The sequence below is a fragment of the Bradyrhizobium sp. genome (genome assembly GCF_035652035.1).
GTDB lineage: Bacteria > Pseudomonadota > Alphaproteobacteria > Rhizobiales > Xanthobacteraceae > Bradyrhizobium.
On sequence record NZ_DASREO010000099.1, the window covers coordinates 111,434 to 169,104 of the forward strand.

Here is a 57,671-nt window from a genome sequence, read left to right on the forward strand (position 1 = left end):
GTTCGGGATATTGCCGGGAAGGGTGCAGCGCCTCGGCAACACTCGCTCTGAATTTGGTTTGAACTGTGCTGACCATCTGGACAAAATAGCCAACTCGAAACACGCTCTGTCGCAACGCATCACCTACCGCCGCAGACTTCTGAAGTCCGGCAGGTTGAACTGGGGCCGGACAAAATGAAATTCATGCTGGGGCTGCTCGCTGCGGTTGTTCTGCTGGCGAGCGTGGGGACGAGCCATGCGGTGGTGCGGATCGGCGAGGACCGCGGCGGGCGGATCGGCACCTATGTCGACAAGTACCAGGAAGTGCGCACGTCCGGCGAGATGGTCATCATCGACGGTCTCTGCGCATCGGCCTGCACCATCGTTCTCGGCGCCATTCCCCATGACAAGATTTGCGTGACCTCGCACGCCGCGCTCGGCTTCCACGCGGCCTGGGATCTCGACGATGACGGTCACGCCATCACCAATCCCGAAGCCACCCACATGCTCTATTCGATGTATCCGTCGCCGGTGAAGAAGTGGATCAACCAGCGCGGCGGCTTGACCTCGCGGATGATCTATCTGCGCGGCAAGGAGCTGACGAACATGTACCACCCGTGCTTCCTCGATGCCCGGGCATCGACGGCGCATTAACATCGCCTTCGGGCGTTATTCCATCAGCATGACGTGATTGCGACCGCGGTCCCGGCGCTTGCCGGGGCCGCGGCCAGGCTTTATCTGAACCAATGAGACCCCGGCGGCAGGGCCGTCGGTGGTCTTTCAGGCAGATGGGCCGATGGCGCAGCTAATTTCCACGCCGCAGGGTTTTCGGCGGACTTCCGGGCCCGCCCGGCTCGCGCGTGCGCTGGTCGTGGGCGGCGTGACACTCGGCGTCCTGCTTCTGCTCGCCGCAGCCGTGCTGTGGTTCACTTACGGAAGCGCGGTCTTCTTCGAGATGATCGCTTCCGGCTTCGCCGCTTGTTTCTAGGAATTTGTGATCATGGATCGGACCGCCCGCCCGCTGGTCGTCATTGGAGCGTTTTCGGTAAGCCTCGTCGTCGGGCTTGTCCTGATGCTGTGGGCGATGGGCGGCCTTCGCCATGTCGCGGCGCCGGCCGCGATCGGGGGGCCGTTCCAGCTCACCGACCAGACCGGTCAGACCGTCACCGAGAAAGCCATGCTGGGCCACCCCACGCTGGTCTTCTTCGGCTTCACCCATTGTCCCGACGTCTGTCCGACCACGCTGTTCGAGATGTCGGAAGTGTTGAAGGCGATGGGCAAGGATGCCGATCGCGTCAACGCCTACTACATTTCGGTTGACCCAGAACGGGACACCCAGGCTGCGATGAAGGAATATCTGTCGAGCTTCGATCCGCGCCTGCGGGGCCTCACCGGCTCGAGCGAAGAGATCGCGAAGGTGCTGTCCGAATACCGGGTCTACGCCAAGAAGGTTCCGCTCAAGGACGGCGACTACACCATGGACCATACGGCGCTGATCTATTTGATGGACCGCGACGGCAAGTTCGTTGCCCCCTTCAACATCAATCGTAAGCCTGAGGAAGCCGCCACCGACCTCAAGCGTTATCTTTGACTTAAGGTATCGCCGGGCGGCGGATGGGTCTATAAGGCCCCCGATTTTCCAGAAAATCGGCTGATGATGCAGGCGAACCAGACACGTTTTGGCGGACGGACCTTGAAGGCGCTTCGGCTTTTTGCGGCCGCGGCCGCCTTGACGTTCGCGGGCGGTCTGGCCCACGCGCAGATCGAAAAGCCGTCAACCCCGACACCCGGTGCTGCCAAGCCCAGCCAATCGGTGCCGAAGCCGGTGGCCGAGCCTGGCCCGCAGGCGGTGCCGGGCTTTTGGGACCCGCGGCGGCGGCCGGACCGGCCGGATCTGTCGCGCCTTTCTGTGATCCGGTTCTTGACCGAGACCGATTATCCACCGTTCAACTTCACCGGCCCCGACGGCAATCCAGCCGGCTTCAATGTCGATCTGGCGCGGATGATCTGCGACGAGATCAAGGTCACCTGCACCATCCAGATGCGGCGCTTCGAGACGCTGGTCGATGCGATCACGAGCAACCGGGGCGATGCCATCATCGCCTCGCTTGCGGTGACGCCGCAGCTGCGCGCGAAGCTCGATTTCAGCGATCCCTATTACCGCGCGCCTGCGCGCTTCGTGTCGCGGAAGGATTCGGTGATGCGCGAGGTGCGCCCCGAATTTCTCGAGGGGCGCAAGGTCGGCGTCATCGGCGGCACCTCGCACGAGGCGTATCTGAAGGCGATGTTCACGGATGCGGAATTACACGCCTATCCGAACGACGAGACGCTGCGAACCGCGCTGCGGCGCGGCGAGGTCGACTTTATTTTTGGCGATGCGATCTCGCTCGCCTTCTGGATCAACGGCACAGACTCGGGCGACTGCTGCGTTTTCTCGGGCGGGCCTTTTGTCGAAAGCCGCTACTTCGGCGAGGGCGTCGGGATCGCCGTGCGCAAGGGCAATGACCTGTTGCGTCAGGCCATGAACTGGGCGCTGTTCCGGCTCTGGGAAAAAGGCCGCTATACCGATCTTTGGCTGCGCTATTTCTCGGTCAGCCCGTTTTGAGTATTTGACTCCGTCATTCCGGGATGGTCCGAAGGACCAGACCCGGAATCTCGAGATTCCGGGTTCGATGCTGCGCATCGCCCCGGAATGACGTTTATAATGATGAATTGAGCACTTCCTCGGAGATCCTTCCCAAATATGTCCGTCAACAATCTCAGCCCCAGCGACCTGCGTGCGGTCGCCGAACAATCCAACGCCTGGCCGTTCGAGCAGGCGAAAGCGATCGTGGCGCGGCTGAAAAAGAAACCGAAAGATGAAGTGCTGTTCGAGACCGGTTACGGTCCGTCGGGGCTGCCGCATATCGGCACCTTCGGTGAGGTCGCGCGCACCACCATGGTGCGTCACGCCTTCCGCGTGCTGACCGAAGACAAGATCAAGACCCGCCTGCTGGCGTTTTCCGACGACATGGACGGCCTGCGCAAGGTGCCGGACAATGTGCCGAACAAGGAGCTGCTTGAAGCCAATCTCGGCAAGCCGCTGACGAGAGTGCCGGACCCGTTCGGCACGCATCCGAGTTTCGGCGCGCACAACAATGCGCGGCTGCGTGCCTTTCTCGATACGTTCGGCTTCGACTACGAGTTCGCCTCTTCGACCGACTACTACACGTCCGGAAAATTCGACGCGACGCTTCTGAAGATGCTGGAGCGGATCGAGAAGGTGATGGCGATCATGCTGCCGTCATTGCGCGAAGAGCGCGCAGCGAGCTATTCGCCGTTCTTGCCGATCTGTCCGCGCACCGGGGCCGTGCTGTATGTGCCGATCACGGCGCATGACAGCAAGGCCGGCACGATCTCCTACGACGATCCCGAGACGAAAGAGCACGTCACGCTTCCTGTCACTGGCGGGCACTGCAAATTGCAGTGGAAGCCGGACTGGGCGATGCGCTGGGCCGCGCTCGGCGTCGACTATGAAATGGCCGGCAAGGACCTGATCGATTCGGTCAAGCTCTCCGGCAAGATTTGCGCGGCGCTCGACGGCGCGCCGCCGGAAGGCTTCAACTACGAACTCTTCCTGGACGAGAAGGGCCAGAAGATTTCGAAGTCGAAGGGCAACGGGCTCACCATCGACGAATGGCTGCGTTACGCCTCGCCGGAATCGCTGTCGTTGTTCATGTATCGCGAGCCGAAGGCGGCCAAGCGCCTCTACTTCGACGTGATCCCGCGCAACGTCGACGACTATCAACAATTCCTCGAAGGATTTCCGCGTCAGGATGCGCGTCAGCAGCTCGGCAATCCGGTCTGGCACATCCATGCCGGCCATCCGCCGAAGGCCGATATGCCGGTCACGTTCCAGTTGTTGCTGACGCTGGTGTCGTCCTCGAATGCCGAGAACGCCTCGACGCTGTGGGGCTTCATCGGCCGCTACCGGCCGGGTGTGACGCCGCAAACGCATCCAAAACTCGATGCGATGGTCGGCTACGCCATCAACTACTATCGCGACTTCGTGGCGCCGACCAAGAAATTCCGCGAACCGACGGACGGCGAGCGCGCGGCGCTATCGGACCTGCGCGATGCGCTCGCGAATATGTCCACGGAGTCGACGGCCGAGGATATCCAGAATGTCGTCTACGAAATCGGCCGCCGCGAGCCATTCCTCGATCCCGTGAAGAAGGGCAAGGACGGCCGGCCGGGCGTCTCGCTCGACTGGTTCAACATGCTCTATCAGGTGCTGCTCGGGCAGGAAAAAGGCCCGCGCTTCGGCTCGTTCGTCGCGGTCTATGGCCTTGCGAATGCGGTCGCGATGATCGACGGCGCGCTGGCAAGGTCGGCTTAAGTAATTCGTCGTCCCGGCCAAGCGAAGCGCGAGCCGGGATCCATAACCACAAGCAGTCGTTGTTGCGACGACAGCGACCACCTAATCACGATACGGAAAGATTCCGCGGTATGGGTCCCGGCGTTCGCCGCGACGACATCGACTAATGCCGTGGCAGTGCAGGCCCATCACTTGCTGCGCGCGCCAGCGTGAGCAGCATCTTGAGCAGCGGCGTCGGCACGCGATGCCGTTCAGCCAGCTCGACCACCGCGCCCGTCAGCGCGTCGATCTCGAGCGGGCGGCCGGCAAGGCGATCGAAATACATCGAGGAGCCGGCGTCGGGCGGGATAGCAGTGAGCCTTGCCATCGTCTGCGCGGCCTCGTCAGTCGCAAGCCGCGCGCCATCGGCGCGTCCGACCGTGACTGCCTCTTCCAGCAGTGCCAGGCAAAGCGCTGCAACGTCCTCGCGCCGGAACACCGCATTCCGCTGCAGCGTGAGTGCGGAGACGGGATTGGCAACCGCGTTGACCAAAAGCTTTCGCCACGCCAGCGTCTTGAAGTCGCCGCTCAAGAGGGTTCGCAGCATCGTGCCGTCGAATAGCGCCGCGAACGCCTGTCCATCGGTGTCGTCGGCCACGGCGAAGTCGTATTCGCTACCGCGGCGGTAGCGAACGCGATCGGGCGCCAGCCGCTCGCTGTTGTAATAGACGATGGTCGGGATCACGGTCGCGCGGCCTGTGAACGGCGCGAGGTTTTCGGCATGCCCGATGCCATTTTGCAGCGCTGCGACCCGCGTCGCCGGACCGCACAGCCGTTGCAGCCAGGGTGCGCTCGCTGCCGTGTCCTGCACCTTGGTGCAGAGCAGAACCCAATCCTGCGGCTGCGCTTCGTGCGGATCGGTCAGGGCGGGAAGCGGGGATTCGATCGTGCCGCCGGCGCACTCGACAGTCATTCGCGCGATCGGGCGCCTGACGCAGGCCACGATGTCGTGCCGCCCGGCCGCACCAAGCATGCCCGCGACCACGCCGCCGATGCTGCCGAGCCCAATGACGGCAATGCGCTGGCGTTTCGAATTGGCGGCTGGTGGCGGCATGCAGGCCTCGTTCGGATTTCACTGCAAATTACCCGCTGAATTGGTGCGGCGCCACGCCTAACCTGTCATGCGCGGGCTTGACCCGCGCATCCATCCTACTTTGCAAGAGAGCTCTTCATTTTTGATGGATGGCCGGGTCACGCCCGGCCATGACGCGCGGGTGAAATCGCGCTAGGGTTGCCTCAAACAACAGACATTCAGGGAGTTGCTCATGCAGTTCAGGGTTTCGCCGGAAACGGTTTCCGACACCAGCGCCGAGCAGTGGCAGGCACGGCTCGATCTGGCGGCCGCGCATCGGCTGGCCTTCATGCAAGGTTTTTCCGAGGGCATTTTCAACCACCTGACCTTCGTGGTGCCGGGGCAAAGCGACCGCTACTACCAAATCCCGTTCGGCACGCATTGGTCGGAAGTCACGGCCTCCTGCTTCATGGAAGTCGGCATCGACGACGGCAAGGTCAAGCGCGGCGAGGGCGACGTCGAGCGCTCCTGCTATTGCATCCACGCGCCGATCCACAAGGCGCTGCCGCAGGCCAAGGCGGTGTTCCACACCCACATGCCGTTTGCGAGCGCGCTGACGCGGCTGGAAGATCCGCGCATCAAGGAGATCGGGCAGACCGAGACCGGCATGGCCGGCAAGATCGCCTATGACGACGAATACACGGGTCCGGCCTTCGATCCGGCCGAGGGCGAGCGGCTGGCGAAGGTCATCGGCGACAAGACCATCCTGTTCATGGCCAATCACGGCATCTCGACGGTCGGGGAAACCATCGCGGCCGCCTATGACAAGCTCTACTATATCGAGCGCGCCGCCCAGGTGCAGATCTATGCGATGTGGACGGGGCAGCCGTTGAAAAAGCTCCCGGAACCTGTTGTGGAGAAGACCCAGCAGGAGATGCGCGGCAATAGCTATTACACCGGCTTGTCGCCCGCAGAGCGGCATTTCGCGGCGCTCAAGCGCATGCTCGACCGAAAGGAACCGGACTACGCGACGTAGGGCAGTTGCCTGACAGCGTGGACCGCGCGGCTGACCGGCTTGAAATTTGCCGCCGTCCCTGCGAAAGCAAACCGGTATTTCGTCTATTCAAACAGCTGAGCCGCGCCGATACGGCGCGGCCAGGGGGAATAAATCCTTCGTGCGCAAGATCTACAAGATCTGCCCGGCTTCGGCCTGGCGCGAGGCGGAGCGGCAGGGTGTGTTCAGGGGCAGCCCCGTCGATCTCCGTGACGGCTTCATTCATTTTTCGACGGCTTCGCAGGTGGAAGAGACCGCGCGAAAGCACTTTGCTGGCCAGACCGGCCTTTTTTTGATCGCGGTCGATTCCGACGCGCTGGGCGATGCGCTGAAGTGGGAGCCCTCGCGCAACGACGAGCTGTTTCCGCATCTCTATGGCGAACTCGATCTCGGCGCCGTTACGGCCATCCTTTCGATGCGCGCGCGCTCCGACGGCTTTCACGACATCCCGGAGCTCGAGCCGTGATCCGCGCCTTCGACGCTCTGTCGCTGCCGCTGCTCCGCTGGCTCGATCCGGAGGATGCGCACAAGCTGGCCGTGCACGGGTTGAAATTGCTGCCGCCGATGCGGCCGCGCTCCGACGATCCAAAGCTTGCGGTACGGGCGTTCGGGCTGAATTTCCCGAATCCTGTCGGCATGGCGGCGGGCTTCGACAAGAACGGCGAGGTGGCGGACGCGGTGCTGCGCCTCGGCTTTGGCTTTGTCGAGGTCGGAACGGTGACGCCGAGGCCGCAAGGCGGCAATCCGCGGCCGCGCATTTTCCGTCTCGAACGCGATGAAGGCGTCATCAATCGCCTCGGCTTCAATGGCGACGGTGCGGAGGTCGTGCTGCGGCGGCTTGCGGCGCGCGCCCATCTCGGCGGCATTGTCGGCGTCAACATCGGCGCCAACAAGGATTCCGCCGATCGCAACGACGACTATGTGAAGCTGATCGAAACCTTCGCGCCGGTCGCAAGCTATTTCACCGTCAACGTGTCCTCGCCCAATACGCCGGGCCTGCGCAGCCTGCAGCAGGCGAACGCGCTCGACGAGCTTTTGGCGCGGGTGATCGACGCCCGGGAGCGGGTACGCAAGAACGCGGGCGATTCGCCGATCCTCCTGAAGATTGCGCCCGATCTCAGCCTCGCCGAGCTCGACGACGTCGTTCATATCGCCCGCTCGCGCCGCGCCGACGGCATGATCGTCACCAATACGACGCTCGGACGGCCCTCGACCTTGCGCGAACAAAGTCGCGCCAAGGAGTCGGGCGGGCTATCAGGCCGGCCGCTGTTCCGGCTGTCGACGCGGATGGTGGCGGAGACCTATGTGCGCACCGAGGGCGCGTTTCCGCTCATCGGCGTCGGCGGCATCGATTCCGGCGGCGGCGCGCTCACCAAGATCCGCGCCGGCGCGAGCCTGATCCAGCTTTACTCGGCGCTGGTCTACAAGGGCCTCGGCCTCGTCGAAGACATCAAGCGCGATCTGTCCTCGACGCTGCTCCGCACGGGCCGCGACTCGTTGTCGGAAATCGTCGGCGCCGACGCGGCCACCATCACGGCCGAGGACTGGCCGGTTGGCTAGGGCGCATCGTGGGCGCCATAGGTCGACAGCACCATGCGGTCCGAATTCCGGTACGTAAACACGTTGGTCGCTGCAGCGATCACCAACGCTATCATCGCCCCGTTCTTGCCACCTATCAGGTAGCATGAAGAGCGCTGTGAGGCCTGCCAGCGGAATTGGGTCCGCAGGTCGTTCGGTCACGCGCCCCTGCGCGGCTGCTGAGCGCGGCGTCCCAAGGCTATGTGCTGCGAGCGTCGCAATCGCAACTCCTTGATCCAGGTCAAGCCGCTGGAGCAAAATAGTCGCGGTAGTTTGCGAGACCGGGGCGACCATGCGATCATCGGCGGGTGACATTGGACGGAAAAGGAACGCCAATGAATTCCACAGCGAACACAAGGGATGACCTGATCGCGCGCGCCGACGAACAGATTGCAAGTGCCTACGAAAAACTTGCGCGCGTCGATGAACAGATTGCGCGCATGTCTGCGCAACCTTCGACAAGCGGGCACGACGCCACAAACGATCCTCCGGTCGTTCCCGCCTCGCAGCCACCGCACGGGAAGCCCGAGCGGCGGCGGCTCATCGTCCTGCTGCCGGCGGCGTGCGCCGTCGGCATCGTGGTTGCCGTCATTTTGCAATCGTCTCATGGCCGCGTGGCACTGCTCGGTGCCCAATCGCCGACGCAGCTCGTTTCAACCTCATCCTCGCGATCGAATGCCCCGCCGCCTGCACAGCCCGATCCACCGGCCGTTCAATTGAGCGCTGCAGAGGCAGCCCCGCCGCAAGCAGCATCATCGCTCAACACTGGAGCGCAGGACGCCGCCACGGCGGCAACGGTTTCAGAGCTGACGCAGTTGCTGCAAAAGATGACGGGCGATATCGCAAATCTGGAGCGGGCGATAGAACAGCTCAAGGCGAAGCAGGACCAAATGGCCAGCGACAATGGAAAAGCCATCGAGCAACTCAAGGCGAAGCAGGAAGACGCGGCGCGCCAGCTCGCCAGGATTTCCGAACAGAGCGCGTTGGCGAGGTCGTCACCGCCTTCGGCAGGACCGACCCAAGCGCCGCAAGCCAAAATGCGGCCGCAGCCGCCCCCGCCGCACAGGAACCACCCGGCGAGGTGGTGGTACTACGATGACGAATGGTAATCGCGGCAAAACGCAGCAGATCGTTGAAGTCGGACTTGGCGTCGGATTCCCCAGGCCTGAGTACATGCACTAGATCGCAACCACGAGCCCGTCGCTGGCGGCTTCATAGGGCAGACCGCCCAGCCGTTCGAGCATGTCGTCGCTCATATGGGTCAGGATCAGCCGCTTCGGCTTGATCTCCGCAAGCCGCGCCTCCAGCGCCTTCAGGCTGAGATGGTTCTTGACCGGCCTGTCGTAGGTATACGTCTCGGCGATGAACAGATCGGCGTCACGGCCGAGCGGGATCAATGATTCCGTCCATTCGGTATCCGCCGTATAGGCGATGGTGCGGCCTTCCGCCTCGATCCTGTAGCCCAGGAACGGACCGCCGGAGTCGCCGTGCACGACCGCAAACGGCGTGACGCTCACGTCGCCGAAGCGAGCGGCTTTGTCAGGCGACAGCGAAACGACGTTGAGGTCGAAACGCTGTTTGGTCTTCAACGAATTTTCAAACAGCGCTTCCATCACCTGGGTGAGCCGCATCGCGATGCCTTCAGGGCCGGCGATCGTCAGCGGGCGGGTTCTCCGGCCAAATTGCGCGTCGAGCAGCAGGAACGGCAGGCCGGCAAAATGGTCGCCGTGGAAATGCGTGATCAGAACGAGATCGATATCGTTGCGGCTAACGCCTTGGCCTTTGAGCGCCGGCAGCGACGACGCGCCGCAATCGATCAGGACATTGGTGCGCGCGCCGGTTAAGTGAAAGCATGTGTTGAACCTGCCGCCGGAGCCGAACGCGTCGCCGCTGCCAACGAAACGCAACTGCATAAGTCTTTACCTTTAGTGGTCCGATTCCAACATTCGCATCCCTTCTCAGCGGCCACTTTGCGAATGTTGGAATCAAAGGACCACTAGCAGATATAAATTTCTAGTGGAGTTTAGGATTTGACATTCGCTTCCCGGACTCGTGGCTAGGTGGATAGCGAATGTCAAATCCACTCCACTAGGCGGGGACAGGGACCGCAATCGGCGCGAATGACGCACGCAGATTGGCGGGATAGCGCAGCGCCTGTAAGCCCCCGCGCGAAGCGTAGAGTACCAGCATGGCGATCCAGAGGCCGGTATTGCCGAGCCCGCGCAGCGCAAACCAGGTGGCCAGGAAGCAAAGCAGCGACAGGATCATCAGGTTGCGCATCTCGCGCGCCCAGGTCGCGCCGATGAAGATGCCGTCATAGCCGAAGGCAAATACCGCTGGAAGCGGCGAGACCACCACAAACCAGAGATATTCCTGCGCAGTCTGCTGCACATTGTCGTTGGCCGTCATGATGTGGATCAGCGCGGGGCCGAACAGTGCAAACACGATTGCGACCGCGACAGCAAAGCCAAATCCCCATGACAGCACCAGCCGCACGGCGTCGGAGAACGAGGTGCGGTCTCGCGCGCCATAGGCCTGCCCGCAGAGTTGCTGAGCGGCATTGGCAAGACCGTCGAGAAAGAAGGCGCTGATCAGCAGGAAATTGTTCAAAACCGCATTGGCGGCGAGAACGACGTCGCCGGCGCGCGCGCCTTGCGCGGTGAAGAAGAGCAGCGCGGCGATCAGCGCCGCGGTGCGGATCATGATGTCGCGATTGACGCTAAGCATGCGCCACAGCTTGGCGCGGTCGAGCAGCACCACGCGCGGCACATTGAGCGGCTGATGCATGATGGTGCGCGCAACCGCGACGCCGAGCACAAGCCCGACCGTCTCGGCGATGACAGCCGCAACCGCGGCGCCCTCGATTCCCGCATTCATGCCGGTCACGAGCGCCAGCGTTGCCGCCATGTTGACGACGTTGATGACGATCTGGATGACGAGCGCGAGTCCGGCGCGCGCCTGCCCGATCAGCCAGCCGAGCACGACGAAATTGGCCAGCACGATCGGCGCCGACCAGATGCGGATCGCGAAATAGGCCCGCGCGGCGCGCGTCACGCCTGCGCTGCCGCCCATCGCGTCGAGCAGGATCACGCCGAGCGGAATCTGGAGGATGATCAGGCCAAGGCCGATCAGTGCGGCGATGGCGAGGCCGCGCACCAGCAGGGCGCGGATTTCCTCGGTTTCGTCAGCGCCGAGCGCCTGCGCCGTGAAGGCAACCGTGCCCGTGCGCAGAAACGAGAACAGCCAGAACAGGCAGTCGAAAACCACCGACGTGATGGCGACGCCGCCGAGCAACGTAGCATCGCCGAGCCGCCCGATGGCAATCGTCGAGACAACGCCGATCAGGGGCGTCGTCAGGTTGGCGACCATCGCGGGACCCGCGATGGCGAACACCCGCGCGCTCGTCACTTTCGAATTCACGGAAGATCAGCCCGCTTGTTACCTTCCGCGCGGCGTGCCGAACAGCCGCATCAACAGCCAGACCGGAATCACGATCACGGCGCCGAGCAGGAAGTAGCGCCACAGCCAGTTGATCGCATCGAAGCCGAGATCCCAGATGCGCCGAAACAGCAGTTCAATGCTGCGCAAAATATTCCAGGGATCGAAGCCGATTGCGGCGAGCACGACGCCGACCAGGATCGACAGCAGGATCAGGCGGAACGCCACGGCCAAAGGCGAGCCCCCCAGAAAGCGGTACAGGGCGTCGTTATTCGACGGCAAGGGTCTCGTCTCGTTCTGCATGGATCGTCTCCGCGGCTGCGATCTATATTCTAAAGCATGACCAGCAAGGCTGGGAACACGTTTTCCTTAATCTTTCGATTGCAATTTTTTAATCCGCCCCGGATTCGGCGGGCTCCGATGTCGCCGAGCTCTTCAACAGCCGCTCCAGCGTCTCGAGCCGGTCGGCTTCGCGCGGCGGCTTGTCCCAGCGCAGGCGATTGATGCGCGGAAACCGCATCGCGACGCCGGATTTATGCCGGGTCGAGCGTTGCAAGCCTTCAAACGCGACTTCCAGCACCAGCCCCAGGTCGGGCTCATGCACGACATGCCGCACGGGACCGAATTTTTCGACTGTGTTGCGGCGAACGAAGCGGTCGATTTGCAACAACTCTTCGTCGGTGAATCCGAAATAGGCCTTGCCGACCGGAACGAGCTGCGCGTTGCCGTCCTCGCCGGTCCAGACCCCGAAGGTATAATCGGAATAATACGACGAGCGCTTGCCATGGCCGCGCTGGGCATACATCAAGACGGCATCGATGATGTGCGGATCGCGCTTCCACTTCCACCACTGGCCCCTGGGGCGTCCCGGCAGATAGAGCGCATCGCGGCGCTTGAGCATCACGCCTTCGACGGCTTCGGCATCCGCACCGGCGCCCGCGGCTGAGGGATCGCGACGCGCCGACGTCAACGCTTCCCAACTGTCAAAGGCAATCGTGGGTGAAAGGTCGACTTTGGGATCGCCGAGTTTCGCGACGAAGACTTCAAGCCGCTCGCGGCGTTCGGCAAAGCTGAGTTCGCGCAGATCGGCCTCGTCGTCGGCCAACAGGTCGTAGGCGCGCAGGTGGATCGGATAATCCTTGATCAGTTTTGTCGAGACGACTTTGCGATTGAGGCGCTGTTGCAGCACGTTGAAACTCTGCACGCGGCCTTCACGCACCACCAGCAGTTCGCCATCGATCGCGCCCGGCAAATGCAGCGAGGGCAACATATCCGGAAAGCTTTTGGTGATGTCCTCGCCCGTGCGCGAATAAAGCCGGGTCACGAGATGACCTTCAGGGCCGCGGCCGCTGACCGCCTGGACGCGAATGCCGTCCCACTTCCATTCCGCGATGTAGTCGTCCGGGTTCAGAGCGGCGAAGTCCGTATCCTCGATCGCGTGCGCCAGCATCACCGGACGGAACGGCGCCGGATCGCGATTGACCGGCTTGTCGCCGCGGCCTTCCAGCCAGGCGAACAGATCGAGATAGGGCGGGGTGAGGCCGGGCCAGAGCAATTCGATCTCGTGGGCATCCTTGTCGCCTAGCGCGGCCGCCGCGGTCTTGGCGAGCCGCGCGGAAATGCCGATGCGCATTGCGCCGGTCACGAGTTTCAACAGCGCCCAGCGGCCCGTTTCATCAAGGTCATCGAGCCAGCGCGAGAGTTTTCTCGGCATTTCGGTCTTCCCGAGCGTGCGCAGCGTGGTGACGACTTCGCTCAAGGTCGGCGGCGGCGGGTTGTTGTGGAGTCGATCCTCGACGTTCTTCGGCCACATCAGCGCGACCGTCTCCGAGAGATCGCCGACATAGTCATATGAGAGCGCGAACAGCATGGGGTCGGTGCGCTCGGCAATCAGATCGCGGATCAGGCCGGGCTTGGCGTGCTTGAACGACAGCGCGCCGGTCAGCGCCGCGAGCGCGTAGCCGCGATCGGGATCTTCCACGGATCGAAAATAGTTCGTGATCAGGCGCAGCTTGTTGTTGCGGCCGGGCTCGTAAGCGAGGCGATCCAGCAGTTCTGCGAACCGGTTCATGCGGTATCGCCTTCCGCGACCGCCACGTCGCCTTCGCCGCTGTCCTCGTCGCCATAGCCGACGAGATCGAGCGGGCGAGCGCTAAGCCCTTGCGTCTTGCACCAATGCACCAGCGCATCTTCCTGGCCGTGGGTGACCCAGATTTCGCGTGCTGCCGTCGCCTTGATGGTCGCGGTCAGGCCGTCCCAGTCGGCGTGGTCGGAAATGACGAGCGGGAGTTCGACGCCGCCCTGGCGGGCGCGAGCGCGTACCCGCATCCAGCCCGAGGCAAAGGCGGTGACGGGATCGGGAAATCGCCGCGTCCAGACGTCTGATGTTGCCGACGGCGGCGCCAGTGTGATGGTGCCGGCGAGATCGGCCTTCTTCATGCCTTTGACGGCGCTGATTTCGCCGAGATCGACGCCGCGGCTTTGATAGTAGTGCGTGATCTTTTCCATCGCGCCATGCAGATAGATCGGCGCGTCGTAACCGGCTTGGCGCAACAGCGCGATCACGCGCTGCGCCTTGCCGAGCGAATAGGCGCCGACCAGGTGCGCGCGCTCCGGAAACAGCGCCGCCGAGGAAAGCAGTTTCTTGACTTCATCCGCCGCATCACCGTGACGAAATACAGGAAGTCCGAATGTCGCCTCGGTGATGAAGACATCGCAGGGCACGACCTCGAACGGCGTGCAGGTCGGGTCGGGCGCATCCTTGTAATCCCCGGAGGCGACGATCCTGGTGCCGCCGCTCGTCACCGCAATCTGCGCCGACCCCAGCACATGTCCGGCCGGGTGGAATTTGATGGTGACGTCGCCGAGCCGCAGTTCCTCGCCATAGCGAACCGCTTGGGTCGTGCGGGCAAAGTTCTCGCCATAACGCAGCCGCATCATGTCGAGCGTCTCCTGCGTCGCGAGTACCGCGCCGTGGCCGGCGCGGGCATGATCGGAATGGCCGTGGGTGATCACGGCGCGCTCCACGGGCCGCACCGGATCGATATGGAAGCCGCCCACCTTGCAGGCGAGGCCGGCCGGTTGCGGCGTCAGGATGTCTTGCGGGCGCATGGTGTTTATATAGGCTGACAGGACATTCGTTCGAGTCCCGCCTTTTGCCCCCGCAACCCGAATCGGCCCTGACATGCCCGCGCGCCTGTTTCTGTCCTCCGGCGATCTGACCGCCGACCGCCGCTACGAATTTGCGCGCGACCTGCAGCTCAGGGGCGACCTGCCGGCGGCGGCCGATTTGCTCGAGCAGGCGATCGAGCTCGCGCCCGGCTTTGTCTCGGCCTGGTTCACGCTGGGCGAGATTCGCCAGCAACTCGGCGAGCGCGATGCGGCGATCGCCGCGTTCAGGAAGGCTCGCGATGCCGATCGCCAGGATCCGCACGGCGCCAGCCTGAAGCTGATGCGGCTTGGCGCAGAAGAACTGGCGGCGATGCCGCCGGCCTATGTGCGCACGCTGTTCGACCAATACGCGCCGCGGTTCGATCGTGCGCTGATCGACGATCTCGACTATCGCGGACCGTCGGTGCTGTTCAAGGCGGTGCTGACGGCGCGTCATGCAGCGAAGAAGCCCGCGTTCTTCAAGCGCGCGATCGACCTCGGCTGCGGCACTGGTCTGGCGGCAAACGCCTTCGCGAAAGAGGTCGATCATTTCACCGGCATTGATCTGTCGCCCGGCATGATCGAGAAGGCGAGAGAGACCGGGCTTTACGGCGAGCTTGAAGTTGGCGACATGCTGGAAGGCTTGCGGGCGAAGCCTGACGCTTGCGCCGATCTCGTCCTCGCTGCGGACGCCATGGTCTATGTCGCCGATCTCGTTCCCGTGCTGACGGAAATCCGCCGCGTGCTCGCGAGCGGCGGCCTTCTGGCGTTCACACTGGAGCGCAACGCCGGTGAGGGCGTCATGATCGGCGAGGGCCTGCGCTATGCCCATAGCCCGCAATACGTCCGCGCTTCGCTGGCAAATTCGGGCCTGGCGCTGTCGCAGCTCGAGGAACAATCGTTCCGCACCGAGAGCAACATGCCGGTGCCGGGCCTCGTCGCGGTCGCGGCCAAGCCGTAATATGACGCCGTGACCTCAGCTCAACCAGATCTGTTTACCCACGCCTTGTTACCCGACAATTTTCTGCGCTGGTTCACCTCGCGCGGCTGGTCGCCGCGGGAGCATCAATTGGCGCTGTTGGAAAAGGCGCGCGAGGATCGCCCCGCGCTTCTGATCGCGCCGACCGGCGCCGGCAAGACGCTTGCGGGATTCTTGCCGACGCTGGTGGAGCTTTCCGGCGGCGGTACGTTCGCCTCCACCGGCCGCAGTGTGACGCGCAGCCGCGGCCTGCACACGCTTTACATCTCGCCACTGAAAGCGCTCGCGGTCGATATCGCCCGCAATCTGGAAACGCCGATCGCCGAGATGGGTCTGCCAATCAAGGTCGAGACCCGTACCGGCGATACGCCGGTGTCGCGGCGGCAGCGGCAGCGCCGTTATCCGCCGGATATTCTGCTCACGACGCCCGAACAGCTCGCGCTGCTGTTATCCTCGGACGATGCGCCGTTTCTGTTTTCCTCGCTGCGCCGCATTGTGCTCGACGAACTGCATGCGCTGGTGACCTCCAAGCGCGGCGACTTGTTATCGCTCGGGCTAGCACGGCTGTGGCGTCTGGCGCCGCAGATCCGCGCCATCGGACTATCGGCGACGGTTGCCGAGCCCGAGCAACTGTCGCGGTTCCTGGTGCCGCAACAGGGCCGCAAGCACCAGTCCGCCGACGTTGTCGTAGCCGGCGGGGCGGCCGCGCCTGAAGTCGAGATGCTGGACAGCCGCGAGCAGGTACCCTGGGCCGGACATTCCGCGCGCCACGCGCTGGCGGAAATCTACGACCTCATCAAGCGCAACAAGACCTCGCTCGTCTTCGTCAACACCCGCAGCCAGGCCGAGATGCTGTTCCAGGATCTTTGGCGGATGAACGATGACGGCCTCGCGATCGCGCTGCATCACGGCTCGCTCGACGTCGCCCAGCGCCGCAAGGTCGAGGACGCCATGACCAAAGGCAGACTGCGCGGCGTGGTCTGCACCTCGTCGCTCGATTTGGGCGTCGACTGGGGCGATGTCGACCTCGTCATCAATGTCGGCGCGCCCAAGGGTGCGTCACGGCTGATGCAGCGGATCGGCCGCGCCAACCACCGCCTCGATGAACCTTCGCGCGCGGTGCTGGTGCCGGCGAATCGTTTTGAAGTGCTGGAATGCGCCGTCGCCATCGATGCGGTCAGTGAGAACGCGCAGGATACGCCGCCGCTGCGCACCGGCGCGCTCGACGTGCTGGCGCAGCACGTCCTGGGCTGCGCCTGCGGCGAGCCGTTTCTGTCCGATCAACTCTACGACGAGGTGCGCACCGCCGCGCCCTATGCCGAGCTCAGCCGCGTCGACTTCGACGACGTGGTCGATTTCGTCGCGACTGGCGGTTATGCGCTGAAGACCTATGAGCGGTTTGCGCGCATCAAGCAGGACAAGAATGGCCGCTGGCGTGTGACGAACCCGAAGGTGCGGCAGAGCTACCGCCTCAATGTCGGCACCATCGTCGAGGAGCCAATGCTCAAAGTGCGCCTGGTGCGTTCGCGCGCCGGCGGCTCGGGCTCGACCGGCGTGATCGCGCGCGGCGGCCGCATGTTGGGAGAGATCGAGGAATATTTCATTGAGGGCCTCTCGGTCGGTGACACCTTCGTGTTCGGCGGCGAAGTCGTGCGCTACGAGGCGCTCATGGAAGACCAGGTCTATGTCTCCCGCGCCAACGACTCGGATCCGAAAGTGCCGTCCTACATGGGCGGCAAGTTTCCGCTATCGACTTATCTCGCCGAACGGGTGCGCAAGCTGCTGGCGGACAAGCGGGCGTGGAAGGGGCTTCCCGAGCAGGTGCGCGAATGGCTATCGCTGCAGGCGCATTTTTCGCGCGTGCCGGATACGCGCGAGCTGGTCGTCGAGACCTTCCCGCGCGGCAACAAGCACTACCTCGTCTGCTATCCCTTCGAGGGGCGTCTCGCGCATCAGACGCTCGGCATGCTGTTGACGCGACGGCTCGAGCGCGCCCGGGCGCGGCCGCTCGGCTTTGTCGCCAATGAATATGCGCTCGCGATCTGGGGGCTCGGCGATGCCTCGTCGATGATCCGGCAGGGGCGGCTCGATCTCAACGCGCTGTTCGATCCCGACATGCTGGGCGATGATCTCGAAGCGTGGCTTGCCGAATCGGCGCTGATGAAGCGCTTGTTCCGCACCTGCGCGCTGATTTCCGGCCTGATCGCGCGGCGCTTCACCGATGAGGAGAAGACCCGCCGTCAGGTACTGTTCTCGACCGATTTGATCTACGACGTCCTGCGCAAGCATCAGGCCGATCACGTGCTGCTCCGCGCCGCCCGCGCCGATGCGGCCGCGGGCTTGCTCGATATCGGCCGATTGGGTGATATGCTCACGCGAATTCGGGGACGAATCACTCATCGGGAACTCGACCGTGTTTCGCCGCTGGCGGTGCCGGTGATGCTGGAAATCGGCCGCGAAGCAGTTTATGGCGAAGCGGCCGACGAACTCCTGGCGGAAGCCGCCGAAGAGCTGGTCAAAGAAGCGACGGGGTAGACTTTGAACGCAGGCGGCGAATGTCTCGACAACGAAAACGCGGCGGCATCCGCGGCCAACCTCGATGTTGCCGGCGTGACGCTGTCGGCTGATCTTTCCGGCGCGCTGTTCTGGAAAGAGCAGAGCCTGCTGGTCGTGTCCGACCTGCATCTCGAAAAGGGATCGAGTTTTGCCGCGCGCGGCGTTTTGCTGCCGCCTTATGATACGGTCGCGACGCTCAGCCGGCTGGCTGCTGCCATCTCCCGCCATCATCCAAGGACCGTGATTGCGCTCGGCGACAGTTTTCACGACCGCACCGCCCATGAACGCCTGTCCTTAGCCGACCGCGAGGCGCTCGCGGCATTACAGGCGCGGCGCGACTGGATCTGGATTTCCGGCAATCACGATCCGGCGTTGCCCTCCGATCTCGGCGGCATCGTTGCGAGCGAAGTCGCGATCGGTCCGATCGTGTTCCGCCACGAGCCGACCGGTGCCGTGGGCGAAATCGCAGGCCACCTTCATCCCAAGGCACGCGTTGCGACACGGGCGCGCTGGCTGGAGCGGCGTTGTTTTGCCAGCGACGGCGAGCGCGTCGTGATGCCGGCCTTCGGCGCCTATGCCGGGGGGCTCAGCATTCGCGACGAGGCGTTTGCGAAGATCTTTTCCGCTGGCGGCTTCATGGCGCATGTGCTCGGCGATATCCGCCTGCACACCATCGCCGCCTCGCGCTGTTATTGATTGGCCTCATTGAAGCCGTGTGTTTCATGGCACGGCGTGGAGCTTTTCCAGACGAACCAATTGTCTTCGGATTTAAAACCGCAAACACGGGCCGTTTCATCGTACCGCAGCTTCATTCGTCTGCGATGATCTTCGATTGAGTCTTGAGAGCGCGGAATGCCGTTTGGACCGAGATCCGGCCAACGATAGGTATACAGCCTCTCTGCCTTGGCCAGGCAAACCTGGTCGAAGTTTGCCGCTTGCGCAAACGCGATGCAGGATTTCAGAAGGAGCTGGGGCCAGACCTTGAATTTGCGCGGAAATGCAACGGATTTTCCGCCCTGCAGTTGTTTGATGTACAGAGCATTATTCTCGATGTACAACGACATGCCGCAGGCTTCTTTTCGGTTGCCCTCGTTGTCGTGACAGATGATCACCACAACGATCGGTGCATCCCAATGGATGTCGTCCTTGGTGCGCAAAGGGCCGACGGCCTTGCGCAACTCCAGCCGCCGCTCGACGATCCATCCCTTCGAATCTGAAAATCTGCCGTCAATGGCAGCCATCAACCCGTCGAGGCGTTTGCGGTGATAGCGTGCCCGCAGATAGCGCAAGAAAAATCGGGAATGTCTGAATACTTTCGCCAGCCGCGTTCGGTCGGTTTCGAAAGTGACCCGCGAGCCAAGGTCGACGGCGCGACCGTCGTGAAGGCATGACTGGTCATCGTCGGTAGCCGCCAATCCATAGGGAACGCCTCCCTTGACGCTCATCGCCAGCGCTTCTGCGAGCGCCTAGCATCGCCCGTAAAACGTCCGATAGTTGCCAGAGTTCCTCCATCGTATTGACGCGTTGACTTGTGGAACGACGGTTTCCAACGCGTGTTTTGGAATTGGGCGCGAACTCACCCGCGCTTCCTCTGCCGTCCGGCCCAACGGAGTCATGCCGCGCAATTTTGGAAAAGAGCTGGAATGAGCCGAATCTCGGTGCTTATCGCGGATGCTGACGCGTGGACCGCGCTTCCTGTCGCCCACTGTTTGAAAGCATCGGGCAGGGTGACCGTTCATGGATTTTCCGCAACCGCCAATACTCCATCCCGTTACTCCAGCCTTTTCACGACGTATCAGTGCCTTGGAGAGACATTCCACCGCGATCTCTGGCTCGATCAAATCGGCAGGACCATCAAAAAGCACGGCATCGACATCGTGATGCCGACGGCAGATTTCGCCATCCGGACGCTGAGCGAGCAGCGCGAGCGTCTCGGCTGGACCGCCAAGCTTGTACAGTTGCCGGACGTCGGCACTTTCGATACGGCGACAAACAAGGCGTCGCTGGCGGGCTTCCTTGCTTCCAATAGGTTTCCGCAGCCTCCGAGTGCGGTGGTCACGGCAGGCAGGCCTGCGGATAATTCTCTGTCCTCCTTGACATTCCCGGTCCTGGTCAAGCCGCCCCTCTCAAATGATGGAAAGGGCATCAGACGCGCGGAAAACCGCGGGGACTTCGATGCGTTTCTGGCCAGCCGGCCCGACGGAGATCCCTGGGTCGTGCAGACCTTGATCGAAGGACACGATCTCGGGGTGAGTGTGCTGTGTGGGGACGGCGAGGTCATCGCGTCGGCCGAGCAGCATGCACTTGTTCCATCGCGTGAAGCGTTCAAGCCTGCCGTTGGCATTGAGTTCGGCTACGAATCTTCCGCGACCGACCTCGTCAAAAAGTTGATGCGCGAACTCGGATGGTCGGGCGTAGCAAATATCGATCTGCGCATCGCGCGCGACTCCGACATTCCGTTGATCCTTGAAGTCAACGGAAGATACTGGAGTACATTGCTCGGCTCGCTCAAGGCTGGTGTCAATTTCCCGCTATTGGCCTGCGAGACAGCGTTGGGAGAGGTGAGGTCAAATCGGATCGCACGGCGGGCACGCTACTTTGCCGGTGCCCATAGCATTTTGATGAGTGTGTCAGGTGGTGGCGCCGATCGCATCAGACCAGGCGAAACGTCACTTTACCAGCTCTTGCGCGATCCTGTGCCTCCAGCCTCACGGCTCCTGAGCAGGCTTCTCAGCGCCAGTCCACTATCAAGACTGCCAATAACCAAAGTTGGAGTGCCCCCGATCATTCGCTAGGATCTTCGCATCGGGTCAAAGGCATCGGGTCAAGGCATCTCTCAACCTCGCGTGACATCGCATGGCGGCGTTTCACCTCGACCCGCTTGCGGGGAGGTCGGCGTATTCTGATGCGCCCGGTGACGCTGCCGCAGCAGACCGGACGCGGCTTGATCAAATCAGACGTTCGAAGAATCGAACCAGAGCGCGCCACATGCTATTCGTCGGCCGATGGTTCTCGGGAACGGAGAGTGACATGCGGGTTGCGGTGATGGCGGCAGGAGCGCTCGGAGGTTACTTCGGCGCGCGCATGGCCGCGGCAGGGCACGATGTCGCCTTCATCGCGCGCGGCTCCAACCTTGAAGCCATTGCGAAGAACGGTCTCAAGGTCGAGAGCGTGCATGGCGATCTTCATCTGCCCAAACCGAATGTAACGGATGATCCGGGCAAAGTGGGGCCGGTCGATATCGTGCTGTTCGCGGTCAAGCTTTGGGACAGCGAGAAGGCGGCCATGCAGGCTCTTCCCCTGGTCGGATCCGAGACCCGGGTGATCCCGCTGCAAAACGGCGTGGACAGCTCCGAGCGGCTCGTTCCGATCCTGGGGGCCGACAATGTGGTCGCCGGAAGCGCCTATATTGCGACCGTGCTGTCCGCACCCGGCGTCGTCACCCATACCAGCCAGTTCGAACGCATGGTTTGCGGGCGAATCGACGGCAAGCCAGACAGGCACCTCTCGTCTTTTGCAGAAGCCGCCCGGGCGGCCGGCATCGATATCACGGTGTCGGACGCGATCGACCGGGAGCGGTGGCAGAAATTCGTGTTTCTCGTCGGGTTGTCGGGCGCGACCGCCACGACGCGCCAGCCGCTTGGTCCGATCCTCGCTGACCCGGATACGCGCGCATTTTTCTACAACCTGATGTGCGAAGTCGTCGCGGTCGGTCGCGCCAAGGGCGTTCCGGTACCGGCGAACTTTGCCGACGACAGAATGAAGTTCGCACAGGGCTCGCCGCCGACCTTCAAGGCTTCCATGCTGCACGATCTCGAACGCGGCAACCGGCTCGAACTCGATTGGCTCGCGGGGAAGATCGTCGATCTCGGGCGCAGCCTTGGCGTGCCGACGCCGGCTAACGATGCCGTCTACGCCATGCTCAAGTTGCACCGAATGGGCAAGCCAAAGACCGTCAGCTGACCGACCCGAATATCTTCAGTGAAAACTGACGATCCCGACGCAGTTCGCGTCTTTTCCTGCCGGATATGTTCCGATCAGGGTGTCGTAACTGCGAGGAGAGGTGGTTGTACTACTGCGCGGTGCGTCGTTCACCGAACGAAGGTAGCGTAAGCTGAAAGGCCACGCCGCCACCGGTGACGTTGGTAGCCCAAATCTTGCCGCCGAACGCCTCGACGATTCCGCGCGATGTGGACAGACCGAACCCACCGCCTCGCCTGGAGGCGAAGGCATCGAAGATGCCCGCGAGGTCCTGCTCCGGAATTTCTGCTCCGGTGTCCGAAACAGAAAGCCCGGCCTTGGACCGCCCGACCGGTCGGGTCTCCATCATGATCCGGCGTTGGCCTGGCGAATTGCTCGAGGTGGCGTCGAACGCGTTCAATGCCAAATTCAAGACCACCTGCTGCAGCCACGTTGGATCAGCGCGCACCGCCAGCGTGCTTCGCCAGGGGCGCATCTTCATCTCGACGCCTATATCAGCCGCGTGCGGTCTCAAGATTTCATGAACGACGCCTACGACATTGTTCAAATCGATTTCTCGCAGCTCTGGCTCGTCGTTTCGCAACAGCATCTGCATCTGTCGGATGATTTGCGCTGCACGCTGATTATCACGGCGAACATCGAAGAGGATGTCCTTCAGTCCGCCGGGAGCAGGAAGATTTTTGAGGTCCAACTCGGCAGCTTCGACGTTGCTCAAGATCGCTGCCAAGGGCTGGTTCAATTCATGTGCAAACAAGGAGGCGATCGCCGCAGCGTCCACACGCCGCGTCAATCTGGCAATCTCGAGAAGCCGATGACGTAATTCGCTCTGGGTTTCCCTGTGCTCATGGATGTCGGTACAGGAGCCGATGTAGCCGAGAAAGGAGCCGTCCCGGGCAAAGCGCGGGATTCCGGTATCGTCAATCCATCGATACGTGCCGTCATGGCGACGCAACCGATATTCCATCCGGAATTCCTTGCGGGCGTCAAAGTGGCTGACGTAGGTTTCAAGGCAGCGATCGAAATCTTTTGGATGGACGCCTTCGGACCAGCCGTTACCGATTTCCTCTCGCATCTCACGGCCGGTAAAAGCCAGCCATGGCAAGTTGAACCAGACGCATTGCTTGTCGGGTCCAGACACCCAGATCATCACCGGGGCGGCATCCATGACCTCGCAGAATCTCGCATCCAGTCCGCCCGCAGGTTCGATCGGAAGATGGGTCGAGAATGAAGTGCTCGCGAGAACGGCTGATTTCGAACGCTCGTCGATCCGTTGACGGTGTCGGGTGAGGGCCCGCTCGACAGCGGCAAGCAAGGTGGATTTCGAAACCGGCTTCGTCAGGACATCTTCGGCGCCGGCCTTGATCGCCTGAACGCCGGCCTGGGCGCTCGCGTGCCCGGTCAGGAACACGATCGGCAGGCTGGAGCCGATCTCATTCAATCGACCTTGCACGTCGAGCCCGTCAAGCTCCGGCATGCGCATGTCGAGCAATATGCAACTAGCTTCCTCGTCCGGCAGGTCTGCCAGAAGCCGTTCGCAGGATTCATGGACCACTACGCGGTAACCAGCCGCCCGCAGCAACCGAGCCATCGCGACGCGAAAAGATCGATCATCATCGACGATGTGGATGGTTGCCGGCGCGATAGTCATCCTGGTCACGAGATTGGACGGAATACCCTTAGCGTGAGTTATCCAGCGAGGCTACCGGTTCGCAGGCTGCTTTGATCTGCGTCAACAGTGGCGGTCACCGGTTTCGACCGTGGGGACAATCCGGGATGGGGCGAATTGCGACCTGAGCGTGCCGGAGAAGCCCGATCACTCGCCCACGGCGAGATCTTGGGACGAGTCCATCAACCGGACTTGCTCCCGTCTGATTTGCCCGTCTGTCCAGACGATCTCGCGAAAATAAATCGCTTTCGCCGACGGGCAAATCAGTGGTTCCTCTTCGCGCGTCTCGCGCCCGATAAGAGGGGCGTATCGCGATCGTCACGGACGTTGGGCGCGGGATGCGACGGACGCTTGTCATGCAACTGACGAACGCATGAGGTGAGCGGACGGCGAAGCCGTGTGGTCTTGACGTCTCGACGCTGGCGTTAACCCGGTGACGATGCTTTGCATCGCACTGGGGACGGTGACAAAAAGCCCGATCGCCGGAGAGAGCACGGAATAAGTCGTAAACCGTCGCGCAGGGAATGCCGGAGTGATCAGGCGAACCTGTGGTGACTACGCTTGCGTGCTTTTTTCATTTGCACGCGAGGCTGCGGGTGCGTCAGGCACCCGGCATTCCCTGCGCCCTCTTTCATTTGAGGGACAAATAATTTGCAAACTCGGGCGCGCATGGCGTTGCGAGAACGCGGCGCTTTGCGCCGGCGCGATCAAGGCAAGGAAATTATCGTGAAGACGAACGTCAATTTCCTTTCGAGGCACCGAAGGCGCGCAAGATCAACGGTTCGTAGGGGTGCGGCAACTCCAGACAACATCGCATCTTCATCCCTCCCCCGCGAGCGAAGCGAGTGTGGGGAGGGTGGCCGTTGCGAAGCAACGGTCGGGTGGGGGGCTCATTTTGTTGAAAATATCACTTGCATAAGAGTTGTTTTTGAAACCCCCCATCCTGGCCTTCGCTTCGCTTCGGCCTTGCCTCCCCGCAAGGGGGAGGGAGAAGAGAGCTCTCGCAAGCTGCTGCTTCGTGCCCGGTTATACGGCCGGGATATTCCCGGCCGTTCGGCCGATAGAATGCGTGGGCTGCAATTTGCAAATTCGTTCCTATCTTGATCGATAGGAGAAACTCATGTCCTTCTCACCGGACGCACTCATTCAATTATCCGACGCCATCTCTGCACGCGTAGAAGCAGCCAGGGATGCCGTCGTCGCCGTTCGCCTCAGCGACGACAGGCACCTCACCGGAACGATTTGGCAATCGGGCGTCGTCGTCGTTTCCGAACAGGCTTTGCCGCGCAAGGATGAATTCGAACTGGTCGTGCCGGGCGGCGTAACTCTGGCCGCCACGCTTGCCGGACGCGATGCCTCTACCAACATCGCCATCCTGAAGACGGCCGGTCCGCTTGCCGCGCCGGCCTTTGCGGCGGCTGACGCGCGCATCGGCGCGCTTGCGCTTGCCATTGGCGCCGACGGCGCGGGCGGCGCCAGCGCTCGATTGGGCCTCGTCAATCTCGCCGGCAGCGAATGGCATTCCCGCCGCGGCGGTCTGATCGATCGGCGTATCGTGCTGGATATCGAGCTTGCTTCCCGGGAAGAGGGGGGACCCGTCTTCGACGCCGCCGGCTTGTGTCTTGGCATGTCGACCTTCGGGCCGCGCGGCAAGGTCATTGTCATTCCGCACGCGACGCTTGCGCGCGTGGTGCCGCAGTTGATCAAGGAAGGGCATGTCGCGCGCGGCTGGCTCGGTGTTGCGCTGCATGCCGTCGCGGTCCCGGATGCCTTGCGCGAAAGCGCCGATCAGAACGGCGGGATGATGGTGATGTCGGTCGTCGATAACGGTCCGGCCGCACAGGCGGGGATCGTCGCTGGCGACATCATCCTGAGCGTCGACGGCATATCTGCGTATCGCTTCAGAAAGCTCGCCCGATATTTCGGCAGCGACAGCATCGGACGCAAGGCGGATGTCCGCCTGATCCGCGGCGGCGCCGTGATCACCGTCCAGACCACCATTGCAGAACGGCAGGCCGCGTGAACGAAGTGGCGAACGATATCGTATTTGCGGAGCGATTGCGGGTCGCTGTTCACGCGGATGACCCGCATCGCCGCAACCTCCTTTGCAAGGCCGTCACTGAAGCAGGCCACATGATTGTCGACGCGCACGATGCGGCGGATATCGTGCTCGCCGACGGCGGCCGGCCGCCGGAAGATGCGCGCAACGTCATCGGGCTTGGTATCCAAGGGCTTGGTATCGCCGACGACCGCTTGCGCGGCGCGTTGCCGCGCGAGGCCGACGCGCGGCAGATCGACGCGGCGATCCGCGCGGTCGCCGCCGGCCTCATCGTGCGCGCGCCTGTCGCACGCGATGGTTTTGCCGCGATGGGCGAGAGCGAGGGTCACCCTTTGCTGACGCCGCGCGAACTCGAAGTGCTCGCCGCCCTTGCCGAAGGCATGACCAACAAGGGGATTGCGCGGCGGCTCGATATTTCGCTGCACACGGTCAAGTTTCATGTCGAGTCACTGTTTCGTAAACTCGGCGCGCGCACCAGGACTGAAGCGGTGGCGAAAGCCGCCGAACGCCGCCGCAGCGAGATCATCATGTTGTGAGATAAGCGCATCCCGGCCTTTGTTGGCGGTATTTGTCAACCAGCCGCGCCCTTAAGCAAAACCCAACAGGAATAAAGTCGGACCCGCTCCGGTCTTTTCCGCATCGAATGGATGCAGGCGAAGAATCGGAGCAGATCGACATGACAAAAGATTTAGAATCCGCGAAAGCATCCGCCGCCGCGACTCACGTAGATGATCGGTTCGATGGAACCAGCATCATGCTGCATTGGCTGACAGTCGTTCTGATCGTGGTTCAGTTTACCAGTGTCTGGGCGATTAAAGTCGTCGGCGACGAGGGCCCTCTCGAGACGATGCTGCTATCGATTCATTTGACCTGCGGCATGTTGACCTGGATCGTCGTGGTGGCGCGCCTCGTCCGGCGTCGTTATTTTGCCTATCTGCCGCCGTTCCCGCCGAGCATGCCGAAAATTCAGCAAACCATCGCAAAAGCCAATGAATACGGCCTCTACTTTTTTCTGCTGATGCAGCCGGTTACGGGGCTGGCCCGGGTGCTGCTGCGCGGACACCCCGTTGAATTGTTCTTCTGGCGCGTGCCGGCGTTGATGGAGCCGGATCCTGCGATGCGCAGCCTGTTTGTCGAGGCTCACGAAATCGGCGCGAAGGCGCTAATGGTCCTCATCGGTCTTCACGTCGGCGCTGCGCTATTCCATCACCTGATTTTGCGCGACAGCGTGTTGCTGCGCATGCTGCCGCGGATTTCGGCTCGGGCGAAACTGGCGCCGGTCTTCGCGAAGAAGGATGCGGAATAGATCCGGGATGTGGAAACCGAAGGCGCTAGGCGATGATCCTTTCAAGCTGATCGCGCAACAGGCCCCTGAGCAGGTCGAGCTTGTAGCCAGTCATTGCGAGCGGCTTGGCGCCGACGGTGGATTGTGCAACCGCATTCCCGATCGCTGTCGCATTCACGGCAGCGCCATGCAAAAGCGACTCGGATGCGGTCAGTCGAAGCGGCACCGGCGCAATACCGCCCGCCACAATCCGGGCAAGCTTGAAAGTGCCGTCCGCAATCACCGCGCGGACGACCACTTCCACCAGGGGCCATTCAGCATAGCTGCGGCTGATTGCGCGCCGATAGAGCGCGCGTTCGCCGGCGACGGGGACGCCGAGATCGATACTCTCAACGATCTCGCCCGGCGCGAGAAGGTTATCGGCGCGGCCATTCGAGCCATCGCCCAGCAACGCCGCGATCCCGAGACCCTGCCGCCGGTTCGTCGTGACGGTCGCGTCATAGGCCATGAGCGCTGCCGCCATCGTCGACGGATGCGGCGCGACGCAAGGACCGAGATCGAAGACGACGCCGTAGAGATGATTGCCATCGCGCGCGGGGCAGCTGTCGCCACCCTTCTTGAGACAGGGAATGTGCGGATCGCGGAAATACCAGCAGCGCGAGCGCTGGGCGAGATTGCCGCCAAGCGTCGCCACATGCCGGATCTGCGGCGTGGCAAGCCCGCCCGCCGCCGCGTTCACGCCGGGATAGGCGGATGCGAGCCTTGCATCGGCAGCCAGCGTTGCAATCGTCGCGAAGGCGTTGATCCGCGCTGCGCCATTTTCGTCCCACGTGATGTCTTGCGCGCCGGCCGGTCGGACCAGATCGGTCAGCGGCCCGCGCGAGACGCCGCTGCGCCGGCGCTCGGAAAGATCGGTTCCTGCTGCGCGAAATTCCGCTAACGGCGCTGAGGCCGAGGCTGTGCCGTTGCTCATGCCACGCTCCTCTGGTTCAGGAGAGCCACCAGCCGGTCGGGCCGGACCGGCAGCGAATTGGCCCGCACGCCGATCGCGTTGCGGATGGCGTTCGCAATCGCCGGCGATGTCGGCACCGTTGCGACCTCGCCAATTCCGACACTGCCGCCGAGCACGTGATCGAAACCGGCTTCGTCGAAATGAATATCGATGTTGGGCGTGTCGGCGATACCGGGGATGCGGTAATCCTCGAGGCCCGCGGTGAGAATATGTCCGCGGAGCGGATCGACCTCGCGTCCTTCGTAAAGCGCGTATCCGATGCCCTGGATCACCGATCCCGCCGCCTGGCTGCGCGCCAGCGCCGGCGCGGCGAGCTTGCCGACAGCGATTCCGGTATGAACGTTGAGCACGCGCACGTGGCCGAGCCAGGTATCGACCTCGACCTCAACCACCTGCACCGAACTCGGCACGCCGGCGCCGATGGCAAGATTCGAGAACCGACGCATCATCCAGCCGAAGATCGCGCCCATGAAGCCCGCTTCCTTCAGCGGCGAACGTACGCCAGGCGCCAGATGCCGGCTGTCTTCGGGCCGCGTCGCCGACACGCTGACGTCGGCGGACGCCGCGATCAACTCGCGCCATGGCGCATTGGAGCCGGGCGCGGGCTTTTGTCTTGCGTTGTTCTCGATGACGGTCTTGAGCTTCTGAATCGCGAGCAGCATCGGCGGCACGACCGAGGCGGTGGTTCGGCTGCCGCCCGAGCCCGGCCCTTCCGGCAAAATCGAATCCCCGATGCGAACGTCGATCTCATGCGGATCGAGTCCGAATTCGCGCGCGACCGTGTTGGCCATCACGGTCCGGCTGCCGGTGCCTATGTCCTGGATCGAGCTGCTTGCAATCAGCCGCCCGCCCTTGATCGCGAGTTCAACCTTCGACCCCGGCTGCCATAAATACAGCCAGTAACCGCTCGCAACGCCGACGCCGCGACGATAGCGACCGTTCTTGGACGAGGCCGGCTTCGCATTGCGCCAGACCTCAAGTCCCGCGGCCCATTCATACAGCCGCTGACGATTGGGGTCGGTGTCCCAGCGCTGGCGAAGTCTGATCGGGTCTATTTGCATGCGAAGCGCGGCTTCGTCGACGGCCTGTTCCAGCGCAAACGCCATCGGCGGCCCGCCCGGCCCTCGAAACGGCGCGCCCGGCGGCAAGTTGCTGATGACGTCGAAGTCGACCAGCGCCTTGGCTTCCGCGGGATAGATCAGGCGCGCGAGCGCCGCGATGGTGGAATTGACGCCGGCGCCGTTGTCGGACCAGGCCGTCAACGACAACGCCTTCAGCCGGCCGTCCTGCGACGGCAACAAGGCGATGTCGACTTCAGTGCCGGGACGATGTCCGGTGACGGACAGTTCATCGTGGCGATCGAGCGCGACGCGAACCGGCGCCTTGGCTTCGCGCGCGAGCTCGATCGCGGCGATGGTGTCGATGCCGACGCTTCCCTTTGAGCCGAATCCGCCGCCGACGTGATCCGCAATCACGCGCACCTTGTCGTGATTCAGTTTGTAGCGCTTGGCGATCAGCTCCATCACGTGAAAGACGGCCTGCGTCGAGACGTGCAGCGTCAGCCGATCGCCGTCGAAGCGCGCGACGGTGGCGTGCGGTTCGAGACAGCTGTGCGACTGGCCCGCGGTGCGAAAAATATCCTTGATCAGCAGTGGATCATTCGCCTCCGTCGCGTTCGCGACTTCGCTGCGCACCGTCCTCGTCCGATGCGAGAAGGCGGCGGAAGGACCACGGACATTTTGCTTCCACGACGCCGGCGCCGGCGATCCTTCCGAGACGTTGGCCGCCTTCTTGCGGCTCGATTTTTCGAACACGACGGGCGCGTCCACCTTGCGCGCGGCGTCCAGTCCCACGACCGATGGCAGTTGCTCGTAAGTGATGCCGATGGCGGCAGCAGCTTCTCGTGCAGTCGCATGATCCCGCGCGGCGACCGCCGCGATCGGCTCGCCGACATAGCGCACGATCTTGTCGTCGCCGAGCAGCGAGACCACAGCCCCGACGCCGGGCAGCGCCCGCGCTGGCGCAAAATCGAGCGCGGTGATTTTGCCGTGGGCGACGGTCGAACGAACGATCAGGCCTTCGAGTTGCCCTTCGTGGCGGATGTCGACGGTATATTTTGCATTGCCCGTCACCTTGTCGCGGGCCTCAATGCGAGGCGCGACGCTTGTATCGGCATCGAAGCGGCCGCTGCAGGCTTCCGCGACCGCGCGCAGAATATTGTCGTAGGCGCCGCATCGACACAGATGTCCGGAGAGCGCGGCGCCGATCTCCTCGCGCGACGGAGACGCGGTGCCATGCGCTTTGCGCCAGTTGTCGTGAAAAGCGGTTGCTTCGACGATGAAGCCGGGCGTGCAGAAGCCGCACTGCAAGGCGTCGAGCGCCATGAATGCGCGCTGGATCGGGTGCAGTGTCGCGGCCGCAATTCCTTCGACCGTGGTGATCGTTCGGCCTGCGGCGGCCTTCGCCGGCATCAGGCAGCTCACCACGGGGACGCCGTCGAGCAGCACGGTGCAGGCGCCGCAGACGCCTGCGCCGCAGACGAGTTTGGTCCCGGTCAGACCCAATCCGTCGCGCAGGACATCGACGAGAAGAGCATCCGGATTCCCCGGCAAGGTTTCGATACGGCCATTGATCGCCACGGTGCTCATTTCGATCTCCTTTTGGCGCGGAATTGGGATGCAGCAGGCGCAATCGCGCCCGCCACGAGAAGGCGGACCATCCGGTCGAGTTCACGCAGCAGCTCAGTATCCAGGCGAAGATTGTTGAAACCGCGGACGGCGGTCTGGATGCAGTGAGCGAGATCGCGCGACGTCATGCCATCCTGCAAGGCGAGGCCTTGCCTGGCGCAGACGCGGTCGATGGTCTCGGCGCGCAAATCGGCGTTGTGCTCGACAAAGCTCTGATAGAGATCGCGGGTCTGCAGCTGATGTTCGGACATCAGCTCGTCGGCTTGCGGCGAGTCCTCGACGCATTCGATCAGGTAGCGAAAGCGCGCGCCGATCTGCGCGGCCAGAATATCGGCCAATCCGCCGCCAGCCTGCTCCTGTTCGAGACCCGCTGCAGCCTCTGCCTCAAAGGCGTATTCGTGCATCTGTTCGACGACGGCCCGAAACAGCGCTTCCTTGCTTTCATAGTGATGATAGAGCGCCTGCCGGGTCAGGCCGGCTTCCTCCGCGATCTGGCTCATCGACGCGCGCCGGAAGCCGAACCTTGCAAAGACGTTTTCTGCCGCCGATAAAATTCGATCGGAAGAGCCCATTCGACAATTTTGACAAATGGCGTCAGTTTGTCAAATAGTGGCTTATGCCGACCGGTGAATTTCAGCTCAAGGATCGACCGGATTGATCGATCGGGAGAGGCCATATAAGGAGGAACCATAGCCGCGCGGCCGCTTCGCTGCGCCAAGACCGCGAGACAAGAAACTTTCAAAAATCCAGGGAGCGGCGAGGGCATGGTATCCCCCAAAATCGCAATCATTGGCGCCGGCATGGGCGGCATGGCGGCCGCCGGGACACTGCGGCAGGCAGGCCTCGATGTCGAGGTCTTTGAACAGGCGCATCAGTTCGGCCGCATCGGCGCCGGGATCCAGATGCTGCCGAACTCGATGAAGGTGCTGCGCGGCATCGGCGTCGAGGACATGCTGCGCCAGCGCGCCTTCGCCCCGTACTCTCATCTCAACCGCGTTGGCGACACCGGCGAACTCAAGCGCGAATTGCCGATGCCGGAAGATCTTTACGGCGCGCCGTTCCTCTGCATGCACCGCGCCGACCTGCATGAAGCGCTGACCTCGGTCGTCCCGCGTGACATCATTCATCTGAACAAGAAGCTGGTTCGGCTGGAGCAAAATGGCGGCCCGGTGACGCTGTTCTTTGCCGACGGCACGACGGCTAAAGCCGATGCCGTGATCGGCGCCGACGGCGTCCACTCGGTCGTGCGTGACATTATTATTGGCCCCGACAAGCCGATCCATCGCGGGCGCATCGCCTACCGCGCGGTGTTCGATTCAAGCCGGTTGCCGCAGGATATCTCGCGCTCGCGCGTCAAGTGGTGGGGCGAGGATCGCCATATTGTGATCTATTATACCACCAGGGACCGCAGCCAGCTTTACTTCGTCACCAGCGTGCCGGAGCCTGCCGACTGGATGACGAAGGAATCCTGGTCGGCGAAAGGCGACGTGCATGAGCTGCGCAAGGCCTACGCGGGTTTCCATGCCGAGGTGCGGATGGTGCTCGATGCCTGTCCGGATTGCCACAAATGGGCGATCCTCGAACGTGATCCGCTGCCGACCTGGAGCGAGGGCAGGGTGGTGCTGATCGGCGACGCCTGCCATCCAATGACACCTTACATGGCGCAAGGCGCGGCAACCTCGATCGAGGATGCTGCGGTCCTCGCACGTTGTCTCAGGGGTGTCGAGGTCGATGGCATCGAAGGAGCGTTCAAACGCTTCGAGGCCCATCGCAAGCCGCGCACCTCCAAGATCCAGGAGATCTCGAGCGCCAACACCTGGATGAGCGGCGGCAACGACGATCCGGGCTGGCTGTATGGCTACGACGCCTGGAACGTATCGCTCGATGCGCCGGCGCCGGCGCCGGGTTCTTCGCCAAAATCGGCGGCGGCATGAGTGTTGCCGTGGTATCGTCATCGGGGAACGCGATCGCGGCCGACGGCGCGTCGATCGCCTACACGCTGCACGCGGTCGAAGGATCAATTGAGCGCCCGCGCATTGCGCTGATCCATTCGCTGGCGCTCGATCGGACTTTTTGGGATGGCGTAGTGCCTCTGCTCACGCCGCATGCCGATGTTCTGGCCTATGATTGCCGCGGTCACGGACAGTCAGCCAGGGTCAGGATGACCTACACGCCCGAACTCTTCGCTGGTGATCTCGCGAACCTCCTCGACCACGTAGGTTGGCGCCGCGCGATTATTGCAGGCTGTTCGATGGGTGGATGCGTTGCGCAAGCCTTTGCCGGGGCTTATCCCGAACGCGCACAGGCCCTTGCCGTCATGGACAGCACCGCATGGTATGGTCCGACCGCACCGAAAGACTGGCGTGAGCGCGCAGCCACTGCTGCGACCAAGGGACTATCGGCGCTGATCGGCTTTCAGGCGACGCGATGGGTGAGCGATGCGTTTCGCGAACAGCATCCAGACGTGATGCAGAAACATATCGACGTGTTCCTCGCCAACGACGTCGAGTGCTATCGCGCGACCTGCCAGATGCTGGGCGACGCTGATCTGCGGCACTATCAAGCTGCGATGAGGTTGCCGGTCAGTGTCATCGTTGGCGAGGAGGATTACGCCACGCCGGTTGCGATGTCGGAGCAGCTTCACGAGGCGCTACGAAACGCCACGCTTTCGGTTCTGCCGAACGTGCGCCATCTGACGCCGATCGAGTGCCCCGAGTTGATCGCGGAAAAGATATTGACGCTGGCGAGGCAGGTTTAGCGGGAGAGACACGTGTCACTTGCAGATGCAACGCCACGCTCCCAGGCTTCGGCCGGCTTGTCGTCTCAGCCTGCCTTCGACGCCGAGGGTGCGGCCACACACTTGCTCGCGCGGCTGGAGCGGGTGCCGGCGTCACGCTGGTTCGTCATTGCCCGGGTCGTGATGGGCAGTGCGACCTTCTTCGATGCCTTCAATGCGCTGTCGATTGCGTTCGTTCTGCCGATCCTGGTGCCGCTGTGGCACATCACGCCGCCTGAAATCGGCATTCTGATCGGCGCAAGCTATGTCGGGCAGATCATCGGCGCGTTCGCTTTCAGTTGGGGCGCCGAACGCTATGGCCGCATTCCCTGCGCGGCGGCAGCGACCGCCATTTACGCGGTATTGAGTCTGGCCTGTGCCGCGGCCTGGAGTTTCAATGTTCTCCTCGTGCTTCGTTTCGTTCAAGGCATCGGGGTCGGCGGCGAGATGCCGGTGGCCGCCACCTATATCAGCGAGCTTTCCAAAGCCCGCGGCCGCGGCCGTTTCTTCCTGCTCTATGAAATGATTTTTCCGATCGGGTTGATGGCGACCGGCCAGGTCGGCGCCTGGCTTGTACCGCTGATGGGCTGGCAGATCATGTTCCTGATCGGCGGCATCCCCGGCCTGGTCATCGCGCTGATGTTGCTGCGGCTGCCGGAATCTCCGCGCTGGCTGATCGGCAAGGGCCGGCTTGCCTCGGCTGAGGCCGTCATCGGCCGCCTGGAGGCGGCGTCGGACAAATCGAGCGAAGCGGCTCATGCCGCATCCGCCGTCACACTTCCGGCACAGGTCGAGGTGCCCGCTCGCTCCCGCGGCAAATGGGGCGAGTTGCTATCACCCGCCTATCGCGGGCGCACGCTGATTGCCTGGGTGTTATGGGCGTCGGCGTTTCTCGTGGCCAATGGCCTCAACAACTGGATGCCGACGCTTTACACCACCGTCTATCACCTCGCGCTTCCCGAGGCGCTTCGCGCGGCTTCGCTGACCAACGTCGCGCAAGTGTGTCTGGTGCTGATCTGCGCGCTGGTGATCGACCGTACGGGCCGCAAATACTGGATGATAGGCGCCTTCGGTCTTGGCGCGGTGACGCTCGGCATCCTGGGGTTCGGAGGCACGCAGGAGGTGTCGTGGTTCATCGTCCTCTCCACGCTCAGCTACGGGCTGATCGGATCGATTGCGGCCGTGGTCTATCTCTACACGCCGGAAATCTATCCCACGCGGATGCGCGCGGTCGGAACCGGCGTTGCGACGTCCTGGCTGCGGATCGCGTCTGCGATCGGGCCGACGATAATCGGCTTCATGCTGGGCAAGGGCGGTGGCGTCGATGCGGTATTTCTGATGTTCGCCGCCGTGGCGATCATTGGATTGATCGCCGCAACCCGCATGATCGAGACGCGGAACCTGCAGCTCGAAGAGATTTCGCGCTGATGTCAGGCTGTTCAACTGATCGTCACTCGACCTGCGGACTCTTATAAATATTCTGTGCTTGCAAGGTTGATGTGTGCGGCATTGTTTCGCTGTGCGCCTCTCAAAAGCTGATATAATGCGCGAAGCAACGACAGGCGATTCAATATGAATACTCCGGAACGGAACTCACCGATTGATCCCGTAAAACTCGACCGGCTGGCGGAGGTCGCCATCAAGGTGGGCCTAAGGCTCGAGCGTGGACAGAATCTTCTGGTGACGGCGCCGACGGTCGCATTGCCGTTGGTCCGCAAGGTGGCCGAATATGCCTACAAGGCCGGTGCCGGTCTGGTGACCCCGATCCTGTCGGACGAAGCGATCACGCTGTTGCGCTACCGGTACGGGCCGGACGAGGGTTTCGACCGCGCGGCCAACTGGCTTTACGAGGGCATGTCGAAGGCATTTGCCGCCAACACGGCACGGCTTGCCATCGTTGCCGACAATCCGATGCTGCTGTCGGGCGAGGATCCGGCGAAAGTGGCGCGGGCCAACAAGGCCAACTCCATTGCCTACAAGCCGGCGCTCGAACGCATCGTCAATTTTGACATCAACTGGAACATCATCGCCTATCCGTCGCCGTCCTGGGCCAAGCTCGTGTTTCCACAAGATGAAGAAGACGTCGCGATAGGAAAGCTTGCCGACGCCATCTTCTCCTCGTCGCGCGTCGACAGGGATGACGCCGTCGCGGCCTGGCAGGCGCACAATGAAATACTGCGTAGCCGTCGCGAGTGGCTGAACGGACAACGGTTCGGTGCCCTGCATTTCTCCGGCCCCGGCACCGACCTCACGGTCGGGCTCGCCGACGGACACGAATGGCAGGGCGGCGGTTCCACCGCGAAAAACGGTATCACCTGCAACGCTAATATTCCGACCGAGGAAGTCTTCACCACGCCGCACGCAAGGCGGGTCGACGGACACGTCGTCAGTACCAAGCCGCTGTCATATCAGGGCTCGCTGATCGAGAACATCGCTGTGCGCTTCGAGGAAGGGCGCATTGTCGAAGCAAAGGCATCGCGTGGCGAACAAGTGCTCAACAAGGTGCTCGATACCGACGAAGGCGCGCGCCGTCTCGGTGAAGTGGCGCTGGTGCCGCACTCTTCGCCGATTTCGAAGAGCGGGCTACTGTTCTTCAATACCCTGTTCGACGAGAACGCCGCCTGCCACATTGCCCTCGGTCAGTGCTATTCGAAGTGTTTCGTCGACGGGACGAAACTGACGCCGGAGCAGATCGCGGCGCAGGGCGGCAATACCAGCCTGATCCACATCGACTGGATGATCGGCTCCGGTGAGATCGATATCGACGGCCTGTACGCAGACGGCCGCCGTGTGCCGGTGTTCCGGAAGGGCGAGTGGGCCTGAACGGTTCCGCGACCGGGTGACCCGGCCGCACCCGTTGATTGCGACAGAAGCCGCTAAGGAAAGCTTAAAAGATTGTTATTAGCTTCGCGCCCGATGTCGCCGGGCCGAAGCCCGGTGCATTTTGATCGGCATTTTTCGGGTATTTGAGGGGCATAGATGGCATTGATTGAAACCAGCAACATCGTCGTCAACCTGACGTCGAGGCCGATCGAGCCGTCGTGGATCATCGAGGGTAATCCCGTCGCGCAATCCTGCGTGCTGTCGAAGAGCGCCGATGGTTTGGCCACCACCATCGTCTGGGAGTGCAGCGAAGGCAAATTCAACTGGTACTACGATTTCGACGAGACCATCCTGATCCTGGAAGGCTCAATCGTGCTCGAAAGCGACGCGATGGGCGGCCCGACCCGTTACGGTCCCGGCGACGTGATCTTCTTCCGCGACGGCGCGCATGCCCGGTGGCACGTCGAGGGTCGCGTTCGCAAGCTCGCCTTCTGCCGGACCACTCAGCCGTTCTTGCTCGGCTTTGCCGCGCGGGTCTTCAACAAGATCAAGCGCGTCGTGTTTCTGTCCGAGAAGCGGGTCGCGCCGGGTCTGGCGACCTGAGTTACGCCTGCGCCTGATACAGGCGCGCGATCGCAGTGATGTTGAGCGCTCCAAGTCCCTCAGCCTTGGCTCTTCCGAAACATTGCAGGGCGGCTTTGGTCATCGGAAGCGCCGCCTTCGTCTGAGCCAGCGCATACGCAAGATCCTTTTCGACGAGATCGATCGGAAACAGCGGCGCATCCGATTTGGCCTGGATCAACGCAAGCGCGCCTTTGGCGGCTGGACTCGTGACCGGAAGAGAGGCGAGTGCCTCCATCATGGCAGCTTGATTGCCATCGATGCCCCGCAGCAGCGCCAACAACTCGGCGACAGCGGCGACCTGGATTGCGAATAGCGCATTGACCGCGAGCTTCAACGCCGCGCCGGCCCCGACGGGCCCGACATGATGGCTCGCGCCGCCGATCGCCGAGAGTACGCTTTTCGCCCGATCGAGATCGCCGGCGTCCCCGCCGACGAGATGGATCAGCTGGCCAGCATCCGCTTGCGGACGCGAGCCGACCACGGGAGCATCGAGGAAAGCGGCTCCGGTCTTCTGGACCTGTTCGGCGAGCTCTCTCACCCAGCCGGGCGTCAGCGTACTGCATTCGATCGCAATCGCACCCGCGCCGAGCCCTCTCAAAGCGCCATGCTGTTCGTTGCACCAGATCGTGCGCGAGGCTTCGTCGTCGCGCACCATCGCGATGACGACCCCGGCGCTCTCGGCAGCTTCGCGACACCGCACCGGCAGCCGCCAGATCATGTAGCGGCCCTGCCGACCTGTTGTAAACGCGCACCTCGTGGCCCGCGCGTAGCAGGCGCAGGGCCATTCGGCTGCCCATCGCGCCCAGTCCGAGTACCGCGATGCGCATGCTCACGCTGCCTCTACGAGCTTGACGATGCTGGCCTTGGCTTGATCGAGATTCGCCGCAACCGTCGCGGCGTCCGCGGTGGTCGCCTCCGTCGGGATCACCGTGACGTCGGCAACGCCGAGGAAGCCAAACAGGAACTTCAGATAGGGCGTGACAAAATCCGCGCTCGCCAGGGCGCCGCCATAGCCGCCGGCGCCGAAGGCAGCGACAACGACCACTCGTTTCGCCTTCACCAATCCCGTGAAATTCGTCCCGTCATAGGAGAAGGTTCGATTAATCCGGACAATCTGGTCGATCCACGATTTCAGCGCCGACGGCACGGCGAAATTGTACATCGGCGTCGCGATCAGGATGGTGTCGGCGGAATTGACCTCGTCGATCAGCTCGTCCGACAGCGCGACCGCGTCTTTCAGGCTGGTGTCGAGTTTTTCGACCGGCGTGTAGAAGCCGGCAATGGTGGTCTCGTGAATATGGGCGATCGGGTCGGCCGCCAGATCACGCCGCGTGATGCGGGCGCCGGGAAAGCGGCTGGACCACGCGGCCACGAACGCGTCGGCGAGCGCCCGCGAATGCGATCCATCGCGTCTTGAGCTTGAATCGATACGAAGAAGCGTCGGCATGATGATCTCCGGGAAGGTTGCGGCTATTAGGTAGCCCCACGCCCGGCCGCCGCCAGCCGATGATCCCTCACGACGCCGATGCGAATCTTGCACGAATGCGAACGAGCGGGTCGGACAGCGAAACTTGCATTTCAGGCCGTTGATGCGCATCTGATGGCGGGATGGATATCGAGACCCTGCGAATCTTCGTGCGCGTTGCGCAGCGTGGCAGTTTTGCCGTCGTGGCGAGAGACTGTGGCACCGATCCGTCGTCGATTTCGAGAACCATTGCCGGACTTGAAGACGAGCTCCAGGTGCGGCTGCTGCAACGCTCGACGCGGCGGATGACGCTGACGGAAGCGGGCGCGAAATATCTCGCGCGTGTTGAGCCATTGCTCGATGAGCTCGACCGGGCGAAGGACGACGCGCTAACAACGAGCGCCGAGCCGATCGGCATCATCCGGCTCACAGCCTCGGTCGCATTCGGACAAAAGTGCATTGCGCCGCTGTTGCCTGAACTGCGCGAGGCCTTTCCCGATCTCGGCATCGACCTCGTGTTGACGGACGTCAACCTCGATCTGGTTTCGGAAGGCGTCGATCTCGCGGTGCGCCTCGGCCCAAGCCGCGATTCCGCGTTGATCGGCGTCAAGCTGGCCGACACCAGGTATCGTGTCTGTGCAAGCCCGGCCTACGTCGCGGGTTCGCGTGAAAGGGAGCTGCCGCTGGCGGCGCCGGCGGACCTCGCCGCGCATCGCTGCTTGCTGTTGAATCTGCCGGATTACCGATCGCGATGGCTGTTTCGCGATTCCGGCGGGGCGACCTCCGAGATCGCGGTCGATGGCGACGTCCTGATCTCAAACCCGCTCGTGCTTCTCACCTGCGCGGTTAACGGCATGGGACCGGCACTGTTTGCAGACTGGATGGTCAGGGATGAACTTGCGAGCGGCGCGCTCGTCGAGCTTTTTCCAGAGTATGCCGTTACGGCAACCGACTTCGAGACCGCGGCCTGGCTGCTTTACCCGAGTCGGACGTATCTCCCGCGCAAGGTACGGGTCGTGATCGACTTCCTGCGCCGGGAATTCGGCCACAGTGCGCCATAGCAATCAGTCGAGCTTGAGCCCGTAGGCTCTCGTCGCCGTCCCTGAGAACAGCGCATTCTTCTCGGCCTCGCTCAAGGACGCGGCGATGCGTTTGAAAGCGTTGAAGATCACCTGGTAGCTGCATTGGCCTTTGTCGGGCGGAAAGTTGCTCTCGAACATCGCGCGTTCGACGCCGAAGGCTTCGATGCACGTCTCGATATAAGGCCGCCACGCCGCGGCCAACTGCTCCGATGAGGGCGGCATCGCCCGCTCGTGAAAGTCATAACCGAGCAGGCACATCGCGAGGCCGCCGAGCTTCACCACGACGTTCGGGCATTCTGCGATCTCGCGGATCGACGCCTTCCAGGTCGCGAAAATCTCCTCGCGGCGATTGGCATATTGACCGGTGCCGGCGGGCCCGCCGCAGTGATCGAGCACGAGGCGTGTTTCCGGAAAGGCGCGGGCAAGATCGGTGAGCTCGCCAATCTGTGGATGGAACAGCCATGCGTCATAGCTCAAGCCGAGTGGAGCGAGATGCGCAAAGCCATTGCGGAACGTGGAATCGAGCAACAGGCCTTTGGGCCGCGTCGCATACATGTGCGCCACATTGGGATCGGCATCCCAGGCGGATGAATGCCGGATGCCGCGGAAGCGGCCCTGGCCGGCTGAGATCTCGGCCTCCAGCACCGGACGCACCTCGTCGCCCAACAAGAGATTGGCGTGGCCGACAATTCCGGCGCAGACGGCGGCGGGACCGTAGCCGCCGCTCGCGCTCATGGCCGCGGCGCCATTGGCAAACTCAACCTCGCCGACCGGACGAAACGCTTCCGGCCCCTTGGCGCGATACATCGAACGCGCCTCGACATAAACGGTGGCGATGACATTGTGGCCGGAGGCGAGATCGGAGGTGATGTCCTCGATGAGATAGCGCTGGCCGCCGCGATCCCACAGATGATGGTGGGGGTCGACAATCCGGCGGGCTGGATCGAGCACGTCCTCTTCGCGCAAGGCAAGCCAGTCGGGGCGCGGATCGGCATAAAGGCCGCTTTTGGTGGATGGTAAGGTACTTGCGGCCACGAACGCTCTCCCCTGCGCTATTCAAGTCAGACGCCGCGAAGAATGATGACGGTCGGCGCCTGAGGCAAGGTCTCTTTCGAAATCGTCAGGCTGCGCTCGGCTCGCTCCTCGATCTCGAATTGCTGTCCGATCCTGCTCATGAACTCGTCGAGCGGCGTGGCGAAGCGATGCATCGGCAGCACCACCGACGCGCGCAGCCGCCGCGTTATCTCGGAGACGCCGTCGAGCGACATCGTATACGTTCCGTCGATCGGCACCATCACGATATCGAGGCGGCCGATGGCGGCGAAATGGCTGTCGTCGAGCTTGTGGTGCAAATGGCCGAGATGGCCGATGCAGAGGCCCGCGACCTCGAAGACGAAGATGGAATTTCCGTCCTTGATCATCTCGCCCGAGGAATCGTCCATGAAATAGCGCCGGATATCCGTGGTGACGTTACGGATGAGCACGTCGCCGATGCGCTCAAAGATCCGGGCCGGACTGCCGTCGTCATTCCAGCCGTGAAAGACGTGCGGAATGCGCGCATCGGGGAATAGCGAGTAATGCGTCGAGTGCGCGCGGTTCATGGTGACGACGTCGGGCAGACGGCCGGTCGTGTACGCGCCGCTGAAGTCGGTCGCGATCCGCACCCCGCCCGGAGTATCGATGTAGTAGGTCGAATGGCCGGCATAGGTGATGGTGACGTTGTCATCCTTTGCCGCGGCAGCACGTAGCGACACTGGCGTCACGCGAGGCGGCTGTTGCGCCATGGCGAGGCATTCGCTGCCGCGCGGCGCGTCCTGCGCGGCAGCCAGTGAGATCGGACAGCCCAAAAGGCCGAGGACGACGGGAGCTATCCGCAGCATGGCGCTCACACCCGGAACAATTACAGACATCGGAGTGTAGCGTCGAATTGCCGGGCCGTCATGGCGGCGATCGCGCATGTCTGGGCTGATACGGCAATTTGAATGATGGCTCATTGCACTTTCTTGTTAGACTTCATGCGGGCGCAGAGTTAAGCGCCGATCCCGGAGCACGAGTGCGAGAACCGATCGACCGCCGTCGTCTCTTGATGTTTGCGGCCGCCGTTACCGGAGGTTTTGCGATGGAGTTTTCAAAAGCGCGCGCGGCCGCCTCACGCCGCTTGGAGCCGCTGCGCTCGATCGACGCGGGCGTGCTCAATATTTCCTATCACGAGGACGGGCCTTCGGACGGTCCGGTCGCGGTGCTGCTGCACGGCTTCCCTTACGACATTCACTCCTATGTCGACGTGGCGCCAATGCTCGCCGCCAAAGGCTGTCGCGTGATCGTGCCCTACGTGCGCGGCTACGGGGCGACCCGCTTTCTGGATTCCAAAACGCCGCGCTCGGGCGAGCAGGCCGCAGTCGGCGCCGACCTGCTCGCGCTGATCGACGCGCTTGGCATCAAGCGCGCGGTTTTTGCCGGCTATGATTGGGGCGGCCGAGCGGCCTGCGTTGGCGCGGCGCTATGGCCCGATCGCTGCGCGGGTCTCGTGAGCGTGAACGGCTATCTGATCCAGGATATCGCGCACGCCATGGCCCCAGCGAAGCCTCCGCGCGAGCTCGCTTACTGGTATCAGTATTATTTCCAGATCGAGCGCGGCCGCGCCGGTCTTGCCGCCAACCGGCGCGAGATCGCCAGGATCTTGTGGCAACAGTGGTCGCCGAACTGGCATTTCGACGATGCGACCTTCGATCGGACCGCCATGGCGTTCGACAATCCTGATTATGTCGATGTCGTGATCCACAGCTATCGCCACCGCTATGGCCTCGCTGACGGCGATCCGCGCTATGCCGATCTGGAGCGCAGGCTGGCGGCGCAGCCTGTCATCACGGTACCCACGATCACGCTCGACGGCGAGGCAGACGGCGTCAATCCCGCTATCGACGGCACGGCGCATGCGGCGAAGTTCAGCCGCCGTCTCGACCATCGCATCATCCCGCATGCCGGACACAATCTTCCGCAGGAAGAGCCGGAAGCGTTTGCGGCAGCGGTGATGGATGTGATCAAGGCGTAAGCAACGCGCTTTTTCTATTGACGCGTTTTCTTCACGCGAACCGGTGCCCACTTCGCTCGAAAACGCTATCTAATCTCGCTGCGGGCTAAGCTTCCAGGTTGCGGCCAGAATGGCTGCCGTCATTAGTCCCGAGACCAGCGCGGCGTGCGGAATTGACAGCGCCAGCGCCGACGTCGCGGCCCATCCGATCGACGAAAAAGCCTCGGCGAACGTTGCGAGCCGCGACGATGTCTGGCGGCGGCGGAATTGGCTGCGGCGGGCCTGCACACGGAACCAGAGCTGGATCGCGGTCGCGGAAGCCGCCGCGACGGCGACGCCCGCCGCCGTGACGGCCGCTTGTTCAGGTGAAGCAAACATCAACGCAAGGACGAGCGGCGCGAACAGCGCTCCGATCACAAGCAGCACCACCTCGATCTTGGCACGGATCAGGCTTGAGGGCGGCAGTGGCGACGTCCTGACGAGGTCGGGCGCGTCTTCGCCGGAAATGGTCAGCCATCCAAGGCCGCCGGCGAGTTGTCCCGCCGCCATCACGATGACAGGCGTGATCAGCACGATGCCGATCGACGAGTCGCTGAAGCTCCGCCACAGCAACACAGCAGGCGGCACGAGGTAGAGCAGCTGCATCAGGCTTTGCGACAGCAGCCACGGGTCGCGGCCGAGCAGAACCAGTTCCTTCCGCCGTAACGCCTGCTGCCGCGATCCGGTCCGGAACGAACGGGCGCGAGAGGCGCGGCGGGCAGATGCGGTCCCGGCCGAGGCGCGCGCGGCGGTGTCGGCAAATCCCGCCGAGAGGCTCGCCATGACGACCCCGAGCAACAGAAGTCCGGTGGCGAGCAGGAGCGAAAGCGCTTCGCCATCGCCGAACGCCGCGCGCGCAGGCCACCACAGCATGCTGTCGGGTCCCGGCGCAAACGCCGCGGTCGCGTCCGACGTCAGAACCGCAAAGCGGGACAGCGTGCCGTAGGACAGGATCGCAGCAATCTGCAGCGCGATGACAAAGCCGGCGCCGATCACAGCAGCAACAATCTGGGCGACCAGCCGCGTGCGTTGCGGGCCGATCGTCCGGAACAGGAGAATGGTCACGGCGATTGCAATCGCCGCGGCAGAAAGCCCGATCGCGATGACCACGCCATAGACGGCGAGCCAGCGGAGACCGCCGCCGAACATTAGAACATCGACGAACGGCGTTGCGAGCAGCATCGCCATGGCGGTGACCGACAGCGCAATCGAGGCAAGCCGGATCGAAAAAACACGCGTGAGGGCGACCGGCGACGACATGATGAGGTCGAGATCGGCGCGCGCATAAAATACCCGCGTCACCGATTCGATCGCCTGCGACAGCATCAACGCCCAGGCCAAAAGGATGGTCGCCGTGACGACGATCAGCGTCTGCTTGTCGAGCGGGGCATGGAGCGTGGCATAGCGTCCGATCACGGCGTAGGCCGGTATGTGCAGCAAGACTCCGAAGACCAGAAGACCGACGATCATGGCGCGGCGACGCCCGCGGCGTCCGCCCGTCATCATCGCGAGCCATTCGCGCCAGGCGAGACGGATTTCGTGGCGCGCGAACCAGCTTAATGCGGCCGTGGTCATGCCGCTGCCGCCTCGTGGTCGACCAGCGCGATGAACATGTCTTCGAGGCTGGTATCGCCTCGACCATTCTGTTGCCGCAGTTCAGCGAGCGTGCCCTCGGCGACAAGTTTCCCCGAAGAGATCACGCCGATGCGGTCGGCCATGCGCTCAGCCACTTCCAGAATATGCGTCGTCATGATGACGGTGCACCCGCCGCGCACGCGCTCGCCGAGCAGGCCCTTGACGTGGCGGGCGGAGACGGCGTCGAGACCGGTCAGCGGCTCGTCGAGAATGATGAGGCGCGGATCGTGCACCAGCGCGCCGGCCAGCGCGACCTTCTGGCGCATGCCCTTGGAAAATCCCTCACAGCGTTCGTGCATGTTCGCTTCAAGCCCGAGCGAGACCAGCAGCTCGCGGGCGGAGGCTTCCGCGAAGGAGGGCTCGATCGCCCAGAGGCCCGCGACGAATTCGAGATATTCCAGCGGCGTCAGCTTGTCGTAGATCATCGGCTCGTCCGACACCCAGGCCGTCACCTGCTTGGCCGCGACCGGATCGCTCAGCGCGTCGATGCCCGTGACCGAGACGGACCCGGCATCGGGCCGCAACAGGCCAGCCACCATGCGCAATGTCGTGGTCTTGCCGGCACCGTTCGGGCCGAGCAAAGCGTAGAACTCGCCGGTTCGAACGGTGAGATCCAGGCGATCCACGGCCGGGCGGTCAAAACGCTTTGTTAACCCTCGCAGCTCGAGGGCCGATTGAGTGGGGGCCATGACGCCGGATGATCCTGGTTACAACTACTAACGACCATGGACCAAAAACCGTTGCGGCGCGGTGAATCGGGGAACCAAAATTGTGTGACTAAAACTGGGGGCAAGAACGGATCGTTCTTTAGGGGCCGCTGAGGGCGAGGCCGACTTCCACCGGCTGCATGGTCGTTGCGCTGCAGTGCCAGCCATCGTCTTTCTTCTGAAAGGCAAACGATTTTTCGATGCGCACGCGATAGCCGACCTGGAATTGCTCATGGCTGCCGGGCACCGATTTCGGCCGGCCCGCTTTCAGATCCCAGCAGGTGCCCGTACATCCCGACGCGATCGGGCTGCAGGCGGTGAAAGGCGAAAGAACCACCATCTCGATTGCGCTGGTGACTTCCGCGCCGTCGTTGGTCTCGTTGCCCCGCACCTGAGAGACCCGGTTCACGGCGATGAAGTTGCCGCACGAGCCTGCCGAATGAATTTGCGCGACACAGAGGTCGACCGCATCCGCATTCGGCGCCGGTGATGGATGCTGTCTTCCGAACAATTTTTTCGAGTCGCCTTTGGCTGCAGTGACCTCGGCGATCCTCCGAGCGAAATATTCGGAGAGGCAGCCCTCGGAGGAGGAAAGCTCCGCCAGCGGAACGTTGTCCTTGTTGTCCAGGCCGCACTTGCGATCGCGCTCTCTGGTCCACCGTTCGAATTCCTCAAACGCGTCCCGTTCGTCATCGTCCTTGAGCCGGGCGATGACCGCCATCACCTTCTCATTCAGCTCCTCCTTGGCCAGCGCCAGGGTCGGATCGCTGCAAATCAAAAGGCCGGCCGTCGTGTGCACGGCGAGACAGTCGAAATTCGGATCGGTCAATATCGCGATCCGCTCCTCGGTCTCTTTCAACAGGCAGTCCCTGACCGCCTTGATGTCGTCGATCCTGATCGGCTGCCGTCCAAGAATGCCGCAACTGGAATTGCGGTCTCTGATCCATTCGGCATTTTCCTCGATCGCCAGCCGCCGGTTCGGAAGCCGGTTCAACCGTTCGGCGATGGCGCGACTCAGTCGGTCGCCGCTCGCGTTGAGCTCGCCGTCGCCGCAGAAAAGCTGCTCCGCCGGGACTTTGACGTCTTCGCAATGGTTCTTTGCGAACAGCGGCAGGATATCGGTGATCGATTGATTGGAAGCCGCCTCGGCATGCACTGGCTGCGCCAGGCCTAACCCGACAGCCACAATTGTCAGCCCCATCAAGCTACGCATCCGATCCCCCGAACGGAAAAGCTTCCGCCACACTAGCCCATCGTAGCTTTTCGGCTGCCGAGGCGAAACGAAATTATTGAGGCAGCTGGCCGCGGGACATGCGTCAATTGATGCCGGCCGCAGCCAATGATACCGTGATTTATTGATGAGCCATGGGACCAGCATCCTCGCAACGGTTGGATGCGCCTTTATTGAAGACGAGATTTGAAGCCATGACGTTTCGCCTTGGCGCGGCAGCGCGCAGATTGTTCATCGGTTATGTTTTACAGCTGGGCCTCATATTGGCCCTTGCGCTATCGCCGGGCGCGCGCGCCCAGAAACTCGTCGATCCGAACACGGTTGCGCCGGAATATCGCGAGGCGGCCGAGAAGCGCCGCGCAGAACAGCTCGCGCTATACCAGTGCTCGAAAAAGGCTGATGACGCCAAGGTGCTGCGCAGGGACCGTGTCAACTTCATCAATGATTGCCTCGAAAAACATCAGCACCAGTGAGTGGCTGGCAGTTTTTCGGCAATCAAGGCCTGGCCACGGCGTTTCGCGCCGAGGCGGCATTTGCTGGATTCAATTGGATTTTGAAGCGAGGCTCACCGCGATAACGGGAGCTGCGACCTCGCTTGCAGCACTCGCGAGCGCGCCCTGCGTCTCGTAACGCATGACGCCGCTGTCATCGATGACAAAGAGGGGACGGTGATTGCGGATGTCGATATCCTCGATCATCGTCATGCGCCGGTTGTCCAGCGTCAGCCAATGGCCGTCGAGCCGCGCCGACACCACCGCATGATCCTCGCCTCGCGTCAGATCGCGCAGGACCACGAGCCGGAGGTCGTCGCGCGATACGCCGGCCATTCGCAGTGCGGCGAGCTTAGCAATAGCGTAGTCCTCGCAATCGCCGGCGCCGGTGGCAAAGGTGTCGAGCGGCGGGCTCCAGACGTCGATCTGACCATATTGGGCCAAGTCGCTGGTCGCCTTGATCGCAAGGTTGATCGCGCGATTGATCTCGCCGAACCGGGCGCGGCCTTCGCGGGCCCGGGCTGAATCCACGATGGCAAGCAATTGCAGGGCGGCCGGCGAGACGCAGCGTTCGCGATCGCCATCACAGAGCGCAAGCTGCACCATGTCGTCGTCGAGCTTGCGCTCGAGGCCACTCCATTTTTCCGCAAGGCCGCCGGCGGACAATCTGGTCGCAAACAGCCCAAACGGTTCGGCCGATTTGCGAATCCCGTCCAGCATACCCGGCGAAATCAACGTGCCCGCATTGAGGTTGGCTGCAGGCCCGAGCCACATCAGGGCCCAGGCAAGAATGATGGCACGCCAGGCATGCCCGTTGCGGAAGTAACCCATTTTGACACCCCATCCGCCCGGGCATCGCCAGCACCTTCTGGCGCGGGTGACCGGGTCGTTTTGCGAACGATGATGGGTGGTGGACGCTGTTTTTTGCTTAAGGGCCGCGTGCGCGCCGCGGGAATGTCCCAAACAGGCTGAAGGGCGCCTTACCGGTGTTGTGAAAATGCTACGGAAGTGAACCTTATGGCACCGTCGGAAGACTTCTGTCTGATATAGCTAATTTGATGAAAGTTGCCGGCTTTGTAATCCAGCTCACAGTCAGGGAACTGGAATTGGTCCACTATTCTGCCATGTGAGGCCCTAAAAGGCTGTAACCAGTATAGATTCTAAAAATCTATACTAGGAAGATCGAAAATTTGGCTGATTTTGCCATCGAATACATATCAAATGCTGTGGGGCTCAAAATCTATAGTGTCCTTCATCTGGGAAAATCGGGGCGAAGTCCCGTCGAAAATCCATGCCCGCGGGGTTTGGAAAACTCTTTTGCAAGCAGGAGATGGTTTCGCGAACCGCCCACTGATGATAAGGAAGCTTAGACCATTGAAATTATATATTTATTAACCATTGCGGTGACCAGGTGAATTACTTCGGCAAATTCGATGCCAAGGTTTCCGACGCTCTGGGCCAGCACCCAAGCGCTCACCTTTTTTCCGAAACAGTCCACGCCACTCACGTCCCATCGGATGCGGTCGTCGTTTCCGACGCGCAATTGCTTTTCAACGCAGAGTTCAAGCGCTCCGGTGTTGACCTCGTTCTTTCCGGCGAAGGCCGTGAAGTGGTCTTGCATGACTACTTCAAGGGCGTGCATCGCGCCTCGATCGCTTCGCCCGACGGCGCCCATCTTACCGGCGATATCGTCACCGCGCTCGCCGGCGAGGTGCAATACGCGCAGGCCGACAACAGCACCGACGCTCACAAGGTCATCGGCCATGTGACCAAGCTGGTCGGCAGCGCAACCGCGACCCGCAACGGCGTCTCGATCATCCTCAACAACGGCGACAACGTCGAAAAGGGCGACGTGGTGGCGTCCGGATCGGATTCAACACTCGGCATCACCTTCATCGACGGAACGGTGTTCGGCCTGTCGTCGAATGCGCGCATGGTGCTGAACGAGATGGTCTACGACCCCAACGGGTCGAGCAACTCGTCGCTGCTGAGCCTTGTGGCCGGCACCATCACCTTCGTCGCCGGCGAGACGGCGAAGCACGGCGACATGAAGGTCGATACCCCGGTTGCGACCATGGGCATCCGCGGCACCGCCGTGCTGGTCGAGATCGACTTCTCGGTGCCCGGGGCCGCGCCCGACGCAAAATTCCAGGTTCTGGTCGAGCCCGACGGCACGACTGGTTCGTACATCCTGTTCGACAAACAGACACTTACCCCGCTGGCCGTCGTCGACCAGGCCGGGATGCAGATCAACATCTCGAACGGGGTCATGAGCCAGACACTGGCTCCGCTGTCGCCGGAGCTGCAAAAGCTCATCACCGATGTGTTCGCGCTGAAGTTCTCCGACAGCTCGAACACCAAGTCGATCGAGCATTTCACCGACTCGATTGTCCCGACCAACGCGTTCGGGCCGTTCAAGCTGGACGTTGGCCTCCTCGCGCCGGTCTCGGTCACGATCACGAGCCAGGGGACGGGCTCCAATGGCGCTCCCGGTGGATCGCCGGACATTATCCCTCACGTTCCCAACGGGCTGACCATTCAGACGACCAACGGCATCATCATTCAGCGTGCCGGTGCCGCCGCGACCGGACAGGATACCGTGTCCGGCACGATCACATTCGCTGACATCAACGCCACCGATCGTCCGACGGTTTCGACGCACTTCATTTCCTTTACCCTCACGAATGCGCTCGGAAAAGATATCAGCGGCACGGTGACCGCGGCGGAACTCGCAGAGATCAACGCTGCGCTGGCGCTCGCCGTCAATTCCAGCACCGGCAATAACGGGGTTGATAGCTGGACCTACAGCATTCCCGCCAGCGCGCTCAGTTTCCTGCCCGCGGGCGCCACGCTGACGCTGAACTATAACGCCACGGTCGACAACAACTACGCGCCGCACGACGAGACCCTCACGGCACCGATCACGATCACGATCAAGAGCGCCGCCGAAATCTGGAGCGAGACCAAGGAAATTGCGTCGCCTTCGCCTGGCGACTGGGCGACCGGGGCGAACTGGCTGACCGGCGCGGCTCCGACCGCAAGCGACGACGTCATCATCGTCACCGATCCGACGAAGAGCGGGACCCCGTTTTACCCGGTCACGATCGGCGAAGGCGACCCGGCTGCGTTCGCCGATTCCGTCACCATGGACGATCTGGGGAGCCTTGCCCCGGAGCTCGACAACTTCAACAAGCTCACGATCGGCAGCGGCGGCCTTCATTTGAACGCCGACTCGATCCTCAAGAATTTCGGCACCATCAGCGTTGGCGGCATCGCCGAAATCCTGCAGCACAGCGTGCTGCAGAATTCCGGTCCTCTGGCACATCTGACGCTGCAGCAGGGCGGCGACTTCAAGGACGAAAGCCAGATCACCAATTCCGGCACGATCGAAGTCGCCGGCAGCACGCTCAATGTCGAGGTCGATATCGCCAACAAGGGCGGGACCCTGCAGATCGACGACTTCGCCAAGCTGACGCTGTCGGATGGGGCGACGATCGACCACGGCGCCATCACGCTTGGCGCCAGCAGCGTGCTCGATATCGAGACCGCAGCTGGGGCTACGCTCGACGGCGTCGCGGTGACCGCCACCAGCGGCTTCCTGCAGAGCGGGATCGCGATCGGAGCCCTCACGCCTGGCGGCTCGACCCTGACGATGAAGGACGGCGCGTCGATCAGCGGCGGCGAGATGACGATTGCCGGTGGCAGCACGCTCGACGTGGAGAGCGGAGGCGGAGCGACACTCGATGGCGTGACGGTCGTCGGGACCAGCGGTGTCTCGGCAAGCCTGATCGAGATCGGTGTCACCACGGAGGGCGGCTCGACCCTCACTCTGCTCGACGGGACGTCGATCGCCAGCGGCAACATGACGATTGCCGCGAGCAGCGTGCTCGATATCGAAGCCGGAACGCTTGGTCCGGGTGCGACGCTCGATGGTGTCGCGGTGACGGGCTCGAGCGATCCGAGCACCATCGCAATCGGCCTCTCAGGCCCGGCGACGTTGCTGCTCGACGATGGCACCACGATTACGAACGGCAATATGACAATTGCCGCAAACAGCACGCTCGATGTTGAAGCCGGAACGACTGGTCCCGGTGCCACGCTCGATGGCGTGACCGTGACTGGCGTCAGCCCCAACGGCGTCAGGGGGGAAACGTCAGACAAGCCAAGCAAGATCGAGGTCGGCACTTCGGGGGCCGCGACGACTCTGCTGGTCGACGACGGCACCACCATCATCAATGGCGAGCTGAAGATTGCCGGCGGCAGTACGCTCGATGCGGAAGCCGGAACGACCGGTCCGGGTGCGACGCTGGATGGCGTGACGGTCACTGGCACCGATGCAAATGCAGCGCTTTCGGTGACGGCAAGCACCATCGAGGTCGGCCTCTCGGGCGCTGCGACCCTGGTGCTGGACGATGGGACCTCAATCAAGAATGGCAATCTGACGAATGCCGGCACGCTCGATATTGAAGCCGGAACGCATGGTCCGGGCGCCACACTCGATGGCGTGACGGTTACTGAGATCAAGGCAATCAAGGGTGAATCGTCGGACGCGTCGATTGGCGAGATCGAGGTCGGGACCTTGGGTGCGGCGTCCTTGCTGCTGGACGACGGCACCACGATTACGAAGGGCAATCTGACGATTGGCGGCGGCAGCATGCTCGATGTCGAAAGCGCGCTCGGTGCGACGCTGGATCACGCCACCGTCGCCGGCACCAATGCGGATGCATCGCTTTCGGTCGCGGCCAGCACCATCGCAATCGGCCTCTCAGGCCCGGCGACGCTGACGCTCGAAGGAGGCACCTCGGTCGCAAACGGCAACCTGACGATTGGCGGCGGCAGCACGCTCGATGTCGAAAGCGCACCCGGGTCGACGCTGGACGGCGTCATTGCGACCGGCATCAGCGGCGACCTGGCGAGCACGATCGAGATCGGCGTCCATACGATCGGCGGCTCGATCCTGACCCTGCTCGACGGTACGTCGATCTCCTACGGCGACATGACGATCGCCGTCGGCAGCACGCTCGACATCGAGAGCTCAAGCGGGGCGGCGCTGGACGGCGTCAATGTTGCGAACTCTGGAACGATCCAGGTCGACACCGGCCCCGAAACGACCACTGTCACGCTTGTGCTTGATGGCGGCACGGCGATCACGGGCGGCGACCTGCTGATCCACCATCCGGGCAGCGGCGAGAACGGGGTCGTCGAGATCAAGACCGGCGGCGCCACTTTCGACGATCTCACCGTCACCAACAACGGTGAGTTGATCATCGACGCGTCGGTCACGCTCACGCTGACGGACAACACCTCAATTCTTGGCGGCACGATTGACGACGCCGGCACCTTGTTGGTCAGTTCGTCGAGCGAAATCACGAACGCCACGATTGATGGCGGCGGCAATGTCACGGTTACCGGCGGAGCGCTGACCTTCTCCGGGGTCACGCTGGACGACGTGAAGTTGTCGGGCAGCATCACCAATGCCGACACGCTGACGATCGACGAGACCGTGACGCTGAACGGCGCCTCCATCTCAGGCGGCACCATCGACGATACCGGCGCGATCGTCGGACATGGAGCGATCGGCTCGGTTATCACTGGCTCTGGTACCGTTGAGTCGAGCGGCGGCACGCTGACCTTGTCGGGCGTCAACACCTATACCGGTGAGACCACGATTGACAGTGGCAGCACGCTGGCACTGTCGAGCACGGGTTCGATCGCGGACTCCAGCGATGTCGTCGACAACGGTACCTTCGACATCACGGCGACTTCGGGCGCCTCGATTGTGACGCTGTCGGGCAATGGCACTGTCGATCTCGGCAGCAAGACGCTCACTTTGACGAACGGCTCGACGACGTTCTCGGGCGCAATCAACGGCACCGGCGGGCTGACGGTCGACGGCACCAGCACCACCGAGACGCTGGGCGGCACCAACATCTATAGCGGCGTGACGACCATCGGTTCGGGCGAGACGCTGGCGCTGTCAAGCACGGGTTCGATCGCGGACTCCAGCGATGTCATCGACAACGGCACGTTCGATATCTCGGCGACGCCTGGCGCTTCGATTGTGACGCTGTCGGGCAATGGCGCCGTCGATCTCGGCAACAGGACACTGACGCTGACCAAGGGCTCGACCACGTTCGGCGGCATCATCAACGGCACCGGAGGGTTGACGGTCGACGGCACCGGCACCACCGAGACGCTGGGCGGCACCAACACCTATAGCGGCGTGACGACCATCGGTTCGGGCGAGACGCTGGCGCTGTCGAGCACGGGTTCGATCGCGGACTCCAGTGATGTCGTCGACAACGGTACCTTCGACATCACGGCGACTTCGGGCGCCTCGATTGTGACGCTGTCGGGCAATGGCACTGTCGATCTCGGCAGCAAGACGCTCACTTTGACGAATGGCTCGACGACGTTCTCCGGTGCAATCGACGGCACCGGCGGGCTGACGGTCGACGGCGCCGGCACCACCGAGACGCTGGGCGGCACCAACACCTATAGCGGCGTGACGACCATCGGTTCGGGCGAGACGCTGGCGCTGTCGAGCACGGGCTCGATCGCGGACTCCAGCGACGTCGTCGACAACGGCACGTTCGATATCTCGGCGACGGACGCTTCGATTGTCACGCTGTCGGGGAATGGCACCGTCAAGCTGGGCGCGCACACATTGACCCTCACGAATGGGTCGACGTCATTCTCGGGAGCGATCACCGGCACCGGCGGGTTGACGGTCGATGGCACCGGCACCGAGACGCTGGGCGGCGCCAACACCTATAGCGGCGTCACGACCATCGGTTCTGGCGAGACCCTCGCGCTGTCGAGCACCGGCTCGATCTCCGACTCCAGCGATGTCATCGACAACGGCACGTTCGATATCTCGGCGACGTCTGGCGCCTCCATTGTGACTCTGTCGGGCAATGGCACTGTCGATCTCGGCGCAGCGACGCTGACCTTGACGAAGGCGTCGACCAGTTTCTCGGGTACGATTGGTGGTACCGGCACCGGCGGCGGCCTCACAGTCGCAAGCGGTACGCAGGCCTTCGGCACGGTGACGCTGGACGATTTGACCCTGTCGGGCAGCTTCAGCGAGACCGGCACCGTGACGATCGACGATACCGTCACGCTGAACGGCGCGACGCTGTCGGGCGGCACGATTGACGTGGCGGGTATCCTGGATTCGGAAGGCACCAGCTCTATCAGCGGTGCGACGATCAACAATCCCGGCCATATCAACGTCGTCAGCGGCAAGCTCACGATCGACCCGGCGCCTTTCACCAATAAAGGCACGATCGAAGTGGACGGCAAGGCGGATCTGGTGCTCTCCGGCGAAACCGTCACCAACAGCGTCACCGTTGGCCTGACCACGACCAATGGCACCATTCAGGTCGACAGTCAGGGACTGCTGACGCTGAGCGGCTCCTCGATCAATGGCGGCATCGTCGACAACCTCGGCACCATCGATGTCACCTCCGCCAGCTCCATCAACAACACCTTCAGCTTCGTCAATACCGGAACTGTGAAAGCGGACGGCGCCGCACTGACGTTGTCGGGCACGACGGTCACCAACGCCGGCGGCACACTGGAGTCGGCGGGAAGCGGCCTTGTCGATCTCGTCAACGCCATCGTCAACAATGGTAATCTGAGCGGCAAGTTCTCGACGGCGACCGGCAATAGCAGCAGCACGCTGAACGGCCTCACCCTGGAGCTCGGTACCCTGGTGACGGCGACCGTCGGCGTGCTTGAGCTGACCGGGATCATTACCAACAACGGCGAGATCGACGCGAACGGCGGCGCGGTCCATCTGGTGAGCTCGACCCTCGACTCCGGCACGCTTGGCGGCAGCGGGACGATCACGACGGTCGGCAGCGGTTTGGACACATTCAACGGCGTAACGATCTCTCACGGCACCACCGTCACGGTAGCCGACCACACGGCGCTGGACCTGTCCGGCACGATCACCGATGCCGGTACGATCGCGCTTAGCTCGTCCGGTCACACCACGCAGCTTGAGATTTCCGGCAGCGTCTCGCTGTCCGGTGGCGGCGCCGTTACGATGTCGGACGTTGCCGACACGACCGGTCATGTCGACAACTTCATTGTCAGTGACGGTTCGGCGGCCACGCTGACCAATTCCGATACGATCGCCGGTGCGGGCACCATCGGCGACAGCAACCTGACGCTGATCAACAGCGGGACAATCGACGCGACGGGAACACATGCGCTCGTCATCGCGACCGGCGTCACGAACAACTCCGGCGGTATCCTGGAAGCTTCGGCTGGCTCCGAGCTCGATATCGACGGCAATGTCGTCAATAACGGAACGATCGAAGCCAACGGCGTATCCTCGTTTGTCAAGATCACCGGAAACGTCACGAACACGACGGGTTCGACGGGCGCGATCGACATCTCCGCAGGCGGGCATGTTGAGATCACCGGTTCGGTCTCGGCGGGTGAGACCGTGACGTTCGAGCAGTCGAATGGCGCGGGGCTGCTCACCCTCGATGATTCCCATGGATTCCAGGGCACGATCGCGGGTCTCGTCGAGGCTCCTACCGAGAGTCAAGAAAATCACGTCGATTTGCTGGATTTGGCATGGACCGGCCGTATGCATGTCAGCTTTGCCAGCGGCCACGTCACCGTCACCAACGGCAGCGGAGATCACGTCTCTCTCGCGGTGTCGGGTACGTCTGGCGACTTCGAAATTACGGAGGATAGCTCGGGTCATACGCTACTCGACGATCCCGCAACGACAGGCACGGTGACGGTCGACAGCAACCAGGTGCTTGGGGTCTCGGCGGCAACCTCGGCGACCATCGACTTTACGAACAGCAGCGGCAATACCGGTGAGCTTCTGCTCAACGACTCTCATGATTTCACCGGAACAATCGTCGGCTTTGCCGGTGACGGCACGATCGCGAATTCCGACCTGATCGACGTGACCGACGTCGATTTCGCCAATGTCGCGACGGACAAGACGACCTACACTGAAAATGCCGCTGGCACGGGCGGAACGCTGACCCTGCACGATGCGAACGGACAGGTGCTCGACAGCATCAACTTCACCGGCAGCTACCAGCTGGCGAACTTCACCGTCGAGAGCGATGGCAGCGGGGGCACGTTGATCGTCGATCCGCCGGTGGATAGCTCGACGGCGGCCAATACGATCGTTGCGAGCGGGGCGGACCAGACCTTGAGCGGCTCCGGAGCGAGCGACAATTTCGTCTTCAACTTTGCCGGCGTCGGCCATTCCACGATTGCGAACTTCGATCCGGTTGCCGACACGATCCAGGTCTCCAGCTCCATGTTCGCGAACGTCCAGGCCATCCTGAACGCAGCGCATGATGACGGTCACGGCAATTCGGTCATCGCCATCGACGCCCATGACAGCATCATCTTGAATGGCGTTTCCAAGACGCAACTGCACGCCAGCGATTTCCACGTCGTCTAGGCCAGGCCTCGCGCGCAGGGCGCGGACGCCGTCTGCTGCGCGGCGCCCGGTCGCCGCAACAAGATTCGTGATCAATTCCGCATGTCGTGATATCGAAACGGCATGAAGAAGCTCAAAATCCTCCGGCGCTGGTTTGGACGACGATTCGGCTATTCGCGGCTGATCTGCCTTGCCTTGCTGATCGGCATCGCTGCGCTGCGCGTTGCCGATTTCGCGCCGATCGAGGAGCTTCGGGTCAGGGTTTTCGATTTCTACCAGCGCTTCGATCCTCGTGTGAAGACCGCGCGCCCGGTCACCATCGTCGATATCGACGAGCCAAGCCTCAAGAAGTTCGGACAATGGCCGTGGCCTCGGACTTATATGGCCGACATGGTCATCAACCTCGCCAATCTCGGCGCGGTTGCCATCGCCTTCGACGTGGTGTTTTCCGAACCCGACCGGCTCAATCCGGACATCGCGGCCAAGACCATGCGTTATCTGGATGAGACGACCCGCACCAAGCTGCGCGAACTGCCGAGCAACGATCAAATTCTTGCCGATGCCGTCAGGCGAACGCGGGTCGTGCTTGGTGAGACCGGGCTCGATACGGTGGTGTCTGAAATCGACAAGGACCTTCCCTTCACCGGAGTTGGGACCGTCGGGGAGGGAGCGGAGCCGCGCTTTTTCGAGTTTCCTGGCCTGCTGCGCAACGTTCCGGCGCTCGAGAAGGTTGCCGCCGGCCGTGGTCTTCTGACGATCGTGCCCGAACGGGACGGCATCATCCGCCGCGTGCCGATGATGTTGCTGGCGCAGGGTAAGCCGATGCCGGCGCTGAGCCTGGAAATGCTTCGGGTCGTCTCGGGCTCCTCGACCGTTATCACCAAATACGACCGAAACGGCATCAAGACCGTCGGCGTAAGAGGACTGGATGTTCCGACCGACAAGTATGGTGAGCTCTGGGTGCATTTCGCGCGTCACGATCCGTCGATCTACGTGTCGGCGGCCAGCATTCTCGATAACAGCGCGCCGGTCGAGAAGATCAGGGGCAAGCTGGTCCTGATCGGCACCGGGGCGGTTGCGTTGAACGACATCAAGACCACGCCGGTATCGAGCGCGCTCCCTGGCGTCGAGATCCATGCCCAGGTGCTGGAGGCCGCGCTCACCCACGCGGTGCTGTCGCAGCCCAATTACGGGCTGGGGGTCGAACTTCTCGGCGCGTTCATTCTCGGAATTCTCGTCATCATGTTCACGCCGAATCTGGGGCCGGTGACGCTGGTCGGCGTCGGCGCGTTGTTCGCCACCGTGCTGATCGGCACATCCTGGTATTTCTACAAAGAGCAGCGGCTTCTGATCGATTTCACCTATCCGCTGCTGTCGACCACCGCGATCTACCTCACCTTGATTTTCGCAAGCTTCGTGCGCGAGCAGGCGCAACGCCGTCAGATCCGCTCGGCCTTCGGCCAGTACATCTCACCGGCCCTGGTCGAGCAGCTGGCGCAATCGCCGGA

General features: G+C 62.7%; 47 protein-coding genes and 2 pseudogenes (1 of these 49 cut by a window edge). 27 read left to right on the top strand and 22 right to left on the bottom strand.

What is annotated here, in order from left to right; genetic code table 11:
• Window positions 1-174 precede the first annotated feature (174 nt).
• The 5 genes from VFB05_RS28065 to VFB05_RS28085 all read left to right on the top strand — a co-directional run bounded on the left by VFB05_RS28065 (window position 175) and on the right by VFB05_RS28085 (window position 4,357).
• Window positions 175-633 carry a hypothetical protein gene (locus tag VFB05_RS28065; protein ID WP_325018593.1) on the top strand — a complete coding sequence of 153 codons (459 nt, stop codon included), beginning with the start codon at window positions 175-177 and terminating at the stop codon, window positions 631-633.
• A 142-nt stretch (window positions 634-775) separates the two neighbouring features.
• Complete coding sequence (locus VFB05_RS28070; RefSeq protein ID WP_325018595.1) at window positions 776-967, top strand: hypothetical protein; 192 nt, start codon at window positions 776-778, stop codon at window positions 965-967.
• Window positions 968-979: 12 nt separating this feature from the next.
• The gene (locus tag VFB05_RS28075) at window positions 980-1,570 is read left to right on the top strand and encodes an SCO family protein (RefSeq protein ID WP_325018597.1); all 591 of its coding nucleotides are present in this window, start codon (window positions 980-982) and stop codon (window positions 1,568-1,570) included.
• Between the two features lie 138 nt (window positions 1,571-1,708).
• A complete protein-coding gene (locus VFB05_RS28080) occupies window positions 1,709-2,584 on the top strand; it encodes a transporter substrate-binding domain-containing protein (RefSeq protein WP_414643333.1) in 876 nt (291 codons plus the stop codon).
• A gap of 138 nt (window positions 2,585-2,722) precedes the next feature.
• Window positions 2,723-4,357 (top strand): lysine--tRNA ligase, encoded by a 1,635-nt coding sequence (locus VFB05_RS28085; RefSeq protein ID WP_325018601.1) that lies wholly within the window; start codon window positions 2,723-2,725, stop codon window positions 4,355-4,357.
• Between the two features lie 142 nt (window positions 4,358-4,499).
• Here the strand turns inward: VFB05_RS28085 and VFB05_RS28090 are convergent, their stop codons facing one another.
• Entirely contained in the window at window positions 4,500-5,429 is a 930-nt protein-coding gene (locus VFB05_RS28090; protein ID WP_325018603.1) for a 2-dehydropantoate 2-reductase, read from the bottom strand.
• 211 nt (window positions 5,430-5,640) lie between these two features.
• Between VFB05_RS28090 and VFB05_RS28095 the strand changes: the two genes are divergently transcribed.
• The 3 genes from VFB05_RS28095 (at window position 5,641) to VFB05_RS28105 (ending at window position 8,001) form a co-directional block, all read left to right on the top strand.
• The gene (locus VFB05_RS28095; protein WP_325018605.1) at window positions 5,641-6,423 is read left to right on the top strand and encodes a class II aldolase/adducin family protein; all 783 of its coding nucleotides are present in this window, start codon (window positions 5,641-5,643) and stop codon (window positions 6,421-6,423) included.
• Window positions 6,424-6,562: 139 nt separating this feature from the next.
• Window positions 6,563-6,907 (top strand): DUF952 domain-containing protein, encoded by a 345-nt coding sequence (locus tag VFB05_RS28100; RefSeq protein ID WP_325018607.1) that lies wholly within the window; start codon window positions 6,563-6,565, stop codon window positions 6,905-6,907.
• A complete protein-coding gene (locus VFB05_RS28105; protein ID WP_325018609.1) occupies window positions 6,904-8,001 on the top strand; it encodes a quinone-dependent dihydroorotate dehydrogenase in 1,098 nt (365 codons plus the stop codon). Before VFB05_RS28100 ends, VFB05_RS28105 begins: the two co-directional genes overlap by 4 nt.
• Before the next feature lie 5 nt (window positions 8,002-8,006).
• Here the strand turns inward: VFB05_RS28105 and VFB05_RS28110 are convergent.
• Window positions 8,007-8,127 (bottom strand): annotated as a pseudogene (locus VFB05_RS28110) (protease HtpX); the annotation flags it as partial.
• Between the two features lie 227 nt (window positions 8,128-8,354).
• Here VFB05_RS28110 and VFB05_RS28115 point away from each other — a divergent pair.
• A complete protein-coding gene (locus tag VFB05_RS28115) occupies window positions 8,355-9,128 on the top strand; it encodes a hypothetical protein (RefSeq protein ID WP_325018611.1) in 774 nt (257 codons plus the stop codon).
• 69 nt (window positions 9,129-9,197) lie between these two features.
• On the opposite strand, the gene VFB05_RS28120 is transcribed toward VFB05_RS28115, so the two are convergent.
• The 5 genes from VFB05_RS28120 to VFB05_RS28140 all read right to left on the bottom strand — a co-directional run bounded on the left by VFB05_RS28120 (window position 9,198) and on the right by VFB05_RS28140 (window position 14,568).
• A complete protein-coding gene (locus tag VFB05_RS28120; protein ID WP_325018613.1) occupies window positions 9,198-9,932 on the bottom strand; it encodes an MBL fold metallo-hydrolase in 735 nt (244 codons plus the stop codon).
• 175 nt (window positions 9,933-10,107) lie between these two features.
• Window positions 10,108-11,388: an MATE family efflux transporter gene (locus tag VFB05_RS28125; protein WP_325018703.1), complete on the bottom strand. Its 1,281-nt coding sequence runs from the start codon at window positions 11,386-11,388 to the stop codon at window positions 10,108-10,110.
• A 69-nt stretch (window positions 11,389-11,457) separates the two neighbouring features.
• Entirely contained in the window at window positions 11,458-11,760 is a 303-nt protein-coding gene (locus VFB05_RS28130; protein WP_325018615.1) for a DUF6460 domain-containing protein, read from the bottom strand.
• A gap of 88 nt (window positions 11,761-11,848) precedes the next feature.
• A complete protein-coding gene (locus VFB05_RS28135; RefSeq protein WP_325018617.1) occupies window positions 11,849-13,528 on the bottom strand; it encodes a cisplatin damage response ATP-dependent DNA ligase in 1,680 nt (559 codons plus the stop codon).
• A complete protein-coding gene (locus VFB05_RS28140) occupies window positions 13,525-14,568 on the bottom strand; it encodes a ligase-associated DNA damage response exonuclease (protein WP_325018619.1) in 1,044 nt (347 codons plus the stop codon). Before VFB05_RS28140 ends, VFB05_RS28135 begins: the two co-directional genes overlap by 4 nt.
• Window positions 14,569-14,641: 73 nt before the next feature.
• Between VFB05_RS28140 and VFB05_RS28145 the strand changes: the two genes are divergently transcribed.
• The 3 genes from VFB05_RS28145 (at window position 14,642) to pdeM (ending at window position 18,838) form a co-directional block, all read left to right on the top strand.
• Entirely contained in the window at window positions 14,642-15,568 is a 927-nt protein-coding gene (locus VFB05_RS28145; protein ID WP_325018620.1) for a class I SAM-dependent DNA methyltransferase, read from the top strand.
• A 9-nt stretch (window positions 15,569-15,577) separates the two neighbouring features.
• Window positions 15,578-18,121, top strand: a complete 2,544-nt coding sequence (locus tag VFB05_RS28150) for a ligase-associated DNA damage response DEXH box helicase (protein WP_325018622.1) — start codon at window positions 15,578-15,580, stop codon at window positions 18,119-18,121.
• Between the two features lie 75 nt (window positions 18,122-18,196).
• Window positions 18,197-18,838 (top strand): ligase-associated DNA damage response endonuclease PdeM, encoded by a 642-nt coding sequence (pdeM, locus tag VFB05_RS28155; RefSeq protein WP_325018706.1) that lies wholly within the window; start codon window positions 18,197-18,199, stop codon window positions 18,836-18,838.
• Here pdeM and VFB05_RS28160 read toward each other — a convergent pair.
• Window positions 18,832-19,587: a hypothetical protein gene (locus VFB05_RS28160; RefSeq protein ID WP_325018624.1), complete on the bottom strand. Its 756-nt coding sequence runs from the start codon at window positions 19,585-19,587 to the stop codon at window positions 18,832-18,834. The genes pdeM and VFB05_RS28160 overlap by 7 nt on opposite strands.
• Window positions 19,588-19,785: 198 nt before the next feature.
• On the opposite strand from VFB05_RS28160, the gene VFB05_RS28165 reads away from it, so the two are divergent.
• Both VFB05_RS28165 and VFB05_RS28170 read left to right on the top strand, forming a co-directional pair.
• A complete protein-coding gene (locus VFB05_RS28165) occupies window positions 19,786-20,937 on the top strand; it encodes an ATP-grasp domain-containing protein (protein WP_325018627.1) in 1,152 nt (383 codons plus the stop codon).
• A gap of 235 nt (window positions 20,938-21,172) precedes the next feature.
• A complete protein-coding gene (locus tag VFB05_RS28170; protein ID WP_325018629.1) occupies window positions 21,173-22,105 on the top strand; it encodes a 2-dehydropantoate 2-reductase in 933 nt (310 codons plus the stop codon).
• 109 nt (window positions 22,106-22,214) lie between these two features.
• On the opposite strand, the gene VFB05_RS28175 is transcribed toward VFB05_RS28170, so the two are convergent.
• Window positions 22,215-23,771 (bottom strand): response regulator, encoded by a 1,557-nt coding sequence (locus VFB05_RS28175; protein ID WP_325018631.1) that lies wholly within the window; start codon window positions 23,769-23,771, stop codon window positions 22,215-22,217.
• A 1,138-nt stretch (window positions 23,772-24,909) separates the two neighbouring features.
• Between VFB05_RS28175 and VFB05_RS28180 the strand changes: the two genes are divergently transcribed.
• From VFB05_RS28180 to VFB05_RS28190, 3 genes are all read left to right on the top strand, one after another.
• Entirely contained in the window at window positions 24,910-25,812 is a 903-nt protein-coding gene (locus tag VFB05_RS28180; protein WP_325018633.1) for a S1C family serine protease, read from the top strand.
• Window positions 25,809-26,384, top strand: a complete 576-nt coding sequence (locus VFB05_RS28185) for a response regulator transcription factor (protein WP_325018635.1) — start codon at window positions 25,809-25,811, stop codon at window positions 26,382-26,384. The genes VFB05_RS28180 and VFB05_RS28185 overlap by 4 nt, the downstream gene beginning before the upstream one ends.
• A gap of 107 nt (window positions 26,385-26,491) precedes the next feature.
• Window positions 26,492-27,154 carry a cytochrome b gene (locus VFB05_RS28190; protein ID WP_325018637.1) on the top strand — a complete coding sequence of 221 codons (663 nt, stop codon included), beginning with the start codon at window positions 26,492-26,494 and terminating at the stop codon, window positions 27,152-27,154.
• Window positions 27,155-27,179: 25 nt separating this feature from the next.
• Here VFB05_RS28190 and VFB05_RS28195 read toward each other — a convergent pair whose 3' ends face one another.
• From VFB05_RS28195 to VFB05_RS28205, 3 genes are read right to left on the bottom strand one after another with little or no spacing between them, the layout of a single operon-like run.
• Window positions 27,180-28,106, bottom strand: coding sequence for an FAD binding domain-containing protein (locus VFB05_RS28195; protein WP_325018640.1), 927 nt, complete (start codon window positions 28,104-28,106; stop codon window positions 27,180-27,182).
• Entirely contained in the window at window positions 28,103-30,793 is a 2,691-nt protein-coding gene (locus VFB05_RS28200) for a molybdopterin-dependent oxidoreductase (protein WP_325018642.1), read from the bottom strand. The genes VFB05_RS28195 and VFB05_RS28200 overlap by 4 nt, the downstream gene beginning before the upstream one ends.
• Window positions 30,790-31,404 carry a helix-turn-helix domain-containing protein gene (locus VFB05_RS28205; RefSeq protein ID WP_325018644.1) on the bottom strand — a complete coding sequence of 205 codons (615 nt, stop codon included), beginning with the start codon at window positions 31,402-31,404 and terminating at the stop codon, window positions 30,790-30,792. Before VFB05_RS28205 ends, VFB05_RS28200 begins: the two co-directional genes overlap by 4 nt.
• A gap of 192 nt (window positions 31,405-31,596) precedes the next feature.
• On the opposite strand from VFB05_RS28205, the gene VFB05_RS28210 reads away from it, so the two are divergent.
• The 5 genes from VFB05_RS28210 to VFB05_RS28230 all read left to right on the top strand — a co-directional run bounded on the left by VFB05_RS28210 (window position 31,597) and on the right by VFB05_RS28230 (window position 37,034).
• Window positions 31,597-32,766: an FAD-dependent monooxygenase gene (locus VFB05_RS28210; RefSeq protein ID WP_325018647.1), complete on the top strand. Its 1,170-nt coding sequence runs from the start codon at window positions 31,597-31,599 to the stop codon at window positions 32,764-32,766.
• Window positions 32,763-33,590, top strand: coding sequence for an alpha/beta hydrolase (locus VFB05_RS28215; protein WP_325018649.1), 828 nt, complete (start codon window positions 32,763-32,765; stop codon window positions 33,588-33,590). The genes VFB05_RS28210 and VFB05_RS28215 overlap by 4 nt, the downstream gene beginning before the upstream one ends.
• A gap of 12 nt (window positions 33,591-33,602) precedes the next feature.
• Window positions 33,603-35,036, top strand: a complete 1,434-nt coding sequence (locus VFB05_RS28220; protein ID WP_325018651.1) for an MFS transporter — start codon at window positions 33,603-33,605, stop codon at window positions 35,034-35,036.
• A gap of 144 nt (window positions 35,037-35,180) precedes the next feature.
• Window positions 35,181-36,431 (top strand): aminopeptidase, encoded by a 1,251-nt coding sequence (locus tag VFB05_RS28225; protein ID WP_325018653.1) that lies wholly within the window; start codon window positions 35,181-35,183, stop codon window positions 36,429-36,431.
• A gap of 156 nt (window positions 36,432-36,587) precedes the next feature.
• A complete protein-coding gene (locus VFB05_RS28230; protein WP_325018655.1) occupies window positions 36,588-37,034 on the top strand; it encodes a cupin domain-containing protein in 447 nt (148 codons plus the stop codon).
• Window position 37,035: 1 nt separating this feature from the next.
• Here VFB05_RS28230 and VFB05_RS28235 read toward each other — a convergent pair whose 3' ends face one another.
• From VFB05_RS28235 to VFB05_RS28240, 3 genes and pseudogenes are all read right to left on the bottom strand, one after another.
• Window positions 37,036-37,773: an NAD(P)-dependent oxidoreductase gene (locus VFB05_RS28235; protein WP_325018657.1), complete on the bottom strand. Its 738-nt coding sequence runs from the start codon at window positions 37,771-37,773 to the stop codon at window positions 37,036-37,038.
• A gap of 19 nt (window positions 37,774-37,792) precedes the next feature.
• A pseudogene (locus tag VFB05_RS32275) lies at window positions 37,793-37,882 on the bottom strand (NAD(P)-binding domain-containing protein); the annotation flags it as partial.
• Between the two features lie 2 nt (window positions 37,883-37,884).
• The gene (locus tag VFB05_RS28240) at window positions 37,885-38,502 is read right to left on the bottom strand and encodes an FMN-dependent NADH-azoreductase (RefSeq protein WP_325018660.1); all 618 of its coding nucleotides are present in this window, start codon (window positions 38,500-38,502) and stop codon (window positions 37,885-37,887) included.
• 161 nt (window positions 38,503-38,663) lie between these two features.
• On the opposite strand from VFB05_RS28240, the gene VFB05_RS28245 reads away from it, so the two are divergent.
• On the top strand, window positions 38,664-39,581 hold the full coding sequence (locus VFB05_RS28245) for a LysR family transcriptional regulator (RefSeq protein ID WP_325018662.1): 918 nt from the start codon (window positions 38,664-38,666) through the stop codon (window positions 39,579-39,581).
• Between the two features lie 3 nt (window positions 39,582-39,584).
• On the opposite strand, the gene VFB05_RS28250 is transcribed toward VFB05_RS28245, so the two are convergent.
• Both VFB05_RS28250 and VFB05_RS28255 read right to left on the bottom strand, forming a co-directional pair.
• The gene (locus tag VFB05_RS28250; RefSeq protein WP_325018664.1) at window positions 39,585-40,637 is read right to left on the bottom strand and encodes an amidohydrolase family protein; all 1,053 of its coding nucleotides are present in this window, start codon (window positions 40,635-40,637) and stop codon (window positions 39,585-39,587) included.
• A 26-nt stretch (window positions 40,638-40,663) separates the two neighbouring features.
• Window positions 40,664-41,482, bottom strand: a complete 819-nt coding sequence (locus VFB05_RS28255; protein ID WP_325018666.1) for an MBL fold metallo-hydrolase — start codon at window positions 41,480-41,482, stop codon at window positions 40,664-40,666.
• A gap of 173 nt (window positions 41,483-41,655) precedes the next feature.
• Between VFB05_RS28255 and VFB05_RS28260 the strand changes: the two genes are divergently transcribed.
• Complete coding sequence (locus tag VFB05_RS28260; RefSeq protein ID WP_414643331.1) at window positions 41,656-42,654, top strand: alpha/beta fold hydrolase; 999 nt, start codon at window positions 41,656-41,658, stop codon at window positions 42,652-42,654.
• Between the two features lie 69 nt (window positions 42,655-42,723).
• Here VFB05_RS28260 and VFB05_RS28265 read toward each other — a convergent pair whose 3' ends face one another.
• From VFB05_RS28265 to VFB05_RS28275, 3 genes are all read right to left on the bottom strand, one after another.
• Complete coding sequence (locus VFB05_RS28265; RefSeq protein ID WP_325018668.1) at window positions 42,724-44,247, bottom strand: permease; 1,524 nt, start codon at window positions 44,245-44,247, stop codon at window positions 42,724-42,726.
• Window positions 44,244-44,996: an ABC transporter ATP-binding protein gene (locus VFB05_RS28270; RefSeq protein ID WP_325018670.1), complete on the bottom strand. Its 753-nt coding sequence runs from the start codon at window positions 44,994-44,996 to the stop codon at window positions 44,244-44,246. The genes VFB05_RS28265 and VFB05_RS28270 overlap by 4 nt, the downstream gene beginning before the upstream one ends.
• Window positions 44,997-45,114: 118 nt before the next feature.
• Window positions 45,115-46,227 carry a lysozyme inhibitor LprI family protein gene (locus tag VFB05_RS28275; RefSeq protein WP_325018672.1) on the bottom strand — a complete coding sequence of 371 codons (1,113 nt, stop codon included), beginning with the start codon at window positions 46,225-46,227 and terminating at the stop codon, window positions 45,115-45,117.
• Between the two features lie 245 nt (window positions 46,228-46,472).
• On the opposite strand from VFB05_RS28275, the gene VFB05_RS28280 reads away from it, so the two are divergent.
• The gene (locus tag VFB05_RS28280; protein ID WP_414643332.1) at window positions 46,473-46,718 is read left to right on the top strand and encodes a hypothetical protein; all 246 of its coding nucleotides are present in this window, start codon (window positions 46,473-46,475) and stop codon (window positions 46,716-46,718) included.
• Between the two features lie 69 nt (window positions 46,719-46,787).
• Here the strand turns inward: VFB05_RS28280 and VFB05_RS28285 are convergent, their stop codons facing one another.
• Both VFB05_RS28285 and VFB05_RS28290 read right to left on the bottom strand, forming a co-directional pair.
• Entirely contained in the window at window positions 46,788-47,567 is a 780-nt protein-coding gene (locus VFB05_RS28285) for a transglutaminase-like cysteine peptidase (protein ID WP_325018675.1), read from the bottom strand.
• 535 nt (window positions 47,568-48,102) lie between these two features.
• Window positions 48,103-48,357 carry a hypothetical protein gene (locus VFB05_RS28290; RefSeq protein WP_325018678.1) on the bottom strand — a complete coding sequence of 85 codons (255 nt, stop codon included), beginning with the start codon at window positions 48,355-48,357 and terminating at the stop codon, window positions 48,103-48,105.
• On the opposite strand from VFB05_RS28290, the gene VFB05_RS28295 reads away from it, so the two are divergent.
• Together VFB05_RS28295 and VFB05_RS28300 are read left to right on the top strand one after the other, a co-directional pair.
• Window positions 48,346-56,184: a hypothetical protein gene (locus tag VFB05_RS28295; RefSeq protein ID WP_325018680.1), complete on the top strand. Its 7,839-nt coding sequence runs from the start codon at window positions 48,346-48,348 to the stop codon at window positions 56,182-56,184. The genes VFB05_RS28290 and VFB05_RS28295 overlap by 12 nt on opposite strands.
• 102 nt (window positions 56,185-56,286) lie before the next feature.
• Window positions 56,287-57,671: the 5' portion of an adenylate/guanylate cyclase domain-containing protein gene (locus tag VFB05_RS28300; RefSeq protein ID WP_325018682.1), read on the top strand. It continues 844 nt past the right edge of the window; only the first 1,385 of its 2,229 coding nucleotides appear in the window; the start codon lies at window positions 56,287-56,289; its stop codon lies beyond the right edge, outside the window.

Excerpts from the sequence above, each read along its gene's own strand:
- VFB05_RS28230 (WP_325018655.1), top strand. The coding sequence starts at position 36,588 with ATGGCATTGATTGAAACCAGCAACATCGTCGTCAACCTGACGTCGAGG.
- VFB05_RS28175 (WP_325018631.1), bottom strand. The coding sequence starts at position 23,771 with ATGACTATCGCGCCGGCAACCATCCACATCGTCGATGATGATCGATCT.
- VFB05_RS28070 (WP_325018595.1), top strand. The coding sequence starts at position 776 with ATGGCGCAGCTAATTTCCACGCCGCAGGGTTTTCGGCGGACTTCCGGG.
- VFB05_RS28145 (WP_325018620.1), top strand. The coding sequence starts at position 14,642 with ATGCCCGCGCGCCTGTTTCTGTCCTCCGGCGATCTGACCGCCGACCGC.
- VFB05_RS28225 (WP_325018653.1), top strand. The coding sequence starts at position 35,181 with ATGAATACTCCGGAACGGAACTCACCGATTGATCCCGTAAAACTCGAC.
- VFB05_RS28085 (WP_325018601.1), top strand. The coding sequence starts at position 2,723 with ATGTCCGTCAACAATCTCAGCCCCAGCGACCTGCGTGCGGTCGCCGAA.
- VFB05_RS28090 (WP_325018603.1), bottom strand. The coding sequence starts at position 5,429 with ATGCCGCCACCAGCCGCCAATTCGAAACGCCAGCGCATTGCCGTCATT.
- VFB05_RS28125 (WP_325018703.1), bottom strand. The coding sequence starts at position 11,388 with ATGGTCGCCAACCTGACGACGCCCCTGATCGGCGTTGTCTCGACGATT.
- VFB05_RS28075 (WP_325018597.1), top strand. The coding sequence starts at position 980 with ATGGATCGGACCGCCCGCCCGCTGGTCGTCATTGGAGCGTTTTCGGTA.
- VFB05_RS28120 (WP_325018613.1), bottom strand. The coding sequence starts at position 9,932 with ATGCAGTTGCGTTTCGTTGGCAGCGGCGACGCGTTCGGCTCCGGCGGC.
- VFB05_RS28115 (WP_325018611.1), top strand. The coding sequence starts at position 8,355 with ATGAATTCCACAGCGAACACAAGGGATGACCTGATCGCGCGCGCCGAC.
- VFB05_RS28140 (WP_325018619.1), bottom strand. The coding sequence starts at position 14,568 with ATGCGCCCGCAAGACATCCTGACGCCGCAACCGGCCGGCCTCGCCTGC.
- VFB05_RS28190 (WP_325018637.1), top strand. The coding sequence starts at position 26,492 with ATGGATGCAGGCGAAGAATCGGAGCAGATCGACATGACAAAAGATTTA.
- VFB05_RS28095 (WP_325018605.1), top strand. The coding sequence starts at position 5,641 with ATGCAGTTCAGGGTTTCGCCGGAAACGGTTTCCGACACCAGCGCCGAG.
- VFB05_RS28270 (WP_325018670.1), bottom strand. The coding sequence starts at position 44,996 with ATGGCCCCCACTCAATCGGCCCTCGAGCTGCGAGGGTTAACAAAGCGT.
- VFB05_RS28065 (WP_325018593.1), top strand. The coding sequence starts at position 175 with ATGAAATTCATGCTGGGGCTGCTCGCTGCGGTTGTTCTGCTGGCGAGC.
- VFB05_RS28170 (WP_325018629.1), top strand. The coding sequence starts at position 21,173 with ATGCGGGTTGCGGTGATGGCGGCAGGAGCGCTCGGAGGTTACTTCGGC.
- VFB05_RS28130 (WP_325018615.1), bottom strand. The coding sequence starts at position 11,760 with ATGCAGAACGAGACGAGACCCTTGCCGTCGAATAACGACGCCCTGTAC.
- VFB05_RS28245 (WP_325018662.1), top strand. The coding sequence starts at position 38,664 with ATGGATATCGAGACCCTGCGAATCTTCGTGCGCGTTGCGCAGCGTGGC.
- VFB05_RS28265 (WP_325018668.1), bottom strand. The coding sequence starts at position 44,247 with ATGACCACGGCCGCATTAAGCTGGTTCGCGCGCCACGAAATCCGTCTC.
- VFB05_RS28200 (WP_325018642.1), bottom strand. The coding sequence starts at position 30,793 with ATGAGCACCGTGGCGATCAATGGCCGTATCGAAACCTTGCCGGGGAAT.
- VFB05_RS28290 (WP_325018678.1), bottom strand. The coding sequence starts at position 48,357 with ATGCAAGACCACTTCACGGCCTTCGCCGGAAAGAACGAGGTCAACACC.
- VFB05_RS28255 (WP_325018666.1), bottom strand. The coding sequence starts at position 41,482 with ATGCTGCGGATAGCTCCCGTCGTCCTCGGCCTTTTGGGCTGTCCGATC.
- VFB05_RS28240 (WP_325018660.1), bottom strand. The coding sequence starts at position 38,502 with ATGCCGACGCTTCTTCGTATCGATTCAAGCTCAAGACGCGATGGATCG.
- VFB05_RS28135 (WP_325018617.1), bottom strand. The coding sequence starts at position 13,528 with ATGAACCGGTTCGCAGAACTGCTGGATCGCCTCGCTTACGAGCCCGGC.
- VFB05_RS28210 (WP_325018647.1), top strand. The coding sequence starts at position 31,597 with ATGGTATCCCCCAAAATCGCAATCATTGGCGCCGGCATGGGCGGCATG.
- VFB05_RS28195 (WP_325018640.1), bottom strand. The coding sequence starts at position 28,106 with ATGAGCAACGGCACAGCCTCGGCCTCAGCGCCGTTAGCGGAATTTCGC.
- VFB05_RS28180 (WP_325018633.1), top strand. The coding sequence starts at position 24,910 with ATGTCCTTCTCACCGGACGCACTCATTCAATTATCCGACGCCATCTCT.
- VFB05_RS28275 (WP_325018672.1), bottom strand. The coding sequence starts at position 46,227 with ATGCGTAGCTTGATGGGGCTGACAATTGTGGCTGTCGGGTTAGGCCTG.
- VFB05_RS28235 (WP_325018657.1), bottom strand. The coding sequence starts at position 37,773 with ATGATCTGGCGGCTGCCGGTGCGGTGTCGCGAAGCTGCCGAGAGCGCC.
- VFB05_RS28285 (WP_325018675.1), bottom strand. The coding sequence starts at position 47,567 with ATGGGTTACTTCCGCAACGGGCATGCCTGGCGTGCCATCATTCTTGCC.
- VFB05_RS28160 (WP_325018624.1), bottom strand. The coding sequence starts at position 19,587 with ATGAGCGTCAAGGGAGGCGTTCCCTATGGATTGGCGGCTACCGACGAT.
- VFB05_RS28215 (WP_325018649.1), top strand. The coding sequence starts at position 32,763 with ATGAGTGTTGCCGTGGTATCGTCATCGGGGAACGCGATCGCGGCCGAC.
- VFB05_RS28205 (WP_325018644.1), bottom strand. The coding sequence starts at position 31,404 with ATGGGCTCTTCCGATCGAATTTTATCGGCGGCAGAAAACGTCTTTGCA.
- VFB05_RS28165 (WP_325018627.1), top strand. The coding sequence starts at position 19,786 with ATGAGCCGAATCTCGGTGCTTATCGCGGATGCTGACGCGTGGACCGCG.